Source organism: Burkholderia sp. Tr-20390 (assembly GCF_017104595.1).
In the GTDB taxonomy this organism is placed as follows: domain Bacteria; phylum Pseudomonadota; class Gammaproteobacteria; order Burkholderiales; family Burkholderiaceae; genus Burkholderia.
This window is the reverse complement of the sequence record NZ_JAAGPC010000002.1, coordinates 57,672-115,342: the sequence shown is the minus strand read 5'-3', so window position 1 is coordinate 115,342 and position 57,671 is coordinate 57,672. Positions and strand designations below refer to the sequence as shown.

Genomic DNA, 57,671 nt, shown 5'->3' with positions numbered 1-57,671 from the left:
TTGCCAGGCTGGTGACCGAGGCGGGGTTTCCGGCAGGCGTGGTCAATGTGGTGACCGGTTACGGGCAGGAGGTCGGCGAGGCGCTGGTAGCGGACACGCGGGTCGCGAAAGTAACCTTCACCGGGGGTGAGGCTGGCGGGCGTGCCGTCGCGACGCTCGCAGCGAAGCATCTCAAACCGACGGTGATGGAGCTTGGCGGCAAGTCGCCGGTCATCGTCTTCGACGATGCGGACTTAGACCGTGCAGTTCCTGCAGTCGCCGGCGGCATCTTTTCTTCCAGCGGTCAGTCCTGTGTCGCCGGTTCGCGGCTGCTGCTGCAGGCAGGCATTTACGACGAGTTCGTCCGGCGCATCACGGCCCGGGCTCGAGACATCGTCGTCGGTGACCCGCTCGCCGCCGAAACAACGATGGGGCCGATCACGACGCGTGCCCAGTTCGAAACCATCCAGTCGCACCTGCTCGATGCGCACGAGGAGGGCGCCACCCGCGCTTTCCAGGGCGAGCTCTCCGCGCGCTGCGCTTCCCATGGCTGGTACGTCCCGCCCACCATCTTTACCGAGGTCAACCCTTCGATGCGACTGTGGCGCGAGGAGGTCTTCGGGCCCGTGTTGGCCGTAATGCGCTTCGAGACCGAGGCCGAAGCGGTCGCCATCGCCAATGATTCCCCCTTCGGGCTGGCGGCCGGACTGTGGACACGCGATCTGGAGCGTGCGCTGCGGCTACACAAGGACCTCGCGGCAGGCACCGTCTGGATCAACAGTTACCGCGGCGTGAGCAGCATGACTCCGCTGGGCGGCTTCAAGAAGTCCGGCTTCGGTCGGGAGAATGGTCAGGAGGCCGTCCGCGAGTTCCTGCAGACCAAGAGCGTGTGGGTGGAGTACCAATGAACGACAAAACACAGCTGAGCGGCGCATCCATCCTGAAGGCTCTCAAGGCCGCAGGGATCGAGTACGTCATTTCCGTTCCCGACCTGACCACCTCCGAAGGCGTCTTGCGCCCGCTGGCCAAAGACACGCAACTCAAGCTGGTCCGGGTATGCCGCGAGGAGGAAGCCATCGGCATCTGTGCCGGGCTCCTGGCCGGTGGCAAGCGCGCGGCCATCTTGATCCAGTACACGGGATTCATGGCATCCATGAACGCCATACGCGCCATCGCCATGGAGTACCGTCAGCCGATTTGCATGTTGGTGGGCCTGCTGTTCGCGGACGCTCCGGAGGATCCGCAACAGTCCGCCAACTATGGGGTCAACCGGATGATCCCGTTGATCGAAGCGCTGGGCATGCCCTATCGACTGGCGCGCAACGACGACGAAGCCGCCGCCATCGCGCCGGCGCTCACGCGTGCCTTCGAACGCAGTGCCCCCCTCACCGTGCTCATCACCCGCTATCCCAGTGCCTAAGCCATGAAACGTGACGCGTGCTTCCGGCTCCTCGCCGACCTCTTGCCCCAGGACATCGTGGTGTCCACCTACTCGTCGGCTTTCGAGTGGCTCGCAATCCGCCCCCACCCGCTTAACTATGTGGCTGTGGGCGCGATGGGCTTGGCCTCGTCCCATGCGCTCGGCCTGGCATTGGCGATGCCGCAGCGGCGCATCGTGGTGCTCGATGGTGATGGCAGTTTGCTGATGAACCTCGGAACGCTGGTGACCGTCGCCGCGGCCGCGCCGAAAAACCTCATCCACTTCGTATCGCGCAACGGCAGCTACGAGGCCAACGGTGGACACCCCATCCCGGCACAAGGTGTTCTCGATTTCGCCGGCATTGCGCGGAGCGCCGGATACCGCCATGCCGAATCGTTCTCCGCGCTGTCCGCCTTCGGCGCCAAGGCCGAAGCGCTCTTGAATGCAAACGGTCCGACGTTCGTCGAGCTTTATCTGGAGGCGGGCGATACCACGCCTGCACCTGACTATGAACACATTCACGGCGAGCGCGGGCGCCGCGAATTCGCCCTGGCCCTGGCGGAAAGCTGACCGCCCTCGTCCTGCAGGTCGTCCTGCCAGCGCCATCAGGACGAGGGAGAACAAACGGGTCCGCAGTGGGATCCGTGAACACAAAAGAGGAGACAAACATCGAATCCCCCATGGAAGCGCTGGCGGCCTCATCCCCGCCACTGCTTGAGGTGCGCCAGGTGAGCGTGCGCTTCGGCGGCGTCCAGGCGCTCGCCGACATGATCGTGGCGGTGCACCCGGGCGAAATCGTCCTGCTGGTCGACGCCAACGGCGCCGGGAAGACCAACGCCCGGCACGCCGCGGCGCGCACGTGTCCCAGGCCGTGGCTCCTTCGGCGACTTCACGGTCGAGGACAACCTCGCGCTCGGTGCCTATACGGTGGCATCACGCTGCGAGATCGCCTCCGGCATCGCTCGCTGGCTCCGGGTGCTCCCGCGCCAGCGCGAGTGGTGGCGAGCAGCAGATGTCAGCGATTGCCCGCGCTCGATGTCTAGGCCGCGCCTGCTGATGCGCGACCGCCCTTTCGCTCGGACTCGCGACCGCTGTTGCTAAAAAAGTCAAGACAAAGGTAAAGGAGACATACCATGCTGCATGTTGATCGTCACGATGCTCGGTACGAATTTAGAACGCTCGCGCTACTCGCGCTTGGCTTTGGTCTCGTCGGTCTGGACAGGTGGATTGTGGCGCCGCTGTTTCCGCTCATGGTCAAGGAACTCGGTTTGACCTATCAGGAACTCGGGAGTCTCATTGGTGTACTAGCAATCACTTGGGGTGTATGGGCGATTGCCAGCGGTCCGATTTCTGACCGCGTCGGTCGAAAGAGGATTCTCATCTGGACAATGGTAGCGTTCTCGCTGTTGTCGGCAGTTTCCGGATTCGCCTCAGGGTTTATAAGCCTGCTGCTCGTGCGCGGGGTGATGGGCGTCGCCGAAGGCGCCTTCACCCCTGCTAGCGTGGCCGCTGCCAGCGAGGCATCGCTGCCATCTCGCCGCGGGTTCAATCTCGGGCTGCAGATGAGCATGTTCTCCCTTCTGGGACTCGGCGTCGCGCCAATTCTGGCGACGCAGCTGCTGAAGGTTGTACCGTCGTGGCACTGGGTTTTTGTGGTCTCCTCCGTTCCGGGGCTCATCGTTGCAGTCCTTATCTCCGTGTTCCTTCGCGACAAGCGTTCGCCGGCACAAGCCGGGCCATCACCTTCGGTCGCCGCTTCGCCGCAATGGCGCTCCATGTTCGGGAGCCGGAACGTGTGCATGGCGATGCTCGCCATGCTGTGCTCGATGGCCGGAATTTTCGTGATAGGTGCAATGGTGCCGACCTACCTCGTCGAAGTTCTCAAGCTCGACTCGCAGAGCATGGGCTTCGTCGCCTCGGCGCTTGGCTTCGGTGGCTTCGTCGGTTCGTTCAGTCTTTCCGCACTATCGGACTTTATCGGTCGGAAAGTCGCCGCGATTGGCGCATTCGCGCTGGCCGCCGTGCTGCTCTATGCCTTCATGAACACCGGTGCGAATCCTCCCGTTCTGTTCGGCCTGCTGTTCGGCATTGCGATGTGCTCGATCGGGCTGCTGAGTCTGCTCAGCGGTCCGGTGGCGACAGAAGCGGCGCCTGCCGGCCTGATAGCGTCCACCATCGGCCTTATATCGGGGATAGGGGAAATCTTCGGTGGCGGTGTCGCACCGGCAATTGCCGGGTTCATCGCGCAGCACTTTGGCCTGCCTCATGTATTCGACTTTGCTCTTTGCGGCATGGTACTGGGCGTCGCAGTCTCGTGCTCGTTAATCGAAACCGCGCCGCGCAAGCGTTCCGGGTGCGCGGCGAAGGAGCCAGGAAACATCGCGTGAGCGCGCCATCGTTATCGTGGTCACGGAAAGAAAGGTAGCCGTATCATTCGCAGTACTAAATAGCATTGCTCGCGATATAGACGTTAGAGATAGAACAGGAGACAACATGAGGTTTGGAGCGGCTATTACTGTTTTGCTGAGTTGTGCCGTCCTGATGGACAGTGCGAGTGCTCAGAGCAGCGTTACGATGTTCGGTTTATTAGATGCCGGTGTCACCTACGTTAGCAATGAGGGCGGGCACAGCAACTTCAAGTTCGATGATGGTATCTATAATCCCAATTTCTGGGGCCTCCAAGGCAAAGAAGACCTGGGTGGGGGCTACTATGCGTCGTTCCGGCTACTGAACCAATTCCAGTTGAGCAACGGGGCGGTTATTCCCGGCCAGTCCTTCTTCGGTCAGGAAGCCTATGTTGCGCTGGCAAGCGACAAGTATGGCGAGTTCAGGCTCGGTGAGCAGTATGACTTCATGCACGAGTTACTTCTCCCGACGGGAGCCGACGGCGCTCTGTATGGCGGTGGCTTCTACAACTTCCGTAATGGTCCATTCAACGCACTACAGATTCCGAACAACGCCACTGGAGCGATAAGTTGGGACCGTCTGAACGGCGTGCCCGTAGATAATGCCGTTAAATACCTCTCGCCATCCATCGCCGGCCTGCGACTCGGTGCCATGTACGGTTTCGGCAACGTTGCTGGCAGCACGGCTGAGAGCAACGCTTACAGTTTCGACCTGCTCTATCGTGCTGGGGGCTTTTCCGGTGGTGCGGCATACACGAGTCAGCGGTATGCAGGCGGGGCGGACGGTCCCCCACAAATTCGCATCGTGAACTGGGGCGTCGGTGCCCGCTATTCGTTCGAGTCATTCGGCATCAACGCATTGCTAACAACCGTGAAAAACCAGCTTTCAGGTGCATCTGCCTACTCAGCGCAGGTCGGTGGAAGTTGGCAGTCGACGCCGTTCTGGCTGCTTTCAGCAAACTATATGTATATGAAGGGTAACGAAACGCTGACCAACAACCATGCCCATCAAATTACGGGGGCGGCAAGCTACTTCCTTTCGAAACGGACCGCTGTCTATGCAGAAGCCGCGTACCAACGTACGAATTCGGGCGCATTCGCACAGTTCAACGGCGTATACGTTCCGTCATCGTCACCGTCGCAAGCAATTGGTCGCGTCGGCGTCAGGACAAGCTTTTGAGTCGAATAGGCAGCGGAAATCACGGGCGGCAACAGCATCGATGCGGTGATAGCGAGGTCCTCGGGCCGGGTTACTACCGGTTCGGTGCCCCATCACGGTCTCCGCGTCCAGGATCGCCTTGATGCGCCCCCGCACACGGCACGCCGTCTCCGCCATTTTGGTCCAAATCGGCTGCAGAATGCGGACAATCATCGCTGTGTCGATGTCGCGCACACGCCCATCGCCGTTGATGGGATAGGCGTAAGTCTTGAGCGTATTGCCCCATTGCTGACTGTGCTTCCGGTTTCGCCACTCCGGTTCGTGCGCTCGAATGAACGCTTCAGCAGCCTCATGGAACGTCACGTTGGCATCGATGGAGATGTCGAGTAATCGGCGGCGCCGCTCTTCGCGCCGCGCGAGGATGGGGTCAATCTGGTCCCGAACCATCTCGCGGTATTGAGTGGCCAGCTTTCGCGCTTCACCAAGCGAGACTCGTGAAAGCGGTCCGAGGCCCATTTCGCGCACTCGCCTGTCGAGCGTGAAGCGAAACACCCACGAGCATGCGCCACTGCCGGCAATCTGCATGAAGAGGCCACCGCCGTCGGCATAATGCCCCGGATCCACCGCCTTCGCGACACACAGCGCGCTGAGCCGATGCAATTGTCGTCCTGCCATGCCGCCCTCCTTTCCTACCCACAAAACCCATATCGCTACCCATGTTTCGTGAGGAAATTGTGGGGGGACGCGGCCGGACGCCGCAAGCATGCCGTTACCCACCAAATCCCCCAAAATCATGGGGTTGCGGACTCTCAAAGTAAGCTCGAGGAACGCCGCGGAAGCCCGGGCTGGCGGAAGGCAGCCGGAGGCTTACCCTTCGCATCACCCTCAACTACTAACCGAAAACACGACCTGCTTATCAAGCGAGTCCGACGAGAGTGTTAAATATGTCAAATATAATCTCGACCTTGTTGCCACAACCTGGTCCTCAGGGTGGGGAAATGAACTTCCTCGATGCTTGACTCTTACCGTTGCCGATCCGAATCCTCCGGGATGCTCCCATCCGACGGTATCTATGCCTTCGCCGGTAGGCGCTCGAACACGTGAGAGAAAGAACCTAACGCCCGATTGGCCCCCCACCGCACCGCGGCTCTGCAAATCGACGCGATCTCGCAATTACGCAGCCTTGCTCCATGCTTCGATACGATGATTCGTCAACACCCTGCAGATATGCCCACGTCAACATGGGAGCGTGTGGTTGCGTCTCTTTCGTAGAGTACTCTCCCCCTGCTGCCAAATATTAAGCATTACACATTGTCCTTGGGCATCGACGGGTGCTTTTGCTACGCTCGTTTCGACGCCTGACCGGCGTCAAAAAAAGCAACGGAAATTTAAACGCTTAAATTTTGCTGGAACCGACGAGTTCGGTATCCATGTTCAGGAGGATGACGATGGACAGACGATCGATGTTGCGCTGGAGCCTCTCGGCCGCGGCGCTTGCCGGCCTCGATTTCGCCGGCGCGGTGCCGGCGCTTGCCGCAATGCGCGCGTCGGCACCCGGCTCGTTCGCCATGGGCGCAGACGTGTCGACGCTGCCGCAGCTCGAGGCGCACGGCGCGCGCTTCTTCGACCGCAACCAGGCCGGCGACTGCCTCGCGATCCTGCGCGCGCACGGTGTCGATTCGATCCGGATCAAGGTCTGGAACGATCCCGGCAATCCAGCCTTCTACCCGGCCAACCAGAGCGAGCCGGGCGGCTACAACGATGCCGCGCATGTGTGCGCGCTCGCGCGGCGGGCAGCGGCCCTCGGGTTGCGCGTGCTGGTCGACTTCCACTACAGCGACTGGTGGGCCGATCCGGGCAAGCAGTATCCGCCGCACGCGTGGGCGGGCAAGAACCTGGCCGACACCTGCGCGCTGCTGGCCGCGTACACGACCGACGTCCTGACGCAACTTGCGCGAGCCGGCGTGCGTCCAGAATGGGTGCAGATCGGCAACGAAATCACGGGCGGCATGCTGTGGCCGCTCGGCAAGTACGACCAGTGGGACAACCTCGCGCAACTGCTGAAGACCGGGCACGACGCCATCAAGGCATTCGATCCGCGGATCAAGGTGGTGCTGCACATCGACAGCGGCGGCGACAATGCGAAGAGCCGCTGGTGGTTCGACAGCGCGACGCAGCGCGGTGTCGCCTTCGACGTGATCGGCCTGTCGTACTACCCGCAATGGCAAGGCTCGCTCGACGACCTGCGCAACAACGCGAACGATCTCGCCGTGCGCTACGGCAAGGAGCTGATCGTCGTCGAGACAGCCTATCCGTGGACCACCAGCGACGGCGACAGCGAACCGAACACGATGACGAACACGGGCTCGACGACGTTCCCGCCGTCGCCCGCCGGGCAGGCGCAGTTCCTCGCGGCGGTGACCGACATCGTGAAGGGCATCCCGGGCGGACGCGGCAAAGGCGTGTTCTGGTGGGAACCGGAATGGATTCCGACGCCCGGCGTGGGCTGGAAGATCGGCGCAGGCGATCAGTGGGACAACAACACGCTGTTCGATTTCCACGGCAACGCGCTCCCGTCGCTGGATGCGTTCCGGCGACGCTGACGGCATGCCGGCCGCCGCGTGACATTCGTGCGCGGCGGCCGGCCAGAAGTGCGTCGCTTTGCGTCAGCCCGGCGTATCGCAGCGTCCGCGCGCATGCCGCGCAGCGTTCGCAACGCCGGTACCCGGGTCGCGCGCCGCGCGCAGCAGCGCCCATGCCGCGAGCGCCAGCGCCCCGCAGCACAGGAACGTCGCGCGGTAGCCGAACAGGTCGAGCAGCGCGCCGGACAGGATCCCCGACACGATCGACCCGACGCGTGCGGTGCTGAAGAACATCGCGGTCGCGGTGCCCGGCCGCGCCGGCATCATGTCGCACACGCGCGTCATGCCGAGGCACGACGTAATCGCGACGACACACGCGCTCAACAACTGAAGCGGCAGGACCGCGCCGACATGCGGCACCGCTGCGAGCCCGGCGAAATAGATCGCGTGCACGGCCGCGCAGCCGGTCAGCCAGCGGGCCTTGTCGAGCCGGGTCGAGCGGGTCCCGAGCCACAGCATCATCGGGATCTCCAGCAGTGCGGCCATGCCGAGCGCGGCCGACACGTCCGCCGGCGAGCCGCCCAGCCCGCGCACGACGTACAGCGGCAGCACGATCATCGTCGCGTTCGCCGCGAGGCCGATCAGCGTCAGTGCGGCCAGCGTGCGCATGACGACCGCACGCGGCGCGGTGTCTTGCGAAGATGCCGCCGCCGGCGCCTCGGCGGCGAACGACCGCGATACGGCCGGGATGGGTCGTGCGGCCGGCTCCGGAATCCGCATCACGATCGCCATGCACGCCGCGAAGCCGAGCGCGGCGGCCAGGAACAGACCGGAGAAGCCCGCTTGCGCGAGGATCAGCGCGCCGAGCGCCGGCCCGAACACCCACGCGACGGACAGCATCGTGCGCAGCGCGGCCGCCGCGAGTTCGCGCTCGGCGTCGTTCGCTGCCGGCAGCACCGCGCGGGCGAACGAGAAGATGTGCGACAGCGACACGGCGCCCGCGCCGAGCAGCAGCGTGCCGGTGACGATGACGGGCGCCGGCGCGCGCAGCCGGCACAGCAGCGCGAAGCCGAGTGCGGCGGCCGCGAGCGACGCGACGAGCAGCGGACGATGCTTCGCATGGCGATCCGACCAGCGGCCCGCCCACGTGCTCGCGACCACGCCGCTCGCTGCGATCAAGGTCATGAACACCCCGGCCATCCATGGCGACATGCCGGCCGCCTCGACGCCGAACAGCGACAGAAACGGGGCGGTAAACGACATCGCGACGCCCAGCATCAACGCGGCGGCGGACAGCGCGACGAAGTGCGGAATCCGGACCAGGCCGGCAAACCGGGATCGCATGACGTCAGTCCGGCACGATCCACGCCGCGACGTCGACCGCGCCGATCACGGGCCCGCCCAGTACGAACGTCGCGTCTGCCGGCGCGGGTGCCGGAACAGGCGTTTCGCCGTAATTGAGTGCGAACGTCAGGCGGCCGCGCCTGCGCAGTCGCACGCCGTCCGGCAACGCCTGTACCGGCAACCCGGCCTCGCGTGCGCTGCGGGCGATCACCGCCCGCAGCACGTCCGGATCGAAACAGGCCGGCGCATACGTCACGCGGCCGTGCGCGACGAGGGCCGGCACGCCGTCGTCGAATGAGGCGAGCACGTCGACCTCGCCGGTGTCCTCGACGTGGTCGCGCCACCTGACGGCATGCCCCTCCACACCGTCGACACTCACGCGCGGCGCCAGCGACGGCCGCAGCGATTCGACCTGTTCGATCCGGGCCGGCAACACGTCGCGCAGCCTGCCGGGCGCGAGCCCCGGCACGATCGCGAACTCCGCAGTCCGTGAGCCGCTGCGCGGGCCGAACAGCCAGTGCGCACCACCGCGCGCCGCCTGCTCGACCAGGCCGTCCGGCACGACCGGCAACGTCGGCGCAACGACCAGCGCATAGCCGTCCAGATCCGCGCTCGCCGCGACGAGGTCGACGTCGAGCCCGAGCTCGCGCAGCGCGCGATACCAGTCGAACACATGCTGCTGATAGTCGAAGTCCGCGCCGTGCGGCTGAATCCGGATCATCCAGTCGGCTTCATAGTCGAACAGCAGCGCCACGCGTGCGGGCACGGGGCGAGCGTTCGTCAGCGCAGGATCGAGCGTCGCGAGCTCGGCGGCGACCCGTGCGACTTCGCGCCCGCCGGCGGACAACCGGTCGTCCGGCGTATTCAGCCCCGAGTGCAGTTGCTCCTGCGCATGCGGATATTGCCGCCAGCGGAAATACGACACGAGTTCCGCTCCGTGCGCGAACGCCTCCCAGGTCCACAGCCGCACCGCCCCCGCGTGCGGCACCGGATTGTGCGGCCCCCAGTTCACGGGGCCGGCCTGCTGCTCCATCACCCACATCCGCCCGCGGCCGATGCCGCGATACAGGTCGTGCGAGAACGCCGACACGTCCGGATGCCCGGTGCGCGCCCAGCGATGCTTGTCGCGTTCGTCGAGCGGCAGCACCTCGGTGCGCGGCACCGGATAGCTGTCCCACGCGGCGACGTCGAGACCGGAGCGGGCGAATGCGTAGTGATCGAATTCCGTGAAGAAACCCATGAAGTTGTGCAGCACGTCGCGGCCCGGCGAATGCGCGCGAATCCGCTCGACCTGCAGCGCATGGAACCGCGCGACCTCGTCCGACTGGAAGCGCATGTAATCCAGCCGATGGGCCGGATTGGCATCGGTCGGCGTGTGCCGAGGCAGTTCGATCTCGCTGAAGCTGCGGTACTCCATGCTCCAGAACACGTTGCCCCACGCGCGGTTCAGCGCGGCGATCTCCCCATAGCGCGCGGCGAGCCAGCGCCGGAAGCCCGCGAGCGCGGCCAGCGTATAGCTCGGCAGCGTGTTGTGGCAGCCGAGCTCGTTGTCGGTCTGCCACGCGATCACGGCCGGATGCGTGCCGTAGCGATGCGCCATCGCGTCGACGATCCGCACGCAGTGCTCGCGATAGACCGGGCTCGACACGTCGTAGTGGCGCCGCGAGCCGAACTGCAAGGCCTGCCCGTCCGCGCCGACCGGCAGGATGTCGGGATGGCGGTCGACGAGCCACTTCGGCGGCGACGCGGTCGGCGTGCCGAGCACGATCCGCAGGCCGTGCCGCGCGAGCGTGTCGATCGCCTCGTCGAGCCACGCCCAGCAGTAGCGTTCCGGCTCCGGTTCCATGCGGCTCCATGCGAATTCCGCGATCCGCACGCAACGCAGGCCGAGTTCGGCCATGCGGCGCGCATCGCTCGCCCATTGTTCGCGCGGCCAGTGTTCGGGGTAATAGCAGACGCCGAGACGCATCGCGGCGTCCTTGCCGGCAGGAGAAAAGGTCATAGGGTCATCCTTTGGTCGCGCCGAACGTCAGGCCGGCGACGAAGTGTTTCTGCATCGCGAAGAACATCGCGACCGACGGCAGCGCGGCCAGCACCGAGCCGGCCGACACGAGGTTCCAGGCGGTCGTCCACTGCCCTTTCAGCGCGGCGACGCCGACCGTGATCGGCGCGGCATCGTCGCCCTGCGTCAGGCACAGTGCCCAGAAGTAGTCGTTCCAGACGAACGTGAACACGAGGATCGCGAGTGCCGCGAGCGCGGGCCGCACGAGCGGCAGCACGACGCGCAGGTAGATCGTCCATTCGCTCGCGCCTTCGACGCGCGCAGCCTCGATCAGCTCGAACGGCAGCTCGCGGATGAAGTTGCGCAGGAACAGCGTGCAGAAGCCGGTCTGGAACGCGGTATGGAACAGCACGAGCGCCCACACCGTGTTGTACAGGCCGGTGGCGAGCATGATCTGCCGCACCGGGATCATCAGGATCTGGATCGGCACGAAATTACCCGCGACGAACAGCCCGAGCAGCACCGCGTTGCCGCGGAACCGGTAGTTCGCGAGCGCGTGCCCGGCGAGCGACGCGAGCAGGATCGACGCGACGACCGACGGCACCGTGATCAGGATGCTGTTCGCGAAGTAATGGAGCATCGGCGTCTGCGTCAACGCGGTGCCGTAGTTGTCGACGAGCGCGAAGTGCTGCGGCCAGGTCCAGTAATGGCCGGCCGCGAGCTCGTCGCTCGAGCGGATCGACGTGACGAGCACGGCCATCAACGGTGCGAGCCACAGCGCGAGCGCGCATGGCAGCGAGGCGCCATACAGCCAGCGCGACGGCCGGCTCCAGCGGGAAACGGGCATGGGATACATGAGCATCGGGCTCCGGTGCGGGATCAGGATTCGGTGCGCACGAGCTTGCGCAGCTGCCACGCGATATAGACGAGCATGATCGCGAACAGCACGACCGCGATCGCGGCCGAATACCCTTCGCGGTAGTACTTGATCGCCTGGTCGTACATGAAATACGCGAGCACCGTCGAGCTGTCGAACGGGCCGCCGCCCGTCATCACCGAGATCAGGTCGAAGCTGCGCAACGCGCCGATCACGGTCAGCACGATCGCCATGAACGTCGCGGGCCGCAACTGCGGCAGGATGATGTGCCACAGCAGCGTGAAGCCGCGCGCGCCCTCCATCCGCGCGGCCTCGACGATCTCGCCGTTCAGGCCGGTCAGCCCCGTGAGATAAAGGATCATGCAGAACGGAATCTGCGGCCACAGCGCCGCGGCAATCACGCCGTAGGTCGCATAGCGCGGATCGCCGAGCACCGGGATGCCGTGACCGACGATCAGCTTCAGCAGGCCGAAGGTCGGGTCGTAGAACCACGAGAACACGAGCCCGACGACGACGCCCGGCAACACGAACGGCGCGAAGAACAGCGATTTCACGAGCCGGATCCCGCGTACGTTCTGGTTCAGGTACAGCGCCAGCGCGAGCCCGAGCGGCGGCGCGGCGAGGAACAGCGCGAGCCAGGCCAGGTTGTTCTTCAATGCGACGTAGAACGTGTCGGATTGCACGAGTTCGCGGTAGTTGGCGAGACCGACGAACACGGGCGGCGTCATCCCGTCCCAGTCGTGAAAACTGAGCCAGATGCTGCTGACGATCGGATACAGCACGAACACGCTGAACAGCGCGAGGCCGGGCAGCACGAACAGCAGCGCCGCGCGGGTGCGGCGACGCGCGAGCGACGCGCCGGTGCGCGGCCGGCGGCGCGCCCCTCGCGGCAATACGTTATCGGACAGGCTGAGTGACATCGGTGAACCCTCTGCAATGCGAACGAAAGCGGTCTCGAGGGCCGGCGCGGCCGGCCCGTTCGACGCGCGCTACTTCTTGTAGATGCGCTTGCGCGTCTGCTCGAGGCGCTGCAGGACCGCGTCGAGCTGCGTCGGGTCGGACAGGAACTGCTGCATCGCCTTCATCCCCTCGTCGGCCATTTCCTTCGTCATGTCGCGGTCATAGAACTGCGCGATGCCGCCCGTCGTCGTCGCGAGCGTATGGAAACCGATCTTCGAGATCGGATCCTGCGGCTCAGGCGCCTTGTTGTTCGACGGCAGCTGGCCCATGCCCTTCGAGAACTCGCCGTTGATCGCGGGCTGCCCCATGAACGCGAGCAGGCGACGGGCATCGGTCTTGTTGTGCGCCTTCGCCGGCACCACCAGCACGTTGACCGGGCCGTCCTCGGCCAGCGGCACCGATGCATCGATCACCGGGAAGCGGAAGAAGCCTATCGGGTTGCGCGCCGCGCCCAGCAGGCCCGCCGAGTACCAGGTGCCCATCAGCGTCATCGCGGCCTGGCCGTTCACGATCAGCGGGCTCAGCGAATCGACGTCGTAGGACAATGCGTTGTCGATGAAGTACTTGTCGTCGATCAGCTTCTTCCATGCCGCATACACGGCGCGCACGCGCGGATCGGTATAGGCAACGTCGCCCGCCATCAGCTTCTGGTGAAACGCGTAGCCGTTGATCCGCAGGTCGAGATAGTCGAACCACGCGGCGAGCGTCCACGCATCGCGCGCGGCCACCGCGATCGGCGCGATGCCGGCCGCCTTCAGCTTGCGGCACGCGTCGAGAAACTGCGCCCAGTCGGCCGGCTCGCCGTGAATGCCGGCCTTGTCGAACAGGTCCTTGCGGTAAAACAGGCCGTACGCGTCATAGCCGAGCGGCAGGCTGTAGACCTTGCCCCCGTAGGTCGACGACTGCTTCACGGCCGCATAGGTATCGTTCCAGCCGTTCTTCTGCCAGTCCGGCGTCAGATCCTCGATCAGTCCGCGCTTCGCAAAATATGCGAGCCGCTCGCCGTTGTTCCAGCTCACCACGTCAGGCGGATCGGTCGCGAGCCACCCGGACATCTGCACCTTGAACGCCTCCTCGCCGACGTAGCTGACCTTCAGGTCGATGTCGGGATTGGCCTTGCGGAACTGGTCGAACGCGTTCTGCCACGTCGCGCGCTGGTTGCCGCGCGCGGCGACGTTCACCTTCAGCGTGCCAGCATCGGCCGCGCCGGACGCGACGAGCGCGGCGGCGGTCGTCAGGGCAAGCAGCAGTTTGCTCATGCGAAATCTCATCGTTGTCTCCTGGTTTTTGCGTTGTATGCCCCGCGCGCGGAACGCGCGGGGAATCGGTGGGCCGCTACGCGAACGTCGGCACCGCGCGCACGGCCGGTAACGCCGCGCCGGTCTCGTCGAACAGATGGCAGTGGTCGGCCGGCACCTGCAGCGCATGCCGCTCGCCGCGCCGCAGCGTGGCCTGCCCGGGCAGCTTCGCGAGCAGCGGCGTGCCGCCCGGCTGGTCGAGGTGGACATAGGCCGCCTCGCCGAGCTGCTCGACGAGTGCGACTTCGCGAACGATCGATGGCGCGTCCGGCGCGGCACCGGTACCCACCGCCAGGTGTTCCGGCCGAATGCCGAGGGTCAGCGGCATGCCTGCCGCCATGCCGCGCGGCAGCGCACGGCCTCGCAGCACCAGCCGCTCTCCCGTGCCGTCGAGCACCAGCCGGCAGGCATCCGGATCGTTCGATGCAACGGTCGCCGGCAGGAAGTTCATCCGCGGCGAGCCGATAAATCCCGCGACGAAGCGGTTCGCCGGCCGGTGATACAGCTCGAGCGGTGCGCCCACCTGCGCGATGCTGCCGAAGCGCGCGACGTCGTCGTCCGCGTGCAGCAGCACGATCTTGTCGGCGAGCGTCATCGCCTCGATCTGGTCGTGCGTCACGTAGACCGAACTCGACTGCCCAAAGCGCGCGTGCAGGCGTGCAATCTCGACGCGCGTCTGGCCGCGCAGCGTCGCATCGAGGTTCGACAGCGGTTCGTCGAACAGGAACACGCGCGGCTCGCGCACGATCGCGCGACCGATCGCGACGCGCTGCCGCTGGCCGCCCGACAGTGCCTTCGGCTTGCGATCGAGCAGCGCTTCGAGTTGCAGCACGCGCGCGGCCTCGGTCACGCGCCGGCGGATTTCATCCTTCGGCACGCCGGCGATCCGCAGGCCGAAGCCGATGTTGTCGAATACCGTCATGTGCGGAAACAGCGCGTAGCTCTGAAATACCATCGCGACGCCGCGCTCCGCCGGCGGCGTGTCGTTCATCCGCTCGCCGCCGATGCGCAGCTCGCCTTCGCTCACCTCCTCGAGCCCGGCGATCATGCGCAGCAACGTCGACTTGCCGCAGCCCGACGGCCCGAGGAACACGCAGAATTCGTGTGACGCGATCTCCAGGTTCACGTCGCGCAGCACCGGTGCATGGTCGCCGTAGCGCTTGGATAAATCCTTCAATGAAATGGCGGTCATCGATGGTCTCCGTCGGCGTCACGCAGCAGGCTGCGCGAAATTTAAACGCTTAAATTTTTGTGGCGCCACGCGCCGGATTCGCCGTACCATGATGTCTCCTGTTCATCGGCGTCGATACGCCAGCGCGTGCTTCGCGCGCCTGACCGCTGTCGAACCGTCGAATTGCCTGTTCGGGGTGTGTCGAGAAATTAGCGCACCGATTATCGCTGCGCAACTTGTGGGACGCTATCCCAATATATGCATCAGCATCCGCTTTCCCCGACCCTGCCGGCCTCAGCCGGCCACCGGCGATGGTAACGCTCGCCGAAGTCGCGCGCCGCGCGAACGTGACGGCCGCGACCGTCTCGAACGTGCTGCGCAACCCGCAGAAGGTCAAGACATCCACGGTCGAGCGTGTGATGGCGGTCATCCGTGAGCTCGACTACCGGCCGAACCTCACGGCCCGCGCACTGGCGGAAGGCCGCACGCCCACGCTCGCGCTGATGCTGTCGAACATCACGAACCCGTTCTATCCGGAGTTCGTGCTGGCGGCCGAGCGCGAGGCACGCAAGCGCGGCTACTACCTGCTGGTCACGAACACCGACGATGATCCCGCGATCACCCGCAGTTACCTGGAACGCATTGCCGGCACGCTCGCGGCCGGCGCGATCGTGATGAACACCGATCTCGCCGAATTCGAGCTGGCCGACCTCTCGCGCCATGGCGCAGCCATCGTGCTGTGCATGTGGGAGCACGTGCCGGCGTCGCACACGCTGCCCTGCGTAACGGTCGACTTCGCGGCGGCCGGTGCGCTGGCCGCCGCGCACCTGTCCGGGCTGCGGCATCGGCGCTTCGGCGCCCTCGTGGGCAAGGGCTCCGGCGGCCCGCAGTCCGTGCGGCTGCGCGGCTTCGTCGACGCGCTCGTTTCGCGCGGCCATGCCGAACGTGCGGTAACGACGGTGTCGACGCACGATTCGATCGAGGGCGGCTACGACGCCACCATGGCGCTGCTGCGCGCGCATCCGGATCTCACCGCGCTGTTCGCGACCAACGACCTGATGGCGATCGGTGCGCTGCAGGCGGCGGCCGACCTGGGCCGGCGCGTGCCCGACGACCTCTCGGTCGTCGGCATGACGGATATCCAGCTCGCGCACCAGTTCCGTCCCGCGCTGACGACGGTCCGGTTCCCGACGCCGCTGATCGCCGCGCATGCGATTGCAATGGCGCTCGAGATGATCGAGGGAGAACCGCCAAGCGAAAGCACGCGCGTGTGCGGCACACCGGAACTCGTGGTCAGGGAATCAACGGCCGTCGCACCGACGCGCCGCAAGGCGACATCGGCGCGACGCTCGAATTGAAGCTGTCGCGCCGGGCCCGTTCAGACTCTTAAGCCCATCGAGCGGTAGCCCGAGCAATCGGCGCTCACGTCGCGACCACCGCTGCTACAACCTGCCAGCGATCGATCCGGGCAGCTATACCCGAAGCGCAATGAACCGAGGGACGAAAATCACGGTCGGGTGACGCCTTTCCCCGATCGCCCGATTCGACTCGTGATCATGCTCTTTTGACAGGCGGCTTACGACGTTCGCGCACCGGTACCGTTTCCTGTCGCGCACCTCGAGTCGTCTTTTTAATATACGACATCATATTTCTAAGGCGTAATTTTCACCTCTGCCTCTCGTGTTCAGTGCCATCCCGCCGCCTACAAGACAAACCCGGAAATTCTTCAAGTTTCAACTATACGTCCGTTATACAAGAAGATTACGAAATCCTTTTCATAGGGTAGTCACGTACGCGAAATTCGCATGTTCCGCGTATTATCATGGAGACATATGACAATAGATGTCATACCACCATTATCGTATCGACATCATCTAACAACCAAGATGGAGACAGCCGTGACCGCACCCGACCGCAACGGAAAACCCGACGACCTCAAGCAGAACACGGCGCACCGGGTTACCAGACGACATTTCCTCGGGTACTCCGGCGTCATGATGGGCAGCGCCCTGCTCGGTGCGTGCGGTGGCGGCATCGACACGCCAGCCCCGACCGACACCCGCTCGCCGGGCGGCACCACCACGCCGACCGATCCGATCTGGGGGCCCAACGGCTCGGCAACCAACATCATCTCCTCGCTGAACGGCATCACGCAGTCGGCCTTCCGGGCCACGGATTTCCAGGTCGAGGCCTATGGCGCACAGCCCTGCTCCGTCATCGCCCAGACGAGCCCCTACACCGACGCGACCAAGTCGCCGCTGAGCCCCGGCGCGAGCGCGACCCAAGGTGCTGGCGCGTTCGATTCGCGTCCCGCCTTCCTGGCGGCGATCAGCGCATGCGCGGCGGCCGGCGGCGGCCGTGTCGTGGTACCAGCGGGAGCCTGGTATTGCGCCGGGCCGATCGTACTGCAGAGTAACGTCAACTTTCACCTTAGCGCGAACTGCACGATCTTCTTCAGCCCCAACCCGGCCGACTACGCCAAGGACGGCCCAATCAATTGCGGCGCGAACGGCAACCTCTTCTACAGTCGCTGGCAGGCCAACGACTGCCTGAATTTCGGTGCGCCCGTCTATGCGCGCAATGCCAGCAACATCGCGCTGACTGGCGAGGGCGCCACGTCGATCCTCAACGGCCAGGCAATGACACCGTTCGCCGGCTCCGGCAACACAGCCACCTGCTGGTGGACCTACAAGGGCACCACCGGCGCCTATGGCTGCGCGAGTTCCTCAACCCCTTCGCAGGCCTACGCCAACCCGAATAACGTCGACCTGAAGACGGCGGTGCCGGGCATCTCCGCATCGTTATATGCGCTGCTGACCAATCCTGCGACGCCCTGGCAGCAGGATCAGAACTATCTGCCTGCGCTGTCGGAAGCCGGCGTGCCGGTCGCACAGCGGATCTTCGGCCTGGGCCACTACCTGCGCCCCTGCATGGTCGAATTCATCGGCTGCACCAATGTGCTGATGGAGAACTACCACACGCAAAACACGCCGTTCTGGCAGCACCATCCGACTGCTTGTACCAATGTGGTGATCCGCGGCGTGATGGCCGATAGTATCGGCCCGAACAACGATGGTTTCGATCCCGATGCCTGCAACAACGTGCTGTGCGACGGCATGGTCTTCAACACCGGAGACGATTGCATCGCCATCAAGTCGGGCAAGGATCTCGATACCGAATACGGCTCGGCGCGCAACCACGTGGTGCAGAACTGCACGATGAACAGCGGCCACGGCGGCATCACGCTCGGCAGCGAAATGGGTGGCGGCGTCGAGAACATCTACGCACGCAACCTGACGATGCTGAACCAGTTCTGGGCGACCAACTCGCTGAATATCGCGATCCGCATCAAGACCAACATGAACCGGGGCGGTTTCGTCCGCAACTTCTACGTCAACGGCGTCACCCTTCCAAACGGCGTGAGCCTGACGGGCGGCGGCTACGGCAGCAAATTGCTGGTCGGGAGCCCGATCAACGGCACGGTGCCGCTCGGTGTAGCGACTGCGGCGGCAGGCAATCCTTCCGCGTCACAGGGCGGCCTGATCACCTTCGATTGCGACTACCAGCCGGCGAGTGACGCGATTCGAACGCGCCCGGCGCAGGTGCAGAACGTCAACATCGCCAATGTGACAGCCAGCAACGTCACCCTTGGCAGCAAAACCGGGTCGTGCTTCCAGGCGATCGTTGCACAGGGCCCCGTGGCCTTCGACTACAACGGCCCGGCGCCCACCCCAACGATTCCAGCCATTACCGGCGTCACGATCTCGAACTGTGACTTCGGCTCGCCTACCGCCGCCGGACCAGCCAGCGCTACCGTGCCTGGTCCGATCTACGCCTGGAACGTCAACGGCATCACTCTACAGAACGTCACGATCGCGGGCCAGCTCTACAACACCACCATCACCGACCTGCGCTGATCCGCACGGATTCGCGCAGGTCGGTTGTTCCGAGCAGCACCCGGGGTCCGCTCTGGACCCCGATCGATGTCGGCCGCCGACCGGCAGCAGTTCACTGTCCGCCTGCTGCCGCACACCGTCCGAACTAGGTTTCCCCCTCCTCCATTTGAAGACAAGGAAAAACCTGATGAAAGGGAAAATCAGCATCCGCGCGACACTGGCGCTGTCCACATTCGCGGCGCTCGCCGTGCCAGCAGCTGCCCAGGCCGAGACCTGCACGCCGCCATGGAGTAGCGTGCCGAGCACGAATACAACCAACCTGCAGAACGCCATCAAGCAGTGTTCCGGTAGCGGCACCAGCAGCAGCCCAGGCTTGGTCGACCTGACCAGCAACAACGGCATATCGACGGCAGTTATCACAAGCGTGAACCTTTCCAGCAACATCGTACTGAAGCTCGAGAAGGGCTTCACGCTGAAAGGTTCGCCGTCGCAACCCTCGAGCAGTGCGATGTTGGCAGGCAGCAATCTCAGCAACGTCACGATCACCGGCACCGGTGCGATCGATGGCGACGGACAGGACTATTGGCCGGCAGCAGTCGGTCAAAACAACACACCCCGGCCGAAGCTGATTGCCATCACCGGCTCGAATCTGCAGATCGGCTCGAACTTCACCGATGCCGGGAAATCGCAGTCGATCATCAGCCTTCCGAGTTCGACCAACGCCACCGACAACGCGCTGATCATTCGAAATTCGCCGAAAGAGCAACTGGTGATCGAATCGGGCTCGAAGAACGTCACGATCGACGGCGTGTGGATCTACGCGAACCCGAAACGCAATTCCAGCGGCAACGATCTCGCACCGAACACCGACGCGATCGACATCATCGGCACCCAGACCGCCACGATCAAGAACTGCTTGCTCGATACCGGCGATGACGATATCGCCATTAAATCCAACGCGGGCGGTGCGGCCACATCGAACGTCAACATCAATCACTGCGTGGTCGGCGGCGGCCACGGCATCTCGATCGGCGGACAGGAAGCGGCAGGCACCACGCTCGCAAGCCCCGGTGTATCGCAGGTGACGGTCGACACCGTTCAATTCAGCGGCACCGACTATGGCTACCGGATCAAGACCGACCAGACTGCCAAGGATAGTGGCGCGACCACGGGCGTGACCTACCGGAACACTTGCATGCGCAACGTCCAGCAGCCGTTCCTGTTCACCTATACCTATGCGTCCGGTACCGGCGGCGCCCTGCCGATCATCGCGAATGTGAGCATCGACAACGTGATCGCTACCGCCACCAAGACCCAGGGCGCCATTGTCGGGCTCTCGAACAACCTGATGGGTGTGCCGAAATCGGGTGACACCGGGATCCACATCACCAATAGCCAGATCAGTGGCGGCGGGGCCTTCTCGGTTACGGATGGCGAACTTCAGGTAGGCAACCATAGCAGCGTGACGACCTCGACCAGTTCGAACGGCACGGTGGTACCAATTACGGACAACGGTCCGACCTTGTCTTGCCCAAGCAGCATCACCATTCCGACGCAGATCTAAGAAACCCTAACAAAATGAACTGCGAGGGGCTGCTACCCCGTCGCTTACTCCGTGAACCTCTTCGTTGTTTCTCCGATGAGGAGGCCGCGGCCAAACCTATACTCAATGTCGAACTGTGGCTACTCATCCAACCGCTATTGCCACTACCGAAGCCGCGCCGGATGCGATATCCCGTCAGCAAGCCGCTCGACGATCGCGCGTTGCTGACGGACCTCCTATTCGTGCTGCAGTCCGCTGCTCCCTGGGAAATGCTTCCTCAGGAAATGAGCCGTGGCTCGGGCATGAGTTGATAGCGCAGGCTGCGCGATCGGAAACGTGTCGATCGGCGAGACCACGAAGATGGCGTGACAGCACTACCTTGCGTCTTCAGTACGATCAAAATCGTCACCTACATGCGTGGTTGCCGAGTCAGCTCAACGGACGTGCGGTATTCAGATTCTCCGATTGCGCGCCTCTCCCGACGCTGTGCCGGACGACCGAAGTTGTCCGGCTCCGTAGCCGCAGCCACCCTTTCCTTTACTTCACCTAGAGCTCCATGAACACGAAAACACTCATGCGTGCCGTCGCGGCGGCTGCGTTCGCGCTGGTCGCATCGCTCGCGCACGCCGCGACGTATGCGTACGTATCGAATAGCGACAGCCGCGACATCTCGGTGTTCGGCGTCGACACGTCGACCGGCGCGCTGCGCGCGATCGAAACCGTGCCGGTCGACGGCACCGTGATGCCGATGGCGTTGTCGCCCGATCATCACCGGCTGTACGCGGCGCTGCGCTCGACGCCGTATCGCGTCGTCAGCTTCGCGATCAACCCGCTCGATGGGCGTCTGATCGAACTCGGCCGCTCGCCGCTCGCGGACAGCATGGCGTATGTGTCGACCGATGCGTCGGGCCGCTACCTGTTCTCCGCGTCGTACGGCGGCAACCTGCTCGCGGTGAACCGGATCGGCGAGAATGGCGTGGCCGGCGACGTGCAGCAGACGGTCAAGACCGGCCCGATGGCGCATGCGATCCGCCAGTCGCCGGACGGTCGCTTCGCGTTCGCTTCCGTGCTCGGCGCCGATGCGTGGCTGCGCTTGCCGTTCGATGTGTCGACCGGCAAGCTGACCGACACGGGCGAGCCCGCGTACCGGTTGCCGGAGAAGTCGGGGCCGCGTCATTTCGTGTTTTCGTCGAACGGGCGCTTCGCATACCTGATCGACGAGCTCGATGGCAAGCTGCATGTGATTGCGCTGTCGCAAGGCGGCGCCGTTGCGCGGCCGATCCAGACCGTATCGATCCTGCCGCCGGATTTTCATGGCGACAAGCCCTGGGGCGCCGACCTGCACCTGACGCCGGACGGGAAATTCCTCTACGCGTCGGAGCGTACATCGAGCACGCTCGCGGCGTACCGTGTCGATGCAGTGTCGGGCAAGCTAGCGCGGATCGGCACGTTCGCGACCGAGCAGCAGCCGCGCGGCTTCGCGATCGATCCTTCGGGCGCGTATCTGCTCGCGGCCGGGCAACTGTCGCCGACGCTCGCGGTGTACCGGATCGACCGGCACACGGGCCACCTCGACGCGATCGGCAAGTATCCAGTCGGCAAGGGCGCGAACTGGGTCGAGATCGTCACGTACGACGGGACGAACTGATCTGCTTGCGACGGAACGGGTGGCATCGCACACGTGCCGCTCGCTTCGCAAGGTTCGCCCGCATGCGATGCCGGGTCCTGCATCGAAATTGCGCGCGATCGACTCAAGTTGAACAAGTCGCTGTCGTTAACCGACAAGGGATAACTTCGAGAGTCGATTCACCATGCGCGATCTGAAGGTAAAAAACAGTTTGCTCGCCGTGCTGGCCGCGTTCGCCGCGATGATCATCGTCGGCGGCATCGTCGGCGTCGTTGCGCTCGGCAGCGCGAACACGAACGCGAAACGTCTGCACGCCATCGCGACGCAGACCTCGCTCGTCAACGATGCGTACAAGGACAGCACCCGCACCCGCTCGGCGCTCGTGCGTGCGTATTCGGCACTGAAGGAACACAACGACCCGGCGCAGCGCGATTCGGCATTGCAAAGCGCGCAGCGCACGTTCGACCTGTCCGCCAAGGAAACGCAGGCGTTCAAGGACGCCGCGCCGATCGGCAGCCTCGGTGCCGATCTGAAGCAGGCGCTGGTCGAATCGTCGACGCATCTCGCGAGCGTGCTCGCCCGCGCGACCGACGCGCTGCGCAGCGGCGATACCGCCGCGTATGCCGAGATCAACGACAAGGAAATCACGCTCGCCGGCCAGGTGTATTCGGCGAACGTCGAGAAATTCCAGCGCACGGCCAACCAGCTGGCGGAAGACACGATCGACGACGACAACGCCGCATACGCCCGCATCATCGCGATGGTCGGCCTCGGTGTCGGGCTGGCGCTCGCGCTGATCGCCGCGACGCACTTCGCGCTGCGCGCGATCGTGTCGCGGCCGCTCGCGAACGCGGCCGCGCTGCTCGACCGGATCGCATCGAACGATTTGACCGTGACGGTGCCCGATGCCGGCCGCAACGAAATCGGCCAGTTGTTCGCGGCGATGAAGCGGATGCAGGCAGGGCTCGCTGCGACCGTCACCGGTATGCGCGACAGCAGCGATGCGATCCACACGGCCGCGCGCGAGATCGCCGCGGGCAATCTCGACCTGTCGAGCCGTACCGAGCAGCAGTCCGCCTCGCTCGAGGAAACGGCCGCGAGCATGGAGCAGCTGACGTCGACGGTGCGCCAGAACGCGGACAACGCGCAGCAGGCGAGCACGCTCGCGGCGAGTGCGGCGGACCTCGCGCAGCACGGCGGCGAGCTGGTCGGTCGCGCCGTCGACATGATGGGCGTGATCAATACGAGCTCGCAGAAGATCGCGGAGATCACCGGGATGATTGACGGCATCGCGTTCCAGACCAACATCCTCGCGCTCAACGCGGCGGTCGAGTCGGCGCGCGCGGGTGATCACGGGCGCGGCTTCGCGGTCGTCGCGGGCGAGGTGCGCACGCTGGCCCAGCGCAGCGCGAGCGCCGCGCGCGAGATTCGGCAACTGATCGGCGCGTCGATCGACGACGTACGTGACGGCAATACGCTCGTGACGCAGGCGGGACAGGCGATGGACGAGATCGTCGCGTCGGTGCGGCGCGTGGCGACGATCATGACCGAGATCACGACGGCCACCGTCGAGCAGAGCGCGGGTATCGATCAGGTCGGCCAGGCGGTCACGCAGATGGACCAGATGACGCAGCAGAACGCGGCGCTCGTCGAACAGGCGAGTGCCGCCGCGACCGCGCTCGAGCAGCAGGCCGGTTCCATGCAGACCGCGATGGCGGTTTTCCGGATTGCGCGGGTGGGGTGAACGGGATGACACACCGTGCATATCAACGAAATCGGCAGGTCTTCGTCCCGCGAAGCAAAGTCTAGCCTTCCTAGGCCAATGAAAACCCCTTGATGAGGCCTGATTCGAATTAACCGATATGAGCCTTTACTATCAAGCCGATGAGCTTTTGTCGCTGAGTAATGGCCCCCATAGTTGCCCCAACACTCGATCCTGCGGCTGTTGAAGCACCGTTCGTGTTCTTGGGAGCGCCCGACATTCGGCCGTCAAACTATCCCTGGAGGCCTTCCGCCGAGCGAGCTGCCACCTTTTGAGCCTCGCTCATGTGGGGACGACGTTACCATCAGGTCGTTCGAAATTGATACGGCTAACGTCGTTCTTCACGCCGAACGTCTTTTCGTATCGCGCCGCGAATTCCAGGCCATCCTTCAGCGTCGCCAGCGGCGCGCCGCCCTCCGCACAGAAGCCGCGACTGTCCAGCGCGCCCGCGGCGAGCTTCGGCATGTCGACCGAGCAGATGCCGTCGCCGCAGAGGACGGGCACGTTCAGGCCCAGGCGCTTCGACTGCCGGCCGATCGACGCCGCCTGCGAATAGTAGCCACCGTAGAAGATCGCATCGGGACTCGTCGCCTTGATGTGCGTGAGGATCGCGTTGAAATCGGTCGCCTTGTCGTTCGAATACTCGCGCGCCACGACGTTCACGCCGTTCTTCTTGACCGTTTCCACGAATACGTCGGCCACTCCCGAACCGTACGCGGTGCGATCGTCGATTACCGCTACCCTCTTCGCATGCAGCAGATTTGCGGCAAAGTCCGCGATGCGTGCGCCCATCACGTTGTCGTTAGCCGCAAGACGGACGATGTATGGGAAGTTCTGCTGCGTGATCGCCGGGTTGGACGCCGCTCCCGTGATCATCGGAACATTCGCGCTGTGATAGATGCGCGATGCCGGGATCGTCACGCCCGAGTTGTAGTGGCCGAGCACCGCCTTGACGCCGCTGTCGACAAGCTTCTGCGCGACCGACACACCCGTTTTCGGATCGGCCGCGTCATCTTCGGAGACCACCTGGAACGTCACCGGCTGACCGTTCACGACGATTGGGTTCTTGTTCAGGTCCTCGACCGCGAGCCGGACGCCGCGCTCGTCGTCCTTGCCGAAGCTGCGGACTTTGGTGAGTGAGCCTGGATGTCATCACGTCGATGTGCTCCAGCGATTGACGACCAGCTTGCGCTGTGTTCGCCCATCGTCTTCCAATGCGATTGAATCGGCACTTCGCCTGAGCGTAAGACTGCGTGAGTAGCGCACATGTCACGGGCCGGTTGCCGATGCCAATTCACCCCGAACGTTGGCTCGGTCCGAATCGATCGAGCCGGCGTATGATTCACCGCCGCGACCTAGTGCCCCATCGCTACCGCAAGTTGCCGCTCCAATGCCCCGCTCGCGCGTCGGGCAACCTGTCCGTCTACACGGTCGGCCAATATCCCACAGAGCTGCTTTAACTGACCAGCAGCAAGCCCAACGTTCATGCTGATGCGCATATGCGCTTGCAGCTGCGAATCGACCCCTGTCATCGCGGCGAGCATGCTTACCGTCGCCAGTTCGCGGCTCTGCCAATCGAGATTGGCACGCTCGAAAATATCGCCGAACAGGTGAGTCTTCAGAAATTGGTCAATCGCCGGCGCAAAATCGAACAATGCGCCTTTCACCGGACCGCCGGACAGCTTCGTCTGGTTTGCCGTACCGGCAACAAGCAATGCGTCACCGGTTGGCGCAGGGCGGCTCGGCGCATGACCTTCCGTATCCTGGCGCCCCGCCTGCTTGCGGGTCTCCATCACCTTCATAAGCGATCCGAGCGCATTGAGGCTGCGCGGAAAACCTGCGTAGGCATAAAGCTGCACCAGGATCTCTCGAATCTCGCTGATTGTCAGACCGGTGTCCAGCCCCTCATTCAGCGCAGCGGTGAGATTGTCGATGTCCCCTGCGGCAGCAAAGGCCGCGATGGGCACGATCGCCTGCTGTCGCGCGGTCAGCGTTTCAGCAACGTTTGGAAGAGACGTTCCCGTGTTTGCCATGTCGTTGGATTCCTCATGTGAAGTTGCCTGCGTCGGTACCGCCGGAAAGCCGACGGCTAAAACGAGTACCGTTGCCCGCAGAAGTGTCCGAACGGACCCATCGCGCCAGACAGCACGTCTGCCCCGCGAGACCGACGGCGTAACCATGCCGAATGAAGTAAACCGCATTTGCTCTGTGTCCGGGATATCAAACCGTTGCCGGCAAGCGATCGAGAAACTTCTCGAGCGTGATCGGATAATGGCGCACACGAACGCCGGTCGCGTTGTAGACGGCATTCGCCACCGCGGGCGCGACACCGGTGAGACCTAGTTCGCCGACGCCCTTCGCCTTGACCGGTGAAATTGTCGGATCGACCTCGTCGATGAACGCGACGTCGAGATGCGGTACGTCGGCATGAACCGGTACCTCGTAGCCGACCAGGTCATGGTTGATGAAGAGCCCGAATCGCTTGTCGACCGCCATCTCCTCCATCAACGCCGCGCCGATTCCCATCGTCATTCCGCCGATCACCTGGCTGCGCGCCGTCTTGGGATTCAGTATGCGGCCGGCCGCACAAACGGCCAGCATTCGGCGTACGCGGATTTCGCCGGTGAAGGCGTTCACGCCGACTTCGGCAAAGTGGGCGCCGAATGTCTGGATCGCGAACCGCTTCGACAAGTCGCCGAACTCCATGCTTTCCTCCACGACGAGCGGTCCGTTTTCTGCCGCGCGCGCGAGCGGAACGCTTCTGCTGCCGGAGCGAATTTCGCCCGCGGCGAACTCGGCCCCGGCAATGTCGAAGCCGAGGCACCGAGCGACCATCTCGCGCAGCTTCGTGCATGCGGCGTAGACGCCTGCGGTAACGGAGGCCGCGCCCTGCTGCCCCCCCGAACCCGGCGTCTCCGGAAAGCTCGAATCGCCCATTCGGACGACGACCCGATCGATCGGCACACCCATCATTTCGGCCGCGGTCTGTTGAACAACCGTATAGCTTCCGGTCCCGATGTCGGTCATGTCGGTTTCGACCGTGACGATCCCGCTGCTGTCGAGCCGTACGCGCGCACTGGCTTTGGCAATGGGCGCACCGCGGATCGCCGCGGCCATGCCAAGACCGACGAGCCAATGACCGTCGCGGACCTGTCCGGGCCGCGCTTGTCGTGCGTTCCAGCCGAAGCGTTCTGCGCCGGTGCGCAGGCACTCGACGAAAGGACGCGACGAGAAAGGACGTTGCGGAAGTTCGGGATCGACTTGTGTGTCGTTCCGGACACGAAACTCGACAGGGTCCATACCGAGCTTTTCGGCCATCTCGTCCATTGCGATTTCGAGCGCCATCAGCCCCGGCGCTTCGCCAGGCGCCCTCATCGCGTTGCCTTCGGCCAGGTCGAGTGTCGCAAGCCGGACGCACGTCATCCGGTTGGGGCCGCCATAGAGCATCCGCGTCGACAACGTCGTGGGTTCGGTACGCCCGCCAGCGAGATTGCCCGACCAGCTCTCGTGACCGATCGCGATCAGCCTTCCGTCGCGCGTGGCACCGAGCCGGATCCGCTGAATGGTCTTCGGCCGGTGAATCGTGTTGTTGAACATGATTGGACGCTGGAGCGCGATCTTGACCGGGCGTCGCACCATTCGCGCTGCCACTGCGGCGAGCGCGAGATCCGACTGCACGGTCCCCTTGCCGCCGAAGCCACCGCCGACGAACGACGAAATCAAGCGGACGTTTTCGCGCGGTATGCCAAGAATTGCGCCAAGATCGCGCGTACCCCAGTTCATCTGCTGGATGGACGTCCAGCACGTCACGCGGTCGCCGTCCCATTTCGCAATGGTCGCGTGCGGTTCCATCATCGCGTGCGCTTGATCGGGAACCGTGTATGTCTCGTCCACCTTGACGTGCGCCTGTGCGAAACCCTGCTCGAAGTCTCCAACGCGCGTGTCGGTCGGGCCGCCGAACGCCATCTGGCGCGCGACCGGCGCAGTATGCATCTGCGCCCCGAGGTCGAACTGCCCGTTGCTGCGCGCATATTGCACGCGAATCAGCGCGGCTGCCGCGCACGCCTGCTCGAACGTCTCCGCGACGACGACGGCCACCGGCTGATGGTAATGGTCGACGTCCGGCGCCGCGAGCATGCGCTGTACATAGAACTTGCCGACACCGAGCCCGCCGACATTTCGATACGTGACAACGGCAAGCACGCCCGGCGCTGCCTGCGCACGCCGCGTGTCGATGGACAAGATCCTCCCCTTGGCTACGCCCGCGCCCAGGATGTAGCCATAGGCAACGTCCGGGCCAACGTCGTGATATTCGTACGCATAGGTTGCAGTCCCGGTCGTCTTCAGCCCGGCCTCGTAGCGATCATATGGCTGACCGACGACCGTCATCCGGTCGATGGGATTCTGTCCTGCAGGCGTGTCGAACTTCATGGATCAACCTCTCGCTTGTTCCATTACATAGGCGAGCGTGCGCTCCACCAGTGGAATCTTGAACGCATTCTGCTGCGTGGGCTGCGCCTCTTTCATCAACGCATTCGCGACGGCTGCAGCCCCGTGCCGCATCGCTGCGTCTGCGGATGCGACCCGCCACGGCTTCGGTGCGACACCGCCCAGCGCGACGCGGCCGCTGCCGTCCTCATGAACGATCGCAGCGACCGACACGAGCGCAAACGCATAGGAGGCCCGATCACGGACTTTCTGGTAGAAGTGACGGCCGCCGATCGGGCGCGGAAGCGTCACTGCCGTGATCAGCTCGCCGGGCACGAGCGCAGTCTCGACATGCGGCGTCGTGTCCGGCAATCGATGGAAATCGGCGATGGGGATCGTCCTCGTCCGTCCGTCGCCGCGAACCGTTTCCACCGATGCATCGAGTGCACGCAATGCAACGGCCATATCGCCCGGATACGTCGCAATGCAACTGGCGCTCGCGCCGACGACAGCAAGCTGCCGCGTGAATCCGCCGATCGCGGCGCAGCCGGAGCCGGGCATACGCTTGTTGCACGGCAGATTCGGATCGTAGAAATACGGGCAACGCGTGCGCTGGAGCAGGTTTCCGCCGGTCGTGGCCTTGTTGCGTAGCTGACCGGATGCGCCCGCAACGATCGCACGTACCAGGACCCCGTAATCGCGTCGCACTCGAGGATGCGACGCAAGCGCCGTATTGGTCACGAGCGTGCCGATTCGCAGTCCGCCTTCCGGTGTGTCGTCGATATGGTCGAGCCCGATGTCCTGAATATCGACGAGGTGAGTCGGCGTCTCGATCTCCAGTTTCATCAGGTCCAGCAGGTTCGTGCCGCCAGCGATGAATTTTGCTCCCTGGCGCTGTGCGACGATGCTTGCCGCGTCCGCAGCACTTTTCGCCCTCTCGTAGGTAAACGCCTTCATGCACGGCTCCCCGCGACTTCAGCCATCGCATCGGCGATGTTCGAATACGCACCGCAACGGCAGAGGTTGCCGCTCATCCGTTCGCGCATCTCGACGCGTGTCGCCTTGGCGGGCGCCATCAGGTCGTCCGTGACATGGCTGGGCACCCCGGCCTTGATTTCGTCCAGCACGGCAACGGCCGAACATATCTGACCCGGCGTGCAGTAGCCGCACTGATATCCGTCGTGCTTGATGAACGCAGCCTGCATCGGATGAAGTTCGGACGGCGTGCCCAACCCCTCAATCGTGGTGATCGCGTCGCCGTCGTGCATCACCGCGAGGCTCAGGCACGCATTGATCCGGACGCCGTTCACGTGAACCGTGCATGCGCCGCACTGTCCGTGATCGCAGCCCTTTTTCGTACCGGTCAAAAGGAGGTGTTCCCGCAACGCATCGAGCAACGTGGTCCGAGGATCGACGTCGAGGTGTCGATCGTTTCCGTTGACGTTGAAGACGACGCGCATCGTGCTCGTCATCGGCGACGACTCGCTTGGCCCGGCCTCCCCGGCCGGCGACAGGGCGTTGGCGGTATCGGGCAGAAAAGGGGTGACGGCGGAGACGGCGCCGGCGATCAGAAGGTGACGTCTCCTCGCATTCAGTTGTTCCGAATCGTCCATATGTCTGCATTCCTCTCGTTGCAGCGGGCGCGTGCCGGTCGACCGGCTGCGAACGCTCTTTCGATGGCCCGGTTCACCAGGCATAAGCCTCGGGCGCCGCGCCCCCTGGTCCTGGCCAGATTTCGTCGAGGCAGCGAAGCGTGTCGTCCGACAGTGCAATATCCAGCGCCCGCAATGCGGATCTCGTCTGCTTCACGGTTCTCGGCCCCACGATGGGCGCGGTCACCGCCGGATGATGGAGCAGCCAGGCCAATGCGACGTCCGCGGGGCGCTCGCCGAGGTCCTCGCACAGCGATTCCCATGCCTCCAGCTGTTGCCGGTGGCACGCGATCTTGCGCGCCATGTCGGGCGTGGCGCGCCGCCCCTCGAGCGTCCCGCGCAATACGCCCCCCAGCAGTCCGCCACCCAACGGACTCCACGGAATCAAGCCCAGCCCATGATGACGACACGACGGGATCAGTTCGAGTTCGACGGTTCGCGCAGACAGGTTGTAGAGACTCTGTTCGGCGATCAGTCCCATGAACTGACGCGACCGGGCCGCGGCTTGCGCGGTCGCGACGTCCCAGCCGGCGAAATTGCAGCTGCCGATATAGAGCACCTTGCCCTGCTTCACCAACAGTTCCATCGCCTGCCAGACTTCCTCCCAGGGCGTCGACCGGTCGACGTGGTGCATCTGGTAGAGGTCGATATGATCGACCTTCAGCCGCTTCAGGCTGTCCTCGCAGGCACGGCGGATATGGTAGGCCGACAGGCGCCGGTCGTTCGGGCCGGTGCCCATCGGCTGATAGACCTTGGTGGCAAGGACGATGCGCTCGCGACGGCCGCCTTGAGCGATCCAGCGTCCGATGATCTCCTCGGAGATGCCGAAGCCCTTTTCAAGGTCGGGGGACTGCGGGCCACCGTACACGTCGGCCGTATCGATGAAGTTGATACCCGAATCCAGCGCGGCGTCGAGGATCCCGAAGCTGGTGGATTCGTCCGCCCCATCACCGAAATTCATGGTGCCGAGACAGAGACGACTGACTTTCAGACCCGAGCGTCCGAGGTGTACGTATTGCATGCCGATGCCGCCGATGTAGGTTGTCGGATTCCGGTTTGGTGGCCTCACATCGGCAACTGCGGCAGTTCTCGCTCCCGCAGGCTCGCACGACGATGCGCCTCGACATGACTTTAGCGGGAACGATGGTTGTCGAAAGCCCCCGTTCATTTGATGGCGCTGTGAATGACGCTCAACAACGGGCGGCGACGCCGCACGAATCGATGATGCATCCGTCGCAGTCACCGTCGCATTTGTGAATACAACTCATTGGTGCGTCAACCGAACGCCGGCTAAACAAACAGGCACCGTTACGCTAAATTCGACGCCAAGTAGCCCGCACCATACGCCGATCCGACGCTGAACCGATCGACGCTGACGCGTTCACCCACTCGATGGAAATACCCGTGACACCACCGCAATACCATTCGGCAGCGGCAGACCGCTCTTTGCTTCCGCTGATGAGCTGCGTATTCACCGTGTTCCTGGTCACGGGCGCGGCGCTGCCCGCTCTGCCGCTGCACATTCACCACGACCTAGGCTTCGGAACATTCACCGTCGGTCTGGTCTCCGGTGCCCAGTTCGCATCGTCGCTGGTCTCTCGCCTGTGGTCCGGTGCGATTGCAGACCGGCGCGGACCGAAGTTCGCCGTTTCCACCGGTCTTGGACTGTCCGCGACGGCCGGACTCCTGTACCTGTTGTCGCTGACGTTCTCCGGCAACCCGTCACTGTCCATCGCGATCCTGCTCATGGGCCGCACGCTGCTCGGTGCCGCCGAGAGTTTCATCATGACCGGCTCGCAAAGCTGGTGCCTCGCTCTCGCCGGTCCGGGCCATGCCGGCAAAACGATCGCGTGGATCGGAACGTCGATGTTCGTCGCACTGGCGGCCGGCGCACCGCTCGGCAGCTTTCTGTTCGACGCATTCGGCTTTGCTTCGATCGGGCTCGCCACTTCCGCGGGCGCGGTCGTGACGATGCTGCTGGTCAGCCCGGTTTCGGATGCCAGAACCCAGTCCAGCAATGCAGAAGCCGTCGGGAAAGTACTGAAAGCCGTCTGGCTGCCAGGGCTCGGCATGGCATTTCCCGGCCTCGGCTACGGCATCATGACCGCGTTCTCCGTGCTGCTGTTCGTTCAACGCGGCTGGCAACCCGCATGGCTCTCCTTTACAGCATTCGCCGCTGCGCTGATGGTTGCGCGTTTTTTTTTCGGTGCATTGCCCGATCGCCTCGGCGGAGCCCGTACTGCGGTCATCTTCGTCGCCCTCTACAGCTTCGGCATGGCGCTCGTCTGGGCCGCCCCGGTTGCATGGCTGGCGTTTGCGGGAACGACGCTTGCGGGATTCGGCTACGCGCTCATCTATCCCGGTTTCGGCATGGAGGCTGTAGCAAGGGCGCCAACGGACGCCAGAGGGCTGGCCATGGGCATCTACACTGCGTTCATCGATCTCGCGCTCGGCGTCTTTGCTCCTCTGCTCGGCCTCGTTGCCAATGTAACGGGCCTCGGCGCCATCTTTCTCATCAGCGCGATTCTCGCCCTGTTCGCCCTGCCCATCGCGATGAGACTTCGTTCATCTACTGAAGCCGCTTGAGACGCGCATCTCACATGACAGGCGAGCGCGGCGTTACCTCCTCGACAAGTGCGTCTGGCTCGTTTCCTATCCGGGTCGCCATCACGGTTTCGTAGTCGCGCATCGTCGCTGTTCAAAATCTCGCTCATTCGGAGAAGCACATGCAATACGTCAATCTTGGCCGCACCGGCCTCAAGGTCTCGCGCCTTTGTCTGGGCTGCATGAGTTACGGGGAACCCGCCCGACTGCCCCAACCGTGGTCGTTGGATGAAGAGGCGTCTCGCCCATTTTTTCGTCAGGCACTCGAGGCAGGAATCAACTTCTTCGATACGGCGAACATCTATTCCGGCGGCAGTTCCGAGGAAATTGTCGGGCGCGCACTTCGCGACATGGCGCGACGCGAAGAAATCGTCGTCGCGACGAAGGCATTCTTTCCGTGGAGAAATTCGCCCAATACCGGTTTCCTTTCGCGCAAGGCGCTGTTCCAGTCGATCGACGACAGCCTGAAGCGACTCGGCATGGACTACGTCGATCTGTACCAGATTCATCGCTTCGATCCCGGCACGCCGGTCGAAGAGACGATGGAGGCGCTGCACGACATCGTCAAAGCCGGAAAAGCGCGCTACCTCGGCGCCTCGTCAATGGAAGCATGGCGTTTCGCCAAGATGCAGCACGTTGCGGAGCGCAATGGCTGGACACCCTTCATCTCCATGCAACCGCAGTACAACCTGCTCTACCGCGAGGAGGAGCGCGAGATGCTACCCCTTTGCATGGATCAGGGCGTCGCCGTCATTCCATGGAGCCCCATGGCGCGAGGCAGGCTGACGCGCGACTGGAGCGAAAGCACCCATCGAACGAAGAACGATGCGTTCGCCATCCAGATGTATCTGAATACGGAGGCGCAGGACCGGAAGGTGATCGACGTAGTCGCCCGGTTGGCCGACGATCATGGCGTTCCACGGGCGCACGTCGCGCTCGCGTGGCTGCTGGCGAAGCCCGGCGTGACCGCTCCGATCATCGGAGCGACGAAGCCTGAGCATCTTGCAACGGCGATCCGCGCACTCGACTTCTCGTTGACCAGCGATGAAATCAACGCGCTGGAAGCGCCCTATATCCCTCATCCAGTCGATGGAATCGTTCCGCCGCTTCCTGATGGTCCACCGACCCTTACTCCTCCACGTAACTGAAAGCGAAGTACATCAACTTCGACGGTCCTCCTCCTGGGAAACGGAACATGAATCCGATCTATGACTTCAAAGGCCAGGTGGCCTTCGTAACCGGTGCAGCGATGGGCATGGGCCTCGCTGCAGCCCGTGCATTTGCGCAAAGCGGGGCCTCCGTCGTCCTGGCCGATCGCGACGGGGACCTCGCCTTGCGGGAAGCGCAAAATATCGTCGATGAAGGTGGTATCGCAACGGGTGTTGCGTGCGACGTCACCGATGAAGCCCAGGTCGCTGCCACCGTCGACCGCGCCGTCGCGGAGTATGGCCGGCTCGACATGGCATTCAACAACGCCGGCATCCAGGTACCGCCCAGCGATGCGGCAGACGAGCCGGCCGAGCATTTCCAGCGCGTGGTAGCAGTCAACCAGTTCGGCGTCTGGGCAAGCATGAAGCACGAACTGCGCATAATGCGCGCCCAGGGATCCGGCGCGATCGTCAACAACTCGTCGCTCGGCGGGCTGGTCGGCCTGCCTGAGCGTGCCGCCTATCACGGCACGAAGCATGCCGTGCTGGGGATGACGAAGAGCGCTGGTGTCGAATACGCGTCCCGCGGCATACGCATCAACGCCGTTTGTCCCGGCACCATCGATACGCCGATGGTGCAGGACATGCTGATGAGGCAAGCCGATGCCATGAACGTGATATTGAAGGACCAGTCCATTGGTCGCCTTGGACGAACAGATGAAGTGGCCGCCGCCGTACTGTGGCTGTGCAGTCCCGGTGCGAGCTTCGTCGTGGGCGTTGGCTTGCCGATCGATGGGGGCTTCACAGCCCACTAAGCACGGCCACCGACTTCGCATCATCATTCTGGGCTATGCGGTGTCGCTCCCTGGCACAACCGTTCCCAATTCCGGTGAGCAAATTTGGCCTTGTCGCCACCATCAAGAGCGAGCCCGCATACGAAATCCCTGGCGTCGCCGCCCGCACGGTACTGGTATGGATAATCAGTGGAGAAAAGAATGCGATCCGGACCGACTGCTTCAATCGCGCGTCGCAGATAGTTTTCGCTGAACATGCCGCTCGACGTCAGATAGAGATTGCTTCGCACGTATTCAACAAGCGGCTTTTGCAAATTCGACACCCGATCCAGCATGGCAAGCCGCTCGAGATAGAAGATCACGACCTCCCCCCAGTGTCCGAGAATCACCTGCAGATCGGGATAACGGTCGAAAACGCCAGCGAGAACCATGCGCAGGAATTCGATTCCGGCCTCGTAATGCCAACCGAGACCGAATGTCGAAAAAGCCAGATTGATCGATGGCGAAAAGCCGCCGTAGTATGCATCTCGCACGACGACCTGCGGAATCTGCGGATGAATCAGCAACGGGACACGAAGCTCGGCCGCACACGCATAGGTAGGTTCAAACAGCGAGTCATCGAGATGCCTGCTCCCCACGCGGCCGTAGAGAATAGCGCCCTTGGCACCCAGGTCCGTCACGGCTCGACGCAGTTCGTTGGCCGCAGCATGCGGACTGGCAAACGGTAGCGCGGCGAGTGCCTGGAAGCGCGCCGGATTGCGGTGCACGGTTTCAGCCAACAGGTCGTTCACGCGTCGAGCCAAGCCAGTGCCGTGGTCCCCGAGATTGTTCAACCCGGGTGTGGTCAACGACAGAACCTGCTGCTCAACGCCAGTTTCGTCCATCAGAGCCAGTCGTTTCTCGCCGAGGTCGGCGAGGCGCTCGTCGAGGACCGCCGTGTTGAGGTCCAGGCTACCGTCGTCTGCGCCGGGAATGGTCAGCCACGCGTCCTTGATATCGGCCGGCAGGACATGTTCTTCGATTCCCACGATCTTCATTGCCGCACCCCTCTACCGCAGTTGAAATGTCTGCCACGGGCTGGACCCGCACGACCGACGCAAACCGGCCGATCTGCTGCGATCCCGGAGCGCATGCCGGCATCGCACATCGTCCGCCAATACACGCCGTTGTGGTGATCACGTCCGGTCTATAGCCCGGAAAAGCGCAGCATGCCCTCCGGGTACCGAGCCCCCTTGACGGAAATGTTCGCCTGCCGGATCACGTCGAGGTCGTCCTGATCCAGCGTCACGCTCAGCGCACCGATGTTCTCCTCGAAGCGTTCGAGCTTGCGCGTGCCGAACAGCGGCACGATCCACGGCTTCTGTGACAGCAACCACGCGAGCGCTATCTGGGCGGGTGTCGCGCCGTGTTTTTGTCCGATTCGTCGGATGAGATCCACCAGCTTCTGGTTCGCGACGCGAGCCTCTTCGGCAAACCGCGGCGTTTGCGCACGGATGTCGGAGCTGTCGAACGTGGTGTCGACGTCGATCCTGCCTGTCAGAAAACCCTTGCCAAGCGGGCTATACGGCACCAGCCCGATACCCAGCTCTTCGAGCGTCGGGATGATCTCCGCCTCGGGCTCGCGGGTCCACAGCGAATACTCGCTCTGCAGCGCCGCGAGCGGCTGCACCGCATGCGCGCGGCGAATCGATTGCGCACTTGCCTCGGACATGCCGAACCACAGCACCTTGCCCTCGGCTATCAAATCTTTCACCGTGCCTGCGACGTCTTCCATCGGCACTTCGGGGTCAACCCTGTGCTGATAGTACAAATCGATATGATCAGTACGCAGGCGCCGCAAGCTGCCCTCGATGGACCGGCGGATCTGAGCCGGTTTGCTGTTGACTCCGCCCCGGTGTTCGCCCGTGTCCTGATCGATGTCCCAGCCGAACTTGGTCGCGATCCTGACCTTGTTACGCATTGGTGCGAGGGCTTCGCCCACCATCTCTTCATTGGTCCACGGGCCATAGACTTCTGCGGTGTCGAAGAAATCCATGCCACGCTCGACGGCCGCGCGAATGAGGGCGATCATCTCTGCGCGGTCGGGCAATTCACGCGCCTTGCCGTAGCCCATCGCCCCGAGAGATAAAGCCGATACTTCAAGCCCTTGGCCAAGTTTTCGCTTGATCATGCCGCATCTCCTGTTTCGTCGTGCGGTGTGACGCAAACCGTTGCAGCGCATGTCTGCTCGTCGAGCATTGGCTCAAGGCGGCTGGATGACCAGGCGCCCGGTCTACAATTACCCGCCGACAATGCCGACAATCAAACACGTCCGAATTCACTACCGATTCCGCGATCCGCAGCCTGGATCAGGACGTGGCAATCGCCAGCCCAACGATTGGCTCCGTCTTCAGGCCGTCTGGCCGACGTTGAGCTGGTTGACGACTGCGTGCCCCACGGCATGCGCGGACGCCGGATTCTGGCCGGTCACGAGGCGCCCGTCGATGACGACATTCTCGCTCCAGTTCGGCGCAGGACGGTGCATCGCACCGCGCTGCTTCAGCGTGCTCGCCAGCAGATAGGGCACGACCTTCGTGTAGTTGACCTCGGCTTCCTCTTCGTCGGTGAAACACGCAAGATTCTTGCCGGCTACAAGGTAGCTGCCGTCGGAGAGCGTCGCGTTAACCAGCGCAGCCGGTCCGTGACAGACCGCCGACACGATGCCGCCTGCTTCCCAGATCTCGCGAACGACTTTCTGCACAGCCGGGCTGTCGGCGAAGTCCCACATCGTGCCGTGACCACCGGCAAAGAAAACGGCCGAATAGCGTGATGGTTCGAGATCGCCGAGCACGCGTGAATGGGCGAGCTCGTCGCGAAAATGCTTGTCCTGCCAGTAGCGATCATTGACGGGATCCGTCAGATCGAAGAAGTCGATTGGCGGATGACCGCCACGAATCGAGGCGATTTCCACCGGGATGCCGGCTTCTTCGAACACGGCAAGCGGATGCGTCAACTCGACCATCGCAAAACCGGTCGGCTCGCCCGAATCGCCGCGGATCGGGTGACTGGTGACCACGCACAGGATAGGTTTGACGAGGGTGCTGTTCATGCTTGCTGTCCTGAGGTTTCGAGTGAAGTCATGTCAATGACGAAACGATATTTCACGTCGCTTTTCAACATGCGCTCATAGGCTTCGTTGATCTTCTGGATAGGGATGATCTCGACGTCCGAGACGATGCCGTGCTCGCCGCAGAAATCGAGCATTTGCTGGGTATCGCGCAGGCCACCGATGAACGACCCCGAGATCGCCTTGCGGCCACGCACCACCGATCCGGCATTCACCGGGGTGCTGAGTGGCCCCATGTAGCCGACGAGTACCAGCACGCCTTCCAACGCAAGGGTCGGCATATAAGGATTGACGTCGTGATCATAAGGGACCGTGTCAATGACCACGTCGAATCGGCCGGTAACGGCCATCATCTGTTCGGGGTCGTTCGACAGCACCACATGATCGGCACCGAGGCGGACCGCATCGTCTTCCTTGCCCGCCGAACGGGTGAACAGCGTGACATCGGCACCAAGCGCCTTGGCCAGTTTCAAGGCCATGTGACCGAGCCCGCCGAGCCCAATGACCGCGACCTTGCTCTGCGCCCCAACATTCCAATGGAGCAACGGCGACCATGTTGTGATGCCGGCGCAAAGGAGCGGTGCCGCGCCTGCTGGATCAAGGCCGTCGGGGAGAGACAGTACGAACTTGTCGCGCACGACAATCACGTCCGAGTAGCCGCCATACGTGATGCTGCCGTCCTGCCGATCGACGCTGTTGTAACTGAACGTGGAACCCTCGACGCAGTCTTGCTCCCATCCCTTCAGACAAGGTTGGCAGTGCTGACAGGAATCGACCATGCAACCGACGCCGACCATCTCGCCCACCTTGAAGCGAGTCACGTTCTCGCCGATCTGGCGCACGCGTCCTATGATCTCGTGGCCAGGCACGATCGGATAGGTGGTAAAGCCGCCGTGGTTGCGTGCCATGTGCAGATCGGTATGACAGACGCCGCAAAAGAGGATATCGATCACCACATCGTCTGACCGCGGAGCTCGCCGCTTGAAGTCGAGATGCTGGAGCGGATCGTTGGCCGAATAAGCTGCGAATCCTGTTGCGTTCATGAAGTGTGGTCCTCGTCGCGCGTCGCGCGACCACGGTAGAAAGATGGCTCTATCAGGTCATACGCGGTGACATGACCCGTCGTGATACACCCGACGTCCCAGACTCAGGCAATGCCGGGAGCGAACAGGGCCTCCCAGTTCGTGAAGGGGCCAAGGGGGATGACGTCCCAGCCGATCAGACCGGCCTTGGCCAGCGGAAACTCAGCAAGCGCAATTCTTGCGGCCTCGACAGACTCGGCTTCCGCGATGATGGCGACACCGGGACGGTCCTGTCGAAAATAGATGTCGCGGATGATGCCCCCTTTGTACATCTGCCACGCATGGCGGGCTTCGTCCTGCATGTGTGGCTGGTATTTCTCGAGGCTGGCGCCCGGCTGGGGGACATCGAGGCAAAGCAGTTTCATCGTTGGTTTTCCTTAAGCGATGCAGAACGGTTCAGGCGGGTTGGAGGCGGCCGGCTATCGTCGCCACGCGGCGACCGAGGTACTGGGCTGTCATGAGGTCGCTTGCCGGCGGCGCTACGTCGGGTGCCTGATCCACGTTCGCATGGGTCATGACACCCAACCAGCTGCCCAGCCGGTTCAGATCGTCAGCGCTGGCGGTGCTGCTGTTGTTGCCGGGCATGAGATCGAGGCCAACCCAGATCATCCCGTGCTGTGCGGCGAACAGCGCCATCGATACCAGCGAGTTCAGCTTGTCGCCGTGCTGCGCACCGGAGTTCGTGAACCCTGCGGCGATCTTGTTGCGCCATTTCAGTGCGGTCCACGCAGCCTTCGTGGAATCCTCGAAGAACTGCTTGAGCCTGGCGCTGATCATGCCGTTGTAGGTCGGCGAACCGAAGATGATCGCGTGGCTCGCTTCGAGCGTTGCCCAATCGACGCCATCAGCGACTGCAAACAGCTTCACCTCGGCCCCATGGATCTGCCGAACTCCTTCCGCGACGGCCTCTGCCACGCGCGCGGTGTGGCCGTAGCCACTGTCATGCACGATTGAAATCAACACCGGTGTTTTGTCCTTGCCTTGAAGGTTTGCGCGTCTCGAGAGTCGGTTGAATGGGCAGCGCGTCACAAGCGCACCCGAAAATCTCGTTGCTGGTCGAACACTTTAAAGTAGAATTTTGAGAAGCATGGGTGGAAATAATTCCCATCTATGCTTCCTTAATTTCTACAATCGCGGAGCAGATCTGTGCGTGACCGATTCGATGGCGTGCAGTTGTTTGTGGAGGTCGTCGACGCAGGCGGCTTTGCGAAAGCCGGTGAACGGCTTTCACTGACGCGCTCGGCGGTCGGAAAGGCTATCGCGCGTCTCGAGGAGCGGCTCGGGGTGCAGTTGTTTCAGCGCACAACCAGGAATCAGTGTCTGACCGAGGACGGACAGCAATATTACGAGCGCTGCCTTCGAGCAATCGAAGAGATGCGCGCTGCGGAAACCATGCTGGAAAACGGCCGCCGGGAAGTGGTCGGGAAGTTGCGCGTCACGCTCCCCACGCTGTTCGGCCGCTACTGCGTCGCCCCGATCCTGCGATCGTACGCGCGAGCGCATCCGAAGCTCGAACTGGAATTGAACTTCAGCGATCGTCAGGTCGACGTGATCGCCGAGGGTTTCGATCTCGCGGTGCGCAACGGCGTGGCGGGTACCGGCACCACGCTGCGAGCACGCCTGCTGGTCAACCAGCGCAAGGTACTGTGTGCATCGCCTGCCTATCTCGCAACGAGAGGCGAACCGCACACGCTGGCCGATCTTGCGAAACACGACCTGCTCCCCTACTGGCGCAACGAGCACGGTTTGCTCTGGCAGCTTCCTGACGCGGCCGATACGCTTGTCGATTTTCAGCCCACTTCGCGCTTGCGTTTCGACGATCTCGAGGCAATCGCCGATGCCGCTGTCGACGGCATGGGCCTGGCCTGGATTCCCTACTGGCTGATTCGCGACCGAATGCGACGTGGCGAACTGGTCGAGATCTGGGGACATCGGCCGACGGCCGTCGTCGAGGGCTACGCCGTTTGGCCGGCAGCGCAGTATCTTCCGCTGCGCTGCCGTCTGGCTATCGATGTCCTCGCCTCGGAACTGCCGAAACGCGTCGAGGCGTGATCGCACAGTCCCGCTCGAACACGCGATCCGAAAACCTCGCCCTCCATCAACCAAACCAGCGAGACCTCATATGCCTGAACGTCGCATTCGGTTGAGAACATGGCTGCTTGCCGCAGCCACGCTCTGCAGCCCCGGAACGAACGTGCTGCATGCCCAGGAACCGGACAAGACCGTAGTGCGCATCGCCGAACTAGTGATCGATCCGGCACAACTGGAGACCTACAAAGCGATCGTCAAGGAAGAGATGGACGACTCCGTCCGGCTCGAACCCGGCGTGCTCGCCATCTACTCGGTCGCCGTCAAGGACAAGCCGAACCATCTGCGTTTCTTCGAGATCTATGCCAGCGACGAAGCCTATCGGGCGCATATCGAAGCTCCGCACTTCAAGAAATATGTCGCACTCACACAGCGGATGATCCAGTCGCGCACGCTGATCGAGACGACGCCCGTACAGCTCAGCGCCAAAGCGCGGCAACCGAAGGCGGTTAATTGACCCTGCTCACGACGGAGTTCCCTGCATGAAACGGAAACACACCTTGCTTGCCGCAATCGGCGCGACCGCTACATTGACCATGAGTGTGTTGGCCGCGCATGCTCAAACGCCAACTTCCGAATCCCCACTCACGCATGGCAAAACGCCGGCGTACTACATCGCCGACTTCGAACTCACCGATTCGGAAGGCATCAAGCCGTACCGCGATCAGGTGGATGCAACATTCAAACGCTACAGCGGACGTTACATCGTGCGTGCGGGCCATGTGGATGGGCTGGAGGGCAATCCGCCGAACCATCGTCTGATCATCATCGAGTTCGACAGCATCGACCTGGCCCGCGCGTGGTACAACTCGCCCGAGTACGCCCGAATCCGCCCGTTCCGCCAGCGCTCCGGCCACACGAATGCGTACATCGTCGAAGGACTGCCGCGGTAGCTGATGATGTGCGGGGCATTCGCTCGCTCAAACCCTGGTTCGAAACGATGCTAAGCAAAAAGCGCGTTCGAATGGTGCCAGAAACTGGCACCACCCCTGCATAGAATGGCTCCGCGAACAAAGGGCAGCGAACCGCGCTCCCCTATTACCGAGAAGGATCTGCGCCATGCCTCGATTCGAACCGCCCAACCCCGATTATCCGGTATCCCGCCAGGCAGATATCGACACCGGCCCCATCGCTATGGACAATCTCCTGACGATGGGGCCGGAAGACGAGGCCGCGTTGCTTGCGGCATGGGCCGCCGATTCGCTGTCCATGAAGCGCCAACCGGACTTCATCTTGACGCAGTTGCATCACGCGATCGGCGAGAACCCGACCTGCCTCAACTGTGCCGTCCTTGATCGCGTGGCCGCACGGCGCAATGCCTTCAGAACGCCCGAGTTCCAGGACGGGCTCAAGGCACACCCGGCATCCGTCGTGGCCCGGCCACCCTGCTTCGCCAAGGTCGCGGTTCCGGACCTGTGCACGGCTTGACGCTGAGGTAGCAACACACATGAAACGCATTCAATACAGCCGCTATGGCGGCCCGGAGCTCATGCGCGTGGAGGATTTCCAATTGGCTGCGCCCGGCAAAGGCGAAGTGGCCGTGCAGGTGAAGTTTGCCGCGATCAATCCGATCGACTGGAAGTTGCGCAATGGACAGATGAAGATTGTTACCGGCAAGGCTTTCCCCCGCGCGATGGGCATGGACTTTTCGGGGACGGTCATCGGCGTCGGTGCCGGTGTGACGCGCCACAAAGCAGGCGACGCGGTATTCGGTCTCGCCCGCTTCAAGGAAAGCGGCGCGCTTGGGAAGGCAGTCGTGACGAAGGATGACTTTCTAGCGACGAAGCCCGAGAACATTTCGTTCGAGGCCGCGGCGTGCCTCGGCACCCCCGGTGTCACGGCATGGAACGGGCTGATCGACAAAGCGAAACTGCGAACCGGCCAGCACGTCTTCATCAATGGCTGTGCCGGAGCGGTCGGTGAAGCGGCCGTGCAGATCGCCCAACTTTTCGGTGCCGTCGTCTCCGGCAGCTGTAGTGCCCGAGACATGGAGCGAGCAACATCACTGGGTGTACAGCACATCTACGATTACCGGACGACCGATCTATCGAAAATCACTACACGCTTCGATGTGGTTTACGATACCGCGACCACCATGACGGTATCGGACGGCCTGGCCATGCTGTGCCGCGGTGGCGTGTTCCTGGATCTTGACCCAGGCCCGGCCAAGCTTATTCGGGCGATTTTCGATCGACGGCTCAAGCCCATCATCGGTTCGCCGCGGGCGGAGCTTCTGGAAAAGCTGGCGAGCGCCGCTCGGGAAAACAGATTCAAAATTCCCATTGGAGAAATCGTTTCCCTGAACGGTGCCATCCAGCTGATTACCGAGCTGGAAAGAGGCCGCAAGCTCGGCGGCAAAGGCGTCGTGGCGATGGAGTAAGCATGGCCAGAAGTCATCGACTGTTCGATCTGATGCAAGCGCTTCGACGACACCGAAGAACAGTGTCGGGAAAAGCGCTTGCGCTGGAACTCGGCGTGTCGCTACGCACCATCCGTCGCGACGTCGCGACGCTGCAAGACATGGGCGCCGATATCGATGGAGAGCCGGGTGTCGGCTACATCTTGCGACCAGGATTCCTTCTGCCACCACTCTCGTTCACTGCGGAAGAAATCCAGGCGCTAGTCATCGGAGCACAGTGGGTCAGCCACCAAACGGACGACGCACTTGCCCTTGCCGTGACGAATGCATTGGCCAAGATCGACGCTGTTTTGCCCCCTGACATGCGAACGGCACTCCAGGACGATACGGTCTACGTGGGTCACCCGCTGAAGACCCAGGCGCCACTCGACTTGAGCGACATCCGCCGGGCGCTTCGCGAACAGCGCAAGTTGCGTATCACCCTGTCGATCGAACATGCACCCACTGACGAACAAGTTGTCTGGCCGATCATGTTGGGTTTGATCGACGGCAAGCGGTTTATCGCCGCCTGGTGCGAGCTGGATAGCCGATTCCGAGTGATCGGTATGGATGACATTGCTACCGCGGACGTTCTCGCCGAACGCTACACTCGCAACCGCCGGCAGCTAGTCAAGGAATGGCGCACCCAGGAGATGCGTCCATGCAATAGCCAAGGCACCGTTTGCTAACGAGTTGGATTGGGTCCAGTCGGACTGCCGGAACCGGTGAGATACGCCTGCAATATCGTTAGGGATGCAGATACTTGTCGAAGAACGCGCTCAGATCCGCAAAGTGCGCCTTGGTCTCCGGTGCATCGGGAGAAAGGAGATACTGATAGTGAGACAAGCCTTCGAAAACGATCAGATCTGCCGTCACGCCGGAATCTCGCATCTTGCGATGAACTCTCAAGGTGTTGCTTAGAAACAGATCACGAGACCCAGTCGTGAGTATCGCAGGAGGGAAACCGTGAAAATCACCATAAACGGGGGAAAGCATCGGATCCTTTGGATCGTGCCCGTTCGCATACAGCGTCGCCGCATCACCAAGCCATCCGCTGTAACTGACAAGCACATTGTCGATGCCTCTATTAGTAAAGTACGTGTCGCCAGTCTCGGTGAGATCGGACCACGGCGTGCCCGGTGCGATGGCCCCGGGAACAGGCAGTCCTTCCGCTTTGGCGCGGAGGACCAAAGCCAGCGTCAAGGCGCCGCCGGCTGAATCGCCAAATACCGCGATTCTGTTGGGATCCGTGCCTTTTATGACTTCCTTATAGACCGCAACCGCATCGTCCAAGGCTGCCGGATAGGGATGGTCAGGTGGCATGCGGTAATCAATCGCCAACACTCTGGCGTGTACGGAGCCAGCCATCAGGATGGCCTCGTACAGCCCTGCTCTACCGGGATTCAATACGTAGCCGCCTCCGTGGAGATTGAGCAAAAGTCTGTTCTCGTTGCGTTCCGACACAATATTTGGCAAGACTTTAAAAACGTTGACCCCTGCGATCTTTTCCGGCTGAACTGTCACATCCATCTTCAAGATTAGATCAGCCAGGCGTTTGTCGGTTGCGTCTGCCAACTTGCCAACCCAGCGCTTCCATTCCGCACGTGTCTTCGGATGATCGTCCCAAAATGGAGGTGGCCCCGCCGCGATTATCGTTTGAATTTCCGGGCTGACCGTAGTCGGAACAGGGATCGCGCGATTAGCTCGATTCAGCCCACTCTCGTAGGCGTTCGCGGAACCCAGCGTCAACAAGGTCAGGGCAAACACGAGCAGAAAGCGACCACCTTGCGCCACGGGTTTTCTCCTTTCAACCTGCTGAATCAGGGAACTGAAGCTCGCCACGGGTGCATTCTCCTGGAATCCGAGAACCGCGCTTCATCAGCTCGCGCCCCGGTTTTTGCAATACATTGCACCGCTAAGGCGCCGCTTGCCCTGGCTGTCGGCAGCCCCCGACAGCGATAGCCACGGCGCCGCGACAGACAATCAGGCGAAACCGATCATCGCCTTCGTTTCGAGATATTCCTCCATCCCGAACACGCCCATTTCACGACCGTTACCCGATTTCCGATACCCCCCCATCGGAGCGACTGTGTTCGCGGGCGCACCGTTGAAGAAAACGCGACCAGCGTTCAATTTGCGACAGACGTTCAGTCCTTTTTCGCGATTCTTGGTGAAGACGTATGCACCAAGTCCATATTCGGTATCGTTTGCGATCTCGATCGCTTGTTCTACCGTGCTGTACGTCAGGACCGAAGTGACCATCCCGAAGATTTCCTCCCGAGCAATCGTCATATCGGGAGTGACATCGGCAAAAATCGTAGGACGAACGAAGAATCCGCGGTCCAACCCGTCCGGACGGCCTGGGCCCCCGCAAACCAGACGCGCGCCTTCCTCGAGGCCCACATTGATGTAGTGCTGAATCCGATCGAACTGTGCGCGATTAACCACCGGGCCGTGTGTCGTTGCGGGGTTTTTCGGGTCGCCGATACACATGTCGGCGACGGCTTCGCGAAGATAGCCGAGCACTTCTTCGAGTTGATCCTGATGCACGAGAAGGCGCGTCGGAGAATGGCAAGACTGCCCGCTGTTCGAAAAACCACGTGTCGCGTTATATACCGCGGCCGCCCGCAAATCGGCGTCCGGCAGGACAATGTTCGCCGACTTGCCGCCGAGTTCCTGCGCGACACGCTTTACCGACGACGCAGCCGCCTCGGCCACGAGAATCCCGGCACGGGTCGAGCCGGTAAACGACACGATGCCAATATCCTCGTGCGCGCTGATCGCGTTGCCGACGATTGGACCGTCGCCGTTCACAAGATTGAATACCCCATTGGGCACCCCTGCCTCGTGAAGAATTTCGGCCAGGATCAACGCGCTCATGGGCGTGAATTCAGACGGTTTCAACACGACTGGGCAGCCTGCTGCGAAGGCCGACGCGAGCTTGTTGCAAATGAGCTGGTTTGGCCAGTTCCAGGGGGTAATGAGCCCGGCCACGCCAATCGCTTCACGACGAATGATGCTGACGCCCAGCCAACTCTCGAATTCGTAACCCTTGAGCGTCTCGATTGCCTGCCGAAGCGCGGCAAGGCCGGACGCCGTATGTTGTTTCAACGAACACGGCGTACCCATCTCCTCGGTAAGTGCCGCCATGATGTCGTCTTCGCGGCGCAGGTAGACCGCGACGATGTTATCGAGGAGTTCGATCCGCTCCTGCTTCGACGCGGTACTAAAGGCCGGGAACGCACGCTTGGCAGCCTGTACCGCTCGGTCCACGTCCGCGGCACTTCCCAACGCCACGATGCCGAAGGTCTCCTCCGTCGCGGGGTTGACGAGGTCAAACGGACGCGACTCGACAGGATCGACCCACTCGCCATCAATGTAGAACTGCTCGAATTTTCGCATTGTCTCGGTTTTAACGGTTGAGGTATGCAAACAACCTCGCAAGACATGTGCCATCAGATCGATTCGTGGCACTCAACCGATCTCTTAGGTCGACCATTGAACGATTTCGAATCGATTGTCCGCACGGTAAGCACGATTGTCTTCTACACGAGCACGAGGCTCGACGATCGTACCTGGCGTCTGTATCACGGCACCCGCTGCGCTCGCGAATCAGGTTCGCAGCTTTGTCGGGCTCGGCGATCCGGTGTGCACGGCGTCGCCTGATATTTTCGCGATTGCTGACGTCGTAAAAGCCATTTCGTCAGCAATCCCACAAACGATATGCCATGGAGCAAACGAGAAGCGCGCTCGCATCGTCACAGTCATGTGGCTCCGCTATCCGGCCTCACACGGTCTGTCAAGACGTGGTCAGTCCCATTTGAGCAAGCCGTTTATATAGATATGACCGCGAGATTCCGAGGCTCGAAGCCACTCGCTTCTTATTTCCGCTGAATTGCGTCATCGCCTTCCGGATGAGCTGCTCCTCGACCTGCTCCACTGCGCTACTCACGCGCATCGTGTCCGACTGGCCCGGTGAAGGCGGATGCGACGACTGATTCGAGAACGTCGGAGCCATCACGGCCGCCTGAGGACCTGCATCCGACAGATCGATGATGCCGAAGTCGGTTGCATCAATGATGTCCGTGTCGCTGAATATGGCGGCCCGCTCGACCGTATGCATCAGCTGTCGCACGTTACCCGGCCATGAATGTGCTTGGAGATAGGCAAGCGCATGGTCCGACAGCCGCTTCGGCCGCTGCCCGTGCCGTTCCGCAAACTGGTCAAGCGCCAGCTCGGCAAGCAGCGGGATATCGTCGAGTCGCTCGCGAAGCGCCGGTAGTCGAATGACGACCGCTCCGATTCGATAGAACAAATCGAGCCGAAACGTCCCGTCGGCAATCATCGCTTCGAAGTTGCGGTTGCTCGCGCTGATCAAACGGAAATTGGAGTTTCGTGCTTCAGTTCCGCCGACGCGCTGGAACGACCCGTCCTGCAACACACGCAACAACTTCACCTGCACGTCGGCCGGCATGTCTCCGACCTCGTCGAAGAACAGGCTCCCGGCATCTGCCTGCTCGATCTTACCGCGCCGGCCTTTGCGTTCAGCACCGGTGAATGACCCGCCCTCATAACCGAACAGCTCACTCTCGACCAGCGTCGACGGTAATGCCGCCGCGTTCACCATCACCAGATTGCCATCCCGCCGGGCGCTCAACTTATGAATCGCGTGCGCCGCCAACTCCTTACCCGTTCCGCTTTCCCCCGTCAGCAGAACCGGTACATCGAGCGGCGCGACCTTCACGATTTGCTGCTTCAAGCGCTGCATCGCCTGACTGTCCCCGACAATCTGATCCAGACCGTAGCTCCGATTTTTCAGATCCTTCAGCTCGCGCCTGTAGTACGCCACCTCCGACTTCAACTTCGTCAACTCCGTGGAGAACGACTGCAATTGCTCGGGTCCCTTGAACATGACTTGACCAATCGCGCCGACGGTCTCCCCACGAGCGTTCTTGATCGGATGTCGCGTAACAACCCGCGTCACGCCTCGCATCTCCTGAATTGCGCCAATCTCCGCCTTACCGGACGACGCGACCTGATCGAGCCGTGTATTTTCGATTACCTCAGATACGTGACGGCCAACTGAGCTGCCAGGTTTCATTCCGAAAAAGCGCTCATGGACGGGGCTGATATACCGCAGCACCCCGTCGCGATCGACGACGGTCAGCGCCTCGAATGGATTCGTCAGAAAATGACTGAGGATGTCGCTCGCGAAATCGACGGAACCGACGAATTCGAACAGCGCGTCGCGTCCATCTCGAAGCAGCGCAACGAGTATCGTCGCGTCCGTGGCCGGTAACACGATTACCACAACCGACGAAGAATCGGGACCTTCAACCGAGAAAAGGTGTTGCTGGCGACGCCGTGCTTCGTGCCAACCCGCGATGATTCTCGTCGCCATTTCGCGTTGCTCAACGATACCGGTCGCCATCATCTCCTTTCCGTCTGACGACAGAATCAAAACGCCACGCAGCGACGCCGCCGTCACACCAGGCCTGGCAAAATCGAGTGTCTCCATGGTGTTATCCCTATGTCTCCGTGGCGATCATTGAATCGCTTTTTTGAATGTGTCTTCACCGCGGACATAGCCTATCACCACGATACCCGATGATTAGTGAGCCGAATCGACAGCGCCTGTCTATCCGACTCATCAATCTTTCGACGTCACCGTGGCAAACGCCCGCACTGCCGCTTCGTCGCTGACGAAACCGTACCTACGATGAGAATCGTCATACGTATCATTCCACTTTCCCCTGTCCACGCGCATATCGCCGGACGAGCGGCTCGATTCATCACTGGGGCAACTGCAGAAGACGAAGCAACTCTGTTGTAGAGTCGGCACGTTCGAGCGCGCACACAGCGGCCTCCAGGCGGCCCACCTGATCCACAGGCAGCGCTTTCGATGCGAGGCGGCGAAACTTGGCCGCCATCAGTTCATCGCTCATCGGACGCTGGTAACTTCCGAGAAAGTTGTCGACGGTCTTGCTCAATTTCTTTCCGCTGGTCAGCAGAATCTCGACATCGGCACCTCGCGCAAACGCTCTGCCCTTTTGCTCGCGCGCTTCGCTTCGCACCACATCGACACGCTTCGCGAATTCGACGAGATCCGGTCGGCCGACGTTTTCGTCGATCATCTGATCGACGAACACCTCACCGTCGATGAGCTTCATGCCGATGCAGAAGCCGAGATGCATCTGGGCCGCCGTCAGACCGTTGGGGATGTAGGGTGTCCAGAATGAATGGCGCACCGCATCCTCGGTCATTCGCACGGTAATTCGCTCGACGTCGGTCGCGGTCAGGCCCGTTTCCTCCATGAGCTCCTCAATCGCGTCCAGTGCGGACAGATTCGTGCCGACTGCCGCGTGCCGCTTGATCGAAATCCGCATCGTTTCCCAGCGCGTGCCGAGTTCGCTGGTCAGCGCGGACAAGTCGAACTGGTCGGCGGTCTGCGTGAAGGTGGTGCAATATCCGCCATAGGTTTCCTCGAACACGTCCTCGATGCCGGTAAACCCGTCCGCAGCGAGTAGTGCCGAATACAGCCCGCTTTGCGCCGCCTTCGCCGACAGCATCCGCTTCACCATCGAGCCGAACTGGGCGGCCATGATGCCGGACGCCTGGGCACCCGCAATACCAAACGCATGGTAGATCTGCTCGCCGTCGAGACCGAGAACGATGCCGGCCGCCACCGCCGCCGGAAATGGTCCGAAGATGCCGGGCGTATGCCAGCCCCGCACCAACATCTTGTTGCCGTTCATGCACAGGCCCACGCGAGGGCCGACTTCGAAGCCTGCGATGATCGCGGTCAGGAGAGTTTCGCCATCTACGTTTTCGGTGCCGACCAATTCGGCCGCCGCGAGCGCCGCCGGCAGCACGGCGGCGCAGCTGTGAATGGAAGCCGGATTCGCGTCGTCCAGCTCATAACCTTGAATCATCGTGCCGTTGAGTAGCGCCGCATTCACCGCAGATGCCGTTTCGCCCCGCCCCCACACCGATGCTCGGCCGCCATCGGGTTCGAGCTTGCCGACGACGCCAGCCAGGATTCGGGTCCACTCGAGATTTGCGCCGAACAACCCACATCCGAGACCATCGAGCATGATCAGCTTCGCGCGATTGCGCACATCCTCCGGAACGTCGGCCAGTTTGAGTCCTGCTGCAAAATCTGCCAATTGACGCGTATATGACGTCATGAATCAACTCCTCCAAATTTCATTGTGCAAATCACTGCTTCGGCATGCCCACATAGGCGGCCAGCTTTGTTTTCTCGGCTTCATTTTTCAACAGGAGATCCGTGAACTCTCGTGGTGACATGGTCACCGGCTCGAGTCCATAGCTCCGAAGGCGGTCTGCCAGCGCCTTGTCCGACAGCGCCGCCTGCAACGCCGCCGACAGGCGTTGAACGACGGCCGGCGGCGTTCCGGCCGGCGCCATCAGCCCTTGATACAGAACGTAGCTGTAGTTGGGATAACCGGCCTCGGCGACCGTCGGCACGTCCGGAAGGGCAGTGACGCGCTTCGGGGATGTCACCGCCAGCGCCCTCATCTTTCCTGCCTTCAGATACGGAGAACTGCTGATCAGCGCGTCGAAGATGACGGAGATGCGACCACTCATTACTTCAGGCAGCGCCTCCCCGTTGCCTTTGAACGGAACGTGCATCATCTTCAAGGCGCTCTGCTGGAGGAACGCAGCTGTCGCAAGGTGAGTCGTACTGCCCACGCCCGCGGATCCGTATGACAGCTTGTCCGGGTTCGCCTTCGCGTACGCGGCCAGTTCGCCGAACGTCTTGAAGGGCTGGCTGGCGCCGACTTCGATCAAAAGCGGTGCCGCGACCGACGGCCCCACTCCCGTGAAGTCCTTGCGGAGAACGAAGCCCGGATCACGCTTGACTGCTGACTGGAGGCCGATCGTATCCGCCGACGTGGCCAGCAGCGTGTATCCATCCGGCGGCGCATCCTTCACATAGCGGATGCCGACCAAGCCGCCTCCGCCACCACGATTCTCGATAATCACCGGCTGTCCCAGGCTCTGTCCCAGCTTTGGCGCCAGCAAGCGGGTGACGGTGTCTGCCAGGCCGCCCGGCGCCGTCGCGACCACGATATGCACCGGCTTGGTGGGGAACGCGTCGGACGCGGAAGCGGCAGCCGCGCTGAACAGAACGAATGCGCCCGCCGCCAGTCTGCGGCAAAACAATGCTTTCTTCATAAGAGGATCCTTTCCCAAGACCTTGATTTCCTGCTACGCCGTGTCGAGGATGCCTCGCACGTCGACGGCGTTCGTCACCTGCTTGCCGATCCCACCGGCTACTGCTTCGGCATGCCGACATAGGCGGCCAGCTTTGTTTTCTCGGCTTCATTTTTCAACAGGAGATCCGTGAACTCTCGTGGTGACATGGTCACCGGCTCGAGTCCATAGCTCCGAAGGCGGTCTGCCAGCGCCTTGTCCGACAGCGCCGCCTGCAACGCCGCCGACAGGCGTTGAACGACGGCCGGCGGCGTTCCGGCCGGCGCCATCAGCCCTTGATACAGAACGTAGCTGTAGTTGGGATAACCGGCCTCGGCGACCGTCGGCACGTCCGGAAGGGCAGTGACGCGCTTCGGGGATGTCACCGCCAGCGCTCTCAGCTTCCCTGCCTTCAGATAGGGGGAACTGCTGACTGGCGCGTCGAAGATGACGGAGATGCGTCCACTCATTACTTCAGGCAGCGCTTCCCCGTTGCCTTTGAACGGAACGTGCATCATCTTCAGAGCGGTCCGCTGCAGGAATGCGGCCGTCGCAAAGTGAGTCGCACTGCCCACGCCGCCGGATCCGTAGGTCAGCTTGTCCGGATTCGCCTTCGCGTACGCGGCCAGTTCGCCGAACGTCTTGAAGGGCTGGCCGGCGCCGATGTCGAGTAAAAGCGGCGATTCGACCATCGGCCCCACGCCCGCAAAGTCCCTGCGGAGCACAAAGCCCGGATCCTGGCGGACTGCCGACTGGAGGCCGAGCGTATCCGCCGACGTGGCCAGCAGCGTGTATCCGTCCGGTGGCCCGTCCTTCACATACCGGATGCCGATCAAGCCGCCTCCGCCGCTGCGATTCTCGATAATCACCGGCTGCCCCAGGCTCTGCCCCAACTTTGGCGCCAGCAAACGCGTGACCGTATCGACCATGCCGCCAGGCGCCATCGCCACCACGATATGCACCGGCTTGACCGGAAACTGGTCGGATGCCGAAGCCGTCGTTGCACTGACCACCACGAAGGCGCACGCCGCGAATCGACAGTCAAAAGAAGCGTGCTTCACGAGAAGCCTCCGTCTCCGAGATTGTTATTGCCTACCACGCTGCGTCGAGGATCCCCCGCACATCGGCGACGTTCGTCACCTCACGGGGGCTACGCTTGATGAACCAGTCCTGCATCGCCGCTTCCGCGATCGGATCGAGAGCCTCTTGGGCCACGCCGATGTCGCGAAGCCTCCGGGGAATGTCCACTTTCGCGAGCAGGCGCTCAAGGGTCTCGACGGCCGACATCGCGTACCGCTGTGCCGAGTCGGAAGCCAGCGGAAGCCATAGGCTTTCGGCAATGCGCCCGACCGTATAGTGCGTCGCCGGGCTATTGAAACCCATCGTGTGCGGCAGAACGATTGCGTTGATGATCCCGTTCGATACGTCGCTTCGATGACCGATTGCGTGTGCGAGTACCGACGAAAGCCCGCCGCCCGACTGCTCGGTACCCCGGCCGCAAAGAACGGCGGCGATCGCCAAACGTTCCCGAGCCGCGACATCTTCGGGCGACATGCGGTCGATGTTGCGCGCGACAAGTCGTAGCGCTTGCGTCAACATCGCCTCCGACACGAGGTCGCAGCGCGGCGACTCCAGCGCCTCGACTGCAGTGGAAAGCGTGTTGAGCGTCGCACCCTCGACGAGCGCCGCCGGTGCAGTGCCGAGAAACCCTGGGTGAAGGAAGATTGCCTTGGCCCGCGTCTTCGGATCGAACAAGGCAAGCCGCTGCCCCGTCTCGTCGTCGTGCACGGCGCTTCCCGCCTTGACGAACGCCGTACTGGGTGTGGTCGGCACAACGAATTGCGCGAGCTTGGGAGCGGCAAGCCGAGGACTATCGAACGCGCCGTCCGGGAGCCTGCGGGTGCAAAGCTCGTGCGCAGGCCGCTTCTCCGCGAGCAGGATGCTTGCCGCACGCGCCGTGACTGCGGCCGACCCACCGCCCACCGCGATCACGGCGTCTGCGTCCAGTGCGCTCAGCGCACGCGCCGCTTCCTCCACGGCGCGCACGGGACTATTCGGCCGAACCGTAGGAGATTCGCCGACCAGCACGGGGCCGAGCACATCGCGCAACTGCTGCATCGCATTGGACGAGCCGACTGACCGACCGCTGACGATCACTGCACGCTGACACCCACCGCGCTTGATCTCCCTCGCCAAGGCAGCGAGACTTTCCTCACCGCAGTACAGTCGCAATTCCGGGGCAATGTGTTGAAAGGAGGTCGAACGAAAGGTCTGGTTCATTGTCTGTATGCGCGAACGCGTGGAACGAGGTTGCCCATCAACTTGCAATTGACGTGCCATGCTTGCCGCAGGAACGTCGCAGTCTACGGGTGCCGACAAACTGTCCACGCCGGCGACGGCCTGCCCGATTCGTGTCCACCGCGGCGACACGTGCCGCTCGCCGCGCCTTCATCGCTGCCGCACCGGTGCGCGCAGAATGGCCCGCTCATGCAGCGGCAAACGTGATCCCCGCCCGCGCTTCGAACAGCCTGGCCAGTTCGTCGATATTGGCGTCTCCCCCAAGCTCGTTCGCTCCGGCCTCGACCGCATTACGGACCGCATTCGCAATCAACATCGGCGCCCCGCAATTCATGGCGGTCTCACATGCAAGCCGAAGGTCCTTCACCATGAGTTCCAGCCGCAGGCTCGCCGACCGGCCGCCCGCCGCGAGAACAGGAACGACACGCTCGAACGTAGCGCTCCACCCTGAACCGCTGTTGATCACTTTCTCCATGTCCCGGAGTTTCAGGCCGTTTTTGATACCCATCGCCACGGCTTCATACGCGATCAGCCGATTGCACGCACCCAATGCGTTCTTGACTAGCTTGGCGATATGCCCATATCCGGTTTCGCCGCAATACACCACGTTCGGGCTGATGGATTCGAGAAGCGGCCGCACGCGTGCGCACACGTCCTGCGCCCCGCTGCACATGATCGCCACGGTACCTGCCTGCGCGCCGCTCGGACCGCCTGAAACGGGCGCGTCCACTAGCGCCACGCCCAGCGCCCTGAGTTCCTCTGCCGTCTGTCGCGTGACGGACGGATCGCCCGTCGTCTGATCGATGACGACCTTGCCTGCGGCGAGGCCTTCCCTTAACCCCCCCTTTCCGAACACAACCTCTCGGACGACTGTCGAGTCGGGCACGCAAATCATGATGACGTCGCAGTCGCGTGCCAGCGAGGGCAAGTCCGACGCCGCGACCGCGCCGTCGGCTTCGAGATCGCGGACGATATCGGGCCGCACATCGAACACCTGCACCTTTCGAAACTTCATCAGACGCCGCACCAGCGCAGCGCCCATGGCGCCAAGCCCGACATAGCCGATCGTCAGCTCGTCCCGCCCTGCCGTCGCTGCCGTCGACGCCGACGCCGACGCCGACGCCGACATCGCATCATCACGCAGCCGCGTGCCGGCCATCGACTCGATCAGCTTGACGACATCCTCGAGCCGGGCATCCTGCCCCAACGTATTGACGCCGGTCTGCAGCAAGCCGAGCGCGATGCTTGACACAGGCATCGGCGCACCGGCATTCATGCCGAGTTCGATCGCTTGACGAACGTCCTTCACCATCAGGGGAAGCGCGAAGTTGGTCGCGGCCCTGCCTTCGACAATGGCCGGCAACATGGTCTCCGTGATGCGGTTCCGAGCCGTGCTCTTGTTGAGCAAGTCAGTCAAGGTCGCGAGCGGCAGTCCCGACTTTCTTCCCATCGCGACGATTTCCAGCGTCGCCAGGCGGCATGCCGCGTTCATCACGTTGTTGACCAGCTTGATTGCCTGCCCGTCGCCGACCCGCTCCCCGCATCGGAAGACGTTCGAACTGATTGCATGCAGGATCGGCGATACTGTCTGATAGGCACTGTCGGAACCGGAGACCATGATGGTCACCTTGCCCGCGCGAGCGGCCGCCACACCGCCCGCCACCGGCGCGTCGATCATCGCGACGCCCTTTGCCTCCAATTGGCGTGCGATGTCCCGGGTTTGCTCCGGCACACCGCTCGTCTGATCGATGATGATCTTTCCCGGCGTCAGCCCTTGCGCCAGCCCTTGTGCGCCGAAGATCACCTGCCGCACGTTCTCCGTGCGCGGCAGACACAGCATCAGGACGTCGCAGCGATGCGCCAGCTCAGCCGCGGATGACGCGACGCCCGCACCGAGCTTCTCGAACTCGGCGACGGCCGCAGTATTGATATCCCAGACGCACAGGTCGTATGTGCCGATGAGCCTTTGCGCCAACGGCGCCCCCATCGCGCCCAAACCGATATACCCGACTTTCATGTACAGCCCCTTTTCCAAAATATGCCGCGTCGCGGTTTCATTCCGCTCAGGCGCGAATCGATTGCAGGTTCCGTACCAGCTTCGTCGGGCGCCACCCCATACGCCGCCACGGCGATCGCACGATCGCCGGGACATCGCGATTGCTCGCGCATGTCGTCGGAAAACACAGTTGTCCGTATCAGCGACGGTCGAATCACACCGGGCGCGCCTGCGTGCGACGCTTCTCCTTAGATCGGCAGCACATCCGGCGCCCGTTGGCATCGCAATTGCTTCATTACTGCCAGATCGGTTATCGCCAGGCCGAAAAACGGCAATCCGTTTTCGGTCGAATCACGAAACCAATCTTTTTCGCGCCCAGCGCTAGGTATTTCGGGCCGATTCGGGTGTTCGGATGAGGTAGCGCCCTTTCCGGACTTGCACCCATAGATAACTACCAGAAGGAGACTTTGATGGCGAAACATTGGAACACGGCCAAAGCGGCGGCCTGCGCAGCGACGCTCGCCGCATCCTGGGCGGTTTGCACGCCGGCGGCAGCACAATCGTGCGAAGTCAAGATCGGCGTGCTCGGCCCGATGAGCGGCGGTGGATCGTCGCAGGGCCTCGCCGAGAAAGCCGCCGTCGAGTTCGAGGCCGCCTATACCAATGCCAATGGCGGCCTGCAAGTCGGCAACCGCAAGTGCAAGGTGGTGCCGACGAGTTACGACTCGCAAGCGACCGCTGCCGGTGGAGCGGCCGCCGCCAACTATTTCGCGAGCCAGGGGGTTCATGCGGCTGTGGGCCCGGTTCCGTCGGTCGAACTGGCGGGATTCAAGCCCATCGCGAAGCGGTACGGCATCGTGAATTTCGCGCACTCGTACGCGAAGGATGTCATCAACACGCAATATCCGCTCGCCTTCGCGGTATCACTCACGCCGCAGGTCTGGGGTGCCTATGTCGTGAAAGCCGCAAGGGACGAGTTCAAATTCAACAAGGTGATCGTTGTTGCACCGAACGACCAGGGCGGCACCGATGCAGGCAAAGCACTGGTCCAGGAGTACGAAAAGGCCGGTGCCAAGGCGACGCTCGAATTCTATCAACGCGGCACCACGAACTTCGCGCCCATCGTGGCCCGCCTGATGAGCATGGGCCCCGAATCGGTGGAGTTCGGACCGATGCCGCCGGGTGAAGCTGGCGTCCTAGTCAAGCAAATGCTAGGCGCCGGATACACGGGCGCGTTCGGTGACCTCGGCAGCGGCGCAGAGGTGGTGCTGAACACCGTGGGAGACATTTCAACCCAGAAGGCGTTCTACTGGCTCGAACTCGCTCCGCTGGACGACCCCGGCATCCAGCGTCTGAATGCCGACTACGAGCGCGTGATGAAGTCGAAGGTGCCAGATAACACGCTGTTCTATCCGTCCGCACTCGCCGCGGAGCATCTTCTGCGTGCGATCTCGCGAGCCGGAACCGATCAGGATGGCCAAAAGATCGCGGCCGCGTTGCGAGAGACGACGCCGGAATCCCGCTACCTCGGCAAAGGCGGCTGGCGCGGCAAGGCGCAATACGGAATCAATCAGCAGCTCGCCTTCCCGATCGGGATGGGCGTGATCGCGAACGGAAAGAGACAAAAGGATCGACGCATCGCCATTGCGTCGGAACCCGCGACGCCGTGAACCTCGAATAGTGCGATTAATCGCCGAAGGCCGTATGGGGCGTCCGCGCTACCGCGAGACTTTCGGCGAATCTCTCGGTCACCACGGCATCGCGAAGCAACGAGACCACATCAGGAATCCGTGCGTCTCGACCGCGTTACCCGACCGCACGTGGTGGCTTCGATA

The 57,671-nt window shown here is 62.6% G+C and carries 47 protein-coding genes and 2 pseudogenes (1 of these 49 only partly in view); 22 read left to right on the top strand and 27 right to left on the bottom strand.

Annotation, left to right across the window (positions count from 1 at the left end):
* The 5 genes from G3N98_RS01630 to G3N98_RS01610 all read left to right on the top strand — a co-directional run.
* A protein-coding gene (locus G3N98_RS01630; protein WP_206146986.1) for an aldehyde dehydrogenase crosses the window boundary here: on the top strand, positions 1-887 show its 3' portion. Its footprint begins 574 nt before the window's first position; the window shows 887 of its 1,461 coding nt (coding positions 575-1,461); its start codon lies beyond the left edge, outside the window; its stop codon occupies positions 885-887.
* Positions 884-1,399 (top strand): thiamine pyrophosphate-binding protein, encoded by a 516-nt coding sequence (locus G3N98_RS01625; RefSeq protein WP_206146985.1) that lies wholly within the window; start codon positions 884-886, stop codon positions 1,397-1,399. Before G3N98_RS01630 ends, G3N98_RS01625 begins: the two co-directional genes overlap by 4 nt.
* A 3-nt stretch (positions 1,400-1,402) precedes the next feature.
* Positions 1,403-1,969, top strand: coding sequence for a thiamine pyrophosphate-dependent enzyme (locus tag G3N98_RS01620; RefSeq protein WP_206146984.1), 567 nt, complete (start codon positions 1,403-1,405; stop codon positions 1,967-1,969).
* Positions 1,970-2,532: 563 nt separating this feature from the next.
* On the top strand, positions 2,533-3,786 hold the full coding sequence (locus G3N98_RS01615; protein ID WP_346779056.1) for an MFS transporter: 1,254 nt from the start codon (positions 2,533-2,535) through the stop codon (positions 3,784-3,786).
* A gap of 106 nt (positions 3,787-3,892) precedes the next feature.
* Positions 3,893-4,984: a porin gene (locus tag G3N98_RS01610; protein ID WP_241025684.1), complete on the top strand. Its 1,092-nt coding sequence runs from the start codon at positions 3,893-3,895 to the stop codon at positions 4,982-4,984.
* Here the strand turns inward: G3N98_RS01610 and G3N98_RS01605 are convergent.
* Positions 4,937-5,638: an integrase arm-type DNA-binding domain-containing protein gene (locus tag G3N98_RS01605; protein ID WP_241025683.1), complete on the bottom strand. Its 702-nt coding sequence runs from the start codon at positions 5,636-5,638 to the stop codon at positions 4,937-4,939. The two genes, G3N98_RS01610 and G3N98_RS01605, sit on opposite strands and share 48 nt — an antisense overlap.
* Positions 5,639-6,411: 773 nt before the next feature.
* Here G3N98_RS01605 and G3N98_RS01600 point away from each other — a divergent pair.
* On the top strand, positions 6,412-7,566 hold the full coding sequence (locus G3N98_RS01600; protein WP_206146983.1) for a glycosyl hydrolase 53 family protein: 1,155 nt from the start codon (positions 6,412-6,414) through the stop codon (positions 7,564-7,566).
* A gap of 63 nt (positions 7,567-7,629) precedes the next feature.
* Here G3N98_RS01600 and G3N98_RS01595 read toward each other — a convergent pair whose 3' ends face one another.
* The 6 genes from G3N98_RS01595 to ugpC form a co-directional block, all read right to left on the bottom strand.
* Complete coding sequence (locus G3N98_RS01595) at positions 7,630-8,889, bottom strand: MFS transporter (RefSeq protein ID WP_206146982.1); 1,260 nt, start codon at positions 8,887-8,889, stop codon at positions 7,630-7,632.
* A gap of 4 nt (positions 8,890-8,893) precedes the next feature.
* Positions 8,894-10,858, bottom strand: a complete 1,965-nt coding sequence (locus tag G3N98_RS01590) for a beta-galactosidase (protein ID WP_206147034.1) — start codon at positions 10,856-10,858, stop codon at positions 8,894-8,896.
* A 37-nt stretch (positions 10,859-10,895) separates the two neighbouring features.
* Positions 10,896-11,747, bottom strand: a complete 852-nt coding sequence (locus G3N98_RS01585) for a carbohydrate ABC transporter permease (protein WP_206147033.1) — start codon at positions 11,745-11,747, stop codon at positions 10,896-10,898.
* 23 nt (positions 11,748-11,770) lie between these two features.
* Complete coding sequence (locus G3N98_RS01580; RefSeq protein WP_206146981.1) at positions 11,771-12,688, bottom strand: sugar ABC transporter permease; 918 nt, start codon at positions 12,686-12,688, stop codon at positions 11,771-11,773.
* Positions 12,689-12,757: 69 nt separating this feature from the next.
* On the bottom strand, positions 12,758-13,999 hold the full coding sequence (locus G3N98_RS01575; RefSeq protein WP_206146980.1) for an extracellular solute-binding protein: 1,242 nt from the start codon (positions 13,997-13,999) through the stop codon (positions 12,758-12,760).
* Between the two features lie 64 nt (positions 14,000-14,063).
* On the bottom strand, positions 14,064-15,218 hold the full coding sequence (gene ugpC / locus G3N98_RS01570) for a sn-glycerol-3-phosphate ABC transporter ATP-binding protein UgpC (protein WP_206146979.1): 1,155 nt from the start codon (positions 15,216-15,218) through the stop codon (positions 14,064-14,066).
* A 290-nt stretch (positions 15,219-15,508) separates the two neighbouring features.
* Here ugpC and G3N98_RS01565 point away from each other — a divergent pair, with 290 nt between their 5' ends.
* From G3N98_RS01565 to G3N98_RS01545, 6 genes and pseudogenes are all read left to right on the top strand, one after another.
* The gene (locus G3N98_RS01565) at positions 15,509-16,555 is read left to right on the top strand and encodes a LacI family DNA-binding transcriptional regulator (RefSeq protein WP_206146978.1); all 1,047 of its coding nucleotides are present in this window, start codon (positions 15,509-15,511) and stop codon (positions 16,553-16,555) included.
* A gap of 636 nt (positions 16,556-17,191) precedes the next feature.
* Positions 17,192-19,114 carry a glycoside hydrolase family 28 protein gene (locus tag G3N98_RS01560; protein ID WP_241025694.1) on the top strand — a complete coding sequence of 641 codons (1,923 nt, stop codon included), beginning with the start codon at positions 17,192-17,194 and terminating at the stop codon, positions 19,112-19,114.
* 166 nt (positions 19,115-19,280) lie between these two features.
* Positions 19,281-20,657, top strand: a complete 1,377-nt coding sequence (locus G3N98_RS01555) for a glycosyl hydrolase family 28 protein (protein WP_206146976.1) — start codon at positions 19,281-19,283, stop codon at positions 20,655-20,657.
* A gap of 29 nt (positions 20,658-20,686) precedes the next feature.
* Positions 20,687-20,944 (top strand): annotated as a pseudogene (locus G3N98_RS39640) (transposase); the annotation flags it as partial.
* A gap of 248 nt (positions 20,945-21,192) precedes the next feature.
* On the top strand, positions 21,193-22,284 hold the full coding sequence (locus G3N98_RS01550; protein ID WP_206146975.1) for a beta-propeller fold lactonase family protein: 1,092 nt from the start codon (positions 21,193-21,195) through the stop codon (positions 22,282-22,284).
* Between the two features lie 163 nt (positions 22,285-22,447).
* The gene (locus tag G3N98_RS01545) at positions 22,448-24,007 is read left to right on the top strand and encodes a methyl-accepting chemotaxis protein (protein WP_206146974.1); all 1,560 of its coding nucleotides are present in this window, start codon (positions 22,448-22,450) and stop codon (positions 24,005-24,007) included.
* Positions 24,008-24,307: 300 nt separating this feature from the next.
* On the opposite strand, the pseudogene G3N98_RS01540 reads toward G3N98_RS01545, so the two are convergent.
* The 6 genes and pseudogenes from G3N98_RS01540 to G3N98_RS01515 all read right to left on the bottom strand — a co-directional run.
* Positions 24,308-25,138 (bottom strand): annotated as a pseudogene (locus G3N98_RS01540) (branched-chain amino acid ABC transporter substrate-binding protein); the annotation flags it as partial.
* A gap of 242 nt (positions 25,139-25,380) precedes the next feature.
* The gene (locus G3N98_RS01535; RefSeq protein WP_241025682.1) at positions 25,381-26,058 is read right to left on the bottom strand and encodes a carboxymuconolactone decarboxylase family protein; all 678 of its coding nucleotides are present in this window, start codon (positions 26,056-26,058) and stop codon (positions 25,381-25,383) included.
* 187 nt (positions 26,059-26,245) lie between these two features.
* Positions 26,246-28,456, bottom strand: a complete 2,211-nt coding sequence (paoC, locus tag G3N98_RS01530) for an aldehyde oxidoreductase molybdenum-binding subunit PaoC (RefSeq protein ID WP_206146973.1) — start codon at positions 28,454-28,456, stop codon at positions 26,246-26,248.
* A 3-nt stretch (positions 28,457-28,459) separates the two neighbouring features.
* Positions 28,460-29,410, bottom strand: coding sequence for a xanthine dehydrogenase family protein subunit M (locus G3N98_RS01525; RefSeq protein WP_206146972.1), 951 nt, complete (start codon positions 29,408-29,410; stop codon positions 28,460-28,462).
* Positions 29,407-30,066 carry an aldehyde dehydrogenase iron-sulfur subunit PaoA gene (gene paoA / locus G3N98_RS01520; RefSeq protein WP_206146971.1) on the bottom strand — a complete coding sequence of 220 codons (660 nt, stop codon included), beginning with the start codon at positions 30,064-30,066 and terminating at the stop codon, positions 29,407-29,409. Before paoA ends, G3N98_RS01525 begins: the two co-directional genes overlap by 4 nt.
* Before the next feature lie 73 nt (positions 30,067-30,139).
* Positions 30,140-31,126 carry an aldo/keto reductase gene (locus G3N98_RS01515; RefSeq protein ID WP_206146970.1) on the bottom strand — a complete coding sequence of 329 codons (987 nt, stop codon included), beginning with the start codon at positions 31,124-31,126 and terminating at the stop codon, positions 30,140-30,142.
* Between the two features lie 383 nt (positions 31,127-31,509).
* Here G3N98_RS01515 and G3N98_RS01510 point away from each other — a divergent pair, with 383 nt between their 5' ends.
* The 3 genes from G3N98_RS01510 (at position 31,510) to G3N98_RS01500 (ending at position 34,672) form a co-directional block, all read left to right on the top strand.
* The gene (locus G3N98_RS01510) at positions 31,510-32,691 is read left to right on the top strand and encodes an arabinose transporter (protein WP_346779055.1); all 1,182 of its coding nucleotides are present in this window, start codon (positions 31,510-31,512) and stop codon (positions 32,689-32,691) included.
* Between the two features lie 140 nt (positions 32,692-32,831).
* Positions 32,832-33,857 (top strand): aldo/keto reductase, encoded by a 1,026-nt coding sequence (locus tag G3N98_RS01505; RefSeq protein ID WP_206146968.1) that lies wholly within the window; start codon positions 32,832-32,834, stop codon positions 33,855-33,857.
* A gap of 47 nt (positions 33,858-33,904) precedes the next feature.
* Positions 33,905-34,672 carry a glucose 1-dehydrogenase gene (locus G3N98_RS01500; protein WP_206146967.1) on the top strand — a complete coding sequence of 256 codons (768 nt, stop codon included), beginning with the start codon at positions 33,905-33,907 and terminating at the stop codon, positions 34,670-34,672.
* A 23-nt stretch (positions 34,673-34,695) separates the two neighbouring features.
* Here G3N98_RS01500 and G3N98_RS01495 read toward each other — a convergent pair whose 3' ends face one another.
* The 6 genes from G3N98_RS01495 to G3N98_RS01470 form a co-directional block, all read right to left on the bottom strand.
* Complete coding sequence (locus G3N98_RS01495; protein WP_206146966.1) at positions 34,696-35,688, bottom strand: amidohydrolase family protein; 993 nt, start codon at positions 35,686-35,688, stop codon at positions 34,696-34,698.
* Positions 35,689-35,837: 149 nt separating this feature from the next.
* Complete coding sequence (locus G3N98_RS01490) at positions 35,838-36,821, bottom strand: aldo/keto reductase (protein WP_206146965.1); 984 nt, start codon at positions 36,819-36,821, stop codon at positions 35,838-35,840.
* Between the two features lie 219 nt (positions 36,822-37,040).
* Entirely contained in the window at positions 37,041-37,739 is a 699-nt protein-coding gene (locus G3N98_RS01485) for a type 1 glutamine amidotransferase domain-containing protein (RefSeq protein ID WP_206146964.1), read from the bottom strand.
* A complete protein-coding gene (locus G3N98_RS01480; protein WP_206146963.1) occupies positions 37,736-38,800 on the bottom strand; it encodes an NAD(P)-dependent alcohol dehydrogenase in 1,065 nt (354 codons plus the stop codon). The genes G3N98_RS01485 and G3N98_RS01480 overlap by 4 nt, the downstream gene beginning before the upstream one ends.
* Before the next feature lie 104 nt (positions 38,801-38,904).
* Complete coding sequence (locus tag G3N98_RS01475) at positions 38,905-39,204, bottom strand: hypothetical protein (protein WP_059620107.1); 300 nt, start codon at positions 39,202-39,204, stop codon at positions 38,905-38,907.
* A gap of 31 nt (positions 39,205-39,235) precedes the next feature.
* Entirely contained in the window at positions 39,236-39,802 is a 567-nt protein-coding gene (locus G3N98_RS01470; RefSeq protein WP_059620109.1) for a flavodoxin family protein, read from the bottom strand.
* 183 nt (positions 39,803-39,985) lie between these two features.
* Between G3N98_RS01470 and G3N98_RS01465 the strand changes: the two genes are divergently transcribed.
* The 6 genes from G3N98_RS01465 (at position 39,986) to G3N98_RS01440 (ending at position 44,014) form a co-directional block, all read left to right on the top strand.
* Positions 39,986-40,891, top strand: coding sequence for a LysR family transcriptional regulator (locus G3N98_RS01465; protein ID WP_346779054.1), 906 nt, complete (start codon positions 39,986-39,988; stop codon positions 40,889-40,891).
* A gap of 70 nt (positions 40,892-40,961) precedes the next feature.
* Positions 40,962-41,384 carry an antibiotic biosynthesis monooxygenase gene (locus G3N98_RS01460; RefSeq protein ID WP_206146962.1) on the top strand — a complete coding sequence of 141 codons (423 nt, stop codon included), beginning with the start codon at positions 40,962-40,964 and terminating at the stop codon, positions 41,382-41,384.
* Between the two features lie 25 nt (positions 41,385-41,409).
* Positions 41,410-41,820, top strand: coding sequence for a DUF1330 domain-containing protein (locus G3N98_RS01455; RefSeq protein ID WP_206146961.1), 411 nt, complete (start codon positions 41,410-41,412; stop codon positions 41,818-41,820).
* 166 nt (positions 41,821-41,986) lie between these two features.
* Complete coding sequence (locus tag G3N98_RS01450; protein WP_206146960.1) at positions 41,987-42,355, top strand: antibiotic biosynthesis monooxygenase; 369 nt, start codon at positions 41,987-41,989, stop codon at positions 42,353-42,355.
* A gap of 19 nt (positions 42,356-42,374) precedes the next feature.
* The gene (locus tag G3N98_RS01445) at positions 42,375-43,307 is read left to right on the top strand and encodes an NAD(P)-dependent alcohol dehydrogenase (protein ID WP_206146959.1); all 933 of its coding nucleotides are present in this window, start codon (positions 42,375-42,377) and stop codon (positions 43,305-43,307) included.
* A gap of 2 nt (positions 43,308-43,309) precedes the next feature.
* Positions 43,310-44,014, top strand: coding sequence for a YafY family protein (locus tag G3N98_RS01440; RefSeq protein WP_206146958.1), 705 nt, complete (start codon positions 43,310-43,312; stop codon positions 44,012-44,014).
* Positions 44,015-44,072: 58 nt separating this feature from the next.
* On the opposite strand, the gene G3N98_RS01435 is transcribed toward G3N98_RS01440, so the two are convergent.
* The 8 genes from G3N98_RS01435 to G3N98_RS01400 form a co-directional block, all read right to left on the bottom strand.
* On the bottom strand, positions 44,073-45,167 hold the full coding sequence (locus G3N98_RS01435; RefSeq protein WP_346779053.1) for an alpha/beta hydrolase: 1,095 nt from the start codon (positions 45,165-45,167) through the stop codon (positions 44,073-44,075).
* Positions 45,168-45,308: 141 nt separating this feature from the next.
* Entirely contained in the window at positions 45,309-46,727 is a 1,419-nt protein-coding gene (locus G3N98_RS01430) for an aldehyde dehydrogenase family protein (RefSeq protein WP_206147029.1), read from the bottom strand.
* Positions 46,728-47,124: 397 nt separating this feature from the next.
* A complete protein-coding gene (locus tag G3N98_RS01425) occupies positions 47,125-48,843 on the bottom strand; it encodes a sigma 54-interacting transcriptional regulator (RefSeq protein WP_206146957.1) in 1,719 nt (572 codons plus the stop codon).
* Between the two features lie 274 nt (positions 48,844-49,117).
* The gene (locus tag G3N98_RS01420; protein WP_063808274.1) at positions 49,118-50,512 is read right to left on the bottom strand and encodes an MmgE/PrpD family protein; all 1,395 of its coding nucleotides are present in this window, start codon (positions 50,510-50,512) and stop codon (positions 49,118-49,120) included.
* Between the two features lie 31 nt (positions 50,513-50,543).
* Entirely contained in the window at positions 50,544-51,524 is a 981-nt protein-coding gene (locus G3N98_RS01415; RefSeq protein ID WP_206146956.1) for a tripartite tricarboxylate transporter substrate binding protein, read from the bottom strand.
* 98 nt (positions 51,525-51,622) lie between these two features.
* Positions 51,623-52,603, bottom strand: a complete 981-nt coding sequence (locus G3N98_RS01410) for a tripartite tricarboxylate transporter substrate binding protein (protein ID WP_206146955.1) — start codon at positions 52,601-52,603, stop codon at positions 51,623-51,625.
* 31 nt (positions 52,604-52,634) lie between these two features.
* Positions 52,635-53,822: an iron-containing alcohol dehydrogenase family protein gene (locus G3N98_RS01405; RefSeq protein ID WP_206146954.1), complete on the bottom strand. Its 1,188-nt coding sequence runs from the start codon at positions 53,820-53,822 to the stop codon at positions 52,635-52,637.
* 205 nt (positions 53,823-54,027) lie between these two features.
* The gene (locus G3N98_RS01400; protein WP_206146953.1) at positions 54,028-55,857 is read right to left on the bottom strand and encodes an NAD(P)-dependent oxidoreductase; all 1,830 of its coding nucleotides are present in this window, start codon (positions 55,855-55,857) and stop codon (positions 54,028-54,030) included.
* A gap of 449 nt (positions 55,858-56,306) precedes the next feature.
* Between G3N98_RS01400 and G3N98_RS01395 the strand changes: the two genes are divergently transcribed.
* Positions 56,307-57,506 (top strand): ABC transporter substrate-binding protein, encoded by a 1,200-nt coding sequence (locus G3N98_RS01395; RefSeq protein WP_059623748.1) that lies wholly within the window; start codon positions 56,307-56,309, stop codon positions 57,504-57,506.
* Positions 57,507-57,671: the final 165 nt, after the last annotated feature.

What these genes read in the sequence shown, in the direction of transcription:
- G3N98_RS01625 (WP_206146985.1), top strand. Translation starts at nt 884, where the DNA reads ATGAACGACAAAACACAGCTGAGCGGCGCATCCATCCTGAAGGCTCTC.
- G3N98_RS01620 (WP_206146984.1), top strand. Translation starts at nt 1,403, where the DNA reads ATGAAACGTGACGCGTGCTTCCGGCTCCTCGCCGACCTCTTGCCCCAG.
- G3N98_RS01615 (WP_346779056.1), top strand. Translation starts at nt 2,533, where the DNA reads ATGCTGCATGTTGATCGTCACGATGCTCGGTACGAATTTAGAACGCTC.
- G3N98_RS01610 (WP_241025684.1), top strand. Translation starts at nt 3,893, where the DNA reads ATGAGGTTTGGAGCGGCTATTACTGTTTTGCTGAGTTGTGCCGTCCTG.
- G3N98_RS01605 (WP_241025683.1), bottom strand. Translation starts at nt 5,638, where the DNA reads ATGGCAGGACGACAATTGCATCGGCTCAGCGCGCTGTGTGTCGCGAAG.
- G3N98_RS01600 (WP_206146983.1), top strand. Translation starts at nt 6,412, where the DNA reads ATGGACAGACGATCGATGTTGCGCTGGAGCCTCTCGGCCGCGGCGCTT.
- G3N98_RS01595 (WP_206146982.1), bottom strand. Translation starts at nt 8,889, where the DNA reads ATGCGATCCCGGTTTGCCGGCCTGGTCCGGATTCCGCACTTCGTCGCG.
- G3N98_RS01590 (WP_206147034.1), bottom strand. Translation starts at nt 10,858, where the DNA reads ATGCGTCTCGGCGTCTGCTATTACCCCGAACACTGGCCGCGCGAACAA.
- G3N98_RS01585 (WP_206147033.1), bottom strand. Translation starts at nt 11,747, where the DNA reads ATGTATCCCATGCCCGTTTCCCGCTGGAGCCGGCCGTCGCGCTGGCTG.
- G3N98_RS01580 (WP_206146981.1), bottom strand. Translation starts at nt 12,688, where the DNA reads ATGTCACTCAGCCTGTCCGATAACGTATTGCCGCGAGGGGCGCGCCGC.
- G3N98_RS01575 (WP_206146980.1), bottom strand. Translation starts at nt 13,999, where the DNA reads ATGAGATTTCGCATGAGCAAACTGCTGCTTGCCCTGACGACCGCCGCC.
- ugpC (WP_206146979.1), bottom strand. Translation starts at nt 15,218, where the DNA reads ATGACCGCCATTTCATTGAAGGATTTATCCAAGCGCTACGGCGACCAT.
- G3N98_RS01565 (WP_206146978.1), top strand. Translation starts at nt 15,509, where the DNA reads ATGGTAACGCTCGCCGAAGTCGCGCGCCGCGCGAACGTGACGGCCGCG.
- G3N98_RS01560 (WP_241025694.1), top strand. Translation starts at nt 17,192, where the DNA reads ATGATGGGCAGCGCCCTGCTCGGTGCGTGCGGTGGCGGCATCGACACG.
- G3N98_RS01555 (WP_206146976.1), top strand. Translation starts at nt 19,281, where the DNA reads ATGAAAGGGAAAATCAGCATCCGCGCGACACTGGCGCTGTCCACATTC.
- G3N98_RS01550 (WP_206146975.1), top strand. Translation starts at nt 21,193, where the DNA reads ATGAACACGAAAACACTCATGCGTGCCGTCGCGGCGGCTGCGTTCGCG.
- G3N98_RS01545 (WP_206146974.1), top strand. Translation starts at nt 22,448, where the DNA reads ATGCGCGATCTGAAGGTAAAAAACAGTTTGCTCGCCGTGCTGGCCGCG.
- G3N98_RS01535 (WP_241025682.1), bottom strand. Translation starts at nt 26,058, where the DNA reads ATGGCAAACACGGGAACGTCTCTTCCAAACGTTGCTGAAACGCTGACC.
- paoC (WP_206146973.1), bottom strand. Translation starts at nt 28,456, where the DNA reads ATGAAGTTCGACACGCCTGCAGGACAGAATCCCATCGACCGGATGACG.
- G3N98_RS01525 (WP_206146972.1), bottom strand. Translation starts at nt 29,410, where the DNA reads ATGAAGGCGTTTACCTACGAGAGGGCGAAAAGTGCTGCGGACGCGGCA.
- paoA (WP_206146971.1), bottom strand. Translation starts at nt 30,066, where the DNA reads ATGGACGATTCGGAACAACTGAATGCGAGGAGACGTCACCTTCTGATC.
- G3N98_RS01515 (WP_206146970.1), bottom strand. Translation starts at nt 31,126, where the DNA reads ATGCAATACGTACACCTCGGACGCTCGGGTCTGAAAGTCAGTCGTCTC.
- G3N98_RS01505 (WP_206146968.1), top strand. Translation starts at nt 32,832, where the DNA reads ATGCAATACGTCAATCTTGGCCGCACCGGCCTCAAGGTCTCGCGCCTT.
- G3N98_RS01500 (WP_206146967.1), top strand. Translation starts at nt 33,905, where the DNA reads ATGAATCCGATCTATGACTTCAAAGGCCAGGTGGCCTTCGTAACCGGT.
- G3N98_RS01495 (WP_206146966.1), bottom strand. Translation starts at nt 35,688, where the DNA reads ATGAAGATCGTGGGAATCGAAGAACATGTCCTGCCGGCCGATATCAAG.
- G3N98_RS01490 (WP_206146965.1), bottom strand. Translation starts at nt 36,821, where the DNA reads ATGATCAAGCGAAAACTTGGCCAAGGGCTTGAAGTATCGGCTTTATCT.
- G3N98_RS01485 (WP_206146964.1), bottom strand. Translation starts at nt 37,739, where the DNA reads ATGAACAGCACCCTCGTCAAACCTATCCTGTGCGTGGTCACCAGTCAC.
- G3N98_RS01480 (WP_206146963.1), bottom strand. Translation starts at nt 38,800, where the DNA reads ATGAACGCAACAGGATTCGCAGCTTATTCGGCCAACGATCCGCTCCAG.
- G3N98_RS01475 (WP_059620107.1), bottom strand. Translation starts at nt 39,204, where the DNA reads ATGAAACTGCTTTGCCTCGATGTCCCCCAGCCGGGCGCCAGCCTCGAG.
- G3N98_RS01460 (WP_206146962.1), top strand. Translation starts at nt 40,962, where the DNA reads ATGCCTGAACGTCGCATTCGGTTGAGAACATGGCTGCTTGCCGCAGCC.
- G3N98_RS01455 (WP_206146961.1), top strand. Translation starts at nt 41,410, where the DNA reads ATGAAACGGAAACACACCTTGCTTGCCGCAATCGGCGCGACCGCTACA.
- G3N98_RS01450 (WP_206146960.1), top strand. Translation starts at nt 41,987, where the DNA reads ATGCCTCGATTCGAACCGCCCAACCCCGATTATCCGGTATCCCGCCAG.
- G3N98_RS01445 (WP_206146959.1), top strand. Translation starts at nt 42,375, where the DNA reads ATGAAACGCATTCAATACAGCCGCTATGGCGGCCCGGAGCTCATGCGC.
- G3N98_RS01440 (WP_206146958.1), top strand. Translation starts at nt 43,310, where the DNA reads ATGGCCAGAAGTCATCGACTGTTCGATCTGATGCAAGCGCTTCGACGA.
- G3N98_RS01430 (WP_206147029.1), bottom strand. Translation starts at nt 46,727, where the DNA reads ATGCGAAAATTCGAGCAGTTCTACATTGATGGCGAGTGGGTCGATCCT.
- G3N98_RS01425 (WP_206146957.1), bottom strand. Translation starts at nt 48,843, where the DNA reads ATGGAGACACTCGATTTTGCCAGGCCTGGTGTGACGGCGGCGTCGCTG.
- G3N98_RS01420 (WP_063808274.1), bottom strand. Translation starts at nt 50,512, where the DNA reads ATGACGTCATATACGCGTCAATTGGCAGATTTTGCAGCAGGACTCAAA.
- G3N98_RS01415 (WP_206146956.1), bottom strand. Translation starts at nt 51,524, where the DNA reads ATGAAGAAAGCATTGTTTTGCCGCAGACTGGCGGCGGGCGCATTCGTT.
- G3N98_RS01405 (WP_206146954.1), bottom strand. Translation starts at nt 53,822, where the DNA reads ATGAACCAGACCTTTCGTTCGACCTCCTTTCAACACATTGCCCCGGAA.
- G3N98_RS01400 (WP_206146953.1), bottom strand. Translation starts at nt 55,857, where the DNA reads ATGAAAGTCGGGTATATCGGTTTGGGCGCGATGGGGGCGCCGTTGGCG.
- G3N98_RS01395 (WP_059623748.1), top strand. Translation starts at nt 56,307, where the DNA reads ATGGCGAAACATTGGAACACGGCCAAAGCGGCGGCCTGCGCAGCGACG.